This is a genomic window from Mechercharimyces sp. CAU 1602, assembly GCF_024753565.1.
Classification (GTDB): domain Bacteria; phylum Bacillota; class Bacilli; order Thermoactinomycetales; family JANTPT01; genus Mechercharimyces.
This window is the reverse complement of sequence record NZ_JANTPT010000001.1, coordinates 1,669,890-1,727,560: the sequence shown is the minus strand read 5'-3', so window position 1 is coordinate 1,727,560 and position 57,671 is coordinate 1,669,890. Positions and strand designations below refer to the sequence as shown.

At 41.8% G+C, this 57,671-nt stretch carries 57 protein-coding genes and 2 pseudogenes (1 of these 59 only partly in view); 42 read left to right on the top strand and 17 right to left on the bottom strand.

Annotated features, from left to right (window positions below):
- Together NXZ84_RS08910 and NXZ84_RS08905 are read right to left on the bottom strand one after the other, a co-directional pair.
- A protein-coding gene (locus tag NXZ84_RS08910) for a recombinase family protein (protein WP_258840376.1) crosses the window boundary here: on the bottom strand, positions 1–727 show its start. It extends 821 nt beyond the left edge of the window; 727 of the gene's 1,548 nt are visible here — the first part of the coding sequence; its start codon is at positions 725–727; the stop codon falls past the left edge of the window.
- A gap of 183 nt (positions 728–910) precedes the next feature.
- A pseudogene (locus NXZ84_RS08905) lies at positions 911–1,054 on the bottom strand (helix-turn-helix domain-containing protein); the annotation flags it as partial.
- A gap of 445 nt (positions 1,055–1,499) precedes the next feature.
- Between NXZ84_RS08905 and NXZ84_RS08900 the strand changes: the two are divergent.
- The 4 genes from NXZ84_RS08900 to NXZ84_RS08885 all read left to right on the top strand — a co-directional run bounded on the left by NXZ84_RS08900 (position 1,500) and on the right by NXZ84_RS08885 (position 3,706).
- Positions 1,500–1,718 (top strand): hypothetical protein, encoded by a 219-nt coding sequence (locus NXZ84_RS08900; RefSeq protein ID WP_258839903.1) that lies wholly within the window; start codon positions 1,500–1,502, stop codon positions 1,716–1,718.
- A 437-nt stretch (positions 1,719–2,155) separates the two neighbouring features.
- Positions 2,156–2,332, top strand: coding sequence for a hypothetical protein (locus NXZ84_RS08895; protein ID WP_258839902.1), 177 nt, complete (start codon positions 2,156–2,158; stop codon positions 2,330–2,332).
- 173 nt (positions 2,333–2,505) lie between these two features.
- On the top strand, positions 2,506–3,105 hold the full coding sequence (locus NXZ84_RS08890) for a hypothetical protein (RefSeq protein ID WP_258839901.1): 600 nt from the start codon (positions 2,506–2,508) through the stop codon (positions 3,103–3,105).
- A gap of 73 nt (positions 3,106–3,178) precedes the next feature.
- Positions 3,179–3,706: a hypothetical protein gene (locus NXZ84_RS08885; RefSeq protein WP_258839900.1), complete on the top strand. Its 528-nt coding sequence runs from the start codon at positions 3,179–3,181 to the stop codon at positions 3,704–3,706.
- Positions 3,707–4,022: 316 nt separating this feature from the next.
- On the opposite strand, the gene NXZ84_RS08880 is transcribed toward NXZ84_RS08885, so the two are convergent.
- The 4 genes from NXZ84_RS08880 to NXZ84_RS08865 form a co-directional block, all read right to left on the bottom strand.
- Positions 4,023–5,228 carry a hypothetical protein gene (locus tag NXZ84_RS08880; protein ID WP_258839899.1) on the bottom strand — a complete coding sequence of 402 codons (1,206 nt, stop codon included), beginning with the start codon at positions 5,226–5,228 and terminating at the stop codon, positions 4,023–4,025.
- 531 nt (positions 5,229–5,759) lie between these two features.
- A complete protein-coding gene (locus tag NXZ84_RS08875) occupies positions 5,760–5,903 on the bottom strand; it encodes an HNH endonuclease (RefSeq protein ID WP_258840375.1) in 144 nt (47 codons plus the stop codon).
- A 640-nt stretch (positions 5,904–6,543) separates the two neighbouring features.
- The gene (locus tag NXZ84_RS08870) at positions 6,544–7,020 is read right to left on the bottom strand and encodes an SMI1/KNR4 family protein (protein ID WP_258839898.1); all 477 of its coding nucleotides are present in this window, start codon (positions 7,018–7,020) and stop codon (positions 6,544–6,546) included.
- A 17-nt stretch (positions 7,021–7,037) separates the two neighbouring features.
- The gene (locus NXZ84_RS08865; RefSeq protein WP_258840374.1) at positions 7,038–7,397 is read right to left on the bottom strand and encodes an HNH endonuclease; all 360 of its coding nucleotides are present in this window, start codon (positions 7,395–7,397) and stop codon (positions 7,038–7,040) included.
- 347 nt (positions 7,398–7,744) lie between these two features.
- Between NXZ84_RS08865 and NXZ84_RS08860 the strand changes: the two genes are divergently transcribed.
- The gene (locus NXZ84_RS08860) at positions 7,745–9,097 is read left to right on the top strand and encodes an IS1182 family transposase (protein WP_258839897.1); all 1,353 of its coding nucleotides are present in this window, start codon (positions 7,745–7,747) and stop codon (positions 9,095–9,097) included.
- A gap of 137 nt (positions 9,098–9,234) precedes the next feature.
- On the opposite strand, the gene NXZ84_RS08855 is transcribed toward NXZ84_RS08860, so the two are convergent.
- Together NXZ84_RS08855 and NXZ84_RS08850 are read right to left on the bottom strand one after the other, a co-directional pair.
- Positions 9,235–9,672, bottom strand: coding sequence for an SMI1/KNR4 family protein (locus tag NXZ84_RS08855; protein ID WP_258839896.1), 438 nt, complete (start codon positions 9,670–9,672; stop codon positions 9,235–9,237).
- A gap of 11 nt (positions 9,673–9,683) precedes the next feature.
- Entirely contained in the window at positions 9,684–9,851 is a 168-nt protein-coding gene (locus NXZ84_RS08850) for an HNH endonuclease (protein ID WP_258839895.1), read from the bottom strand.
- Between NXZ84_RS08850 and NXZ84_RS08845 the strand changes: the two genes are divergently transcribed.
- Positions 9,789–10,106, top strand: coding sequence for a hypothetical protein (locus NXZ84_RS08845; protein ID WP_258840406.1), 318 nt, complete (start codon positions 9,789–9,791; stop codon positions 10,104–10,106). The genes NXZ84_RS08850 and NXZ84_RS08845 overlap by 63 nt on opposite strands.
- A gap of 9 nt (positions 10,107–10,115) precedes the next feature.
- Here the strand turns inward: NXZ84_RS08845 and NXZ84_RS08840 are convergent, their stop codons facing one another.
- Positions 10,116–10,433: a hypothetical protein gene (locus NXZ84_RS08840; protein ID WP_258839894.1), complete on the bottom strand. Its 318-nt coding sequence runs from the start codon at positions 10,431–10,433 to the stop codon at positions 10,116–10,118.
- Positions 10,434–10,467: 34 nt separating this feature from the next.
- Positions 10,468–11,616 carry a phospholipase A2 family protein gene (locus NXZ84_RS08835; protein WP_258839893.1) on the bottom strand — a complete coding sequence of 383 codons (1,149 nt, stop codon included), beginning with the start codon at positions 11,614–11,616 and terminating at the stop codon, positions 10,468–10,470.
- Positions 11,617–12,235: 619 nt separating this feature from the next.
- Between NXZ84_RS08835 and NXZ84_RS08830 the strand changes: the two genes are divergently transcribed.
- The 3 genes from NXZ84_RS08830 (at position 12,236) to NXZ84_RS08820 (ending at position 13,595) form a co-directional block, all read left to right on the top strand.
- A complete protein-coding gene (locus tag NXZ84_RS08830; RefSeq protein ID WP_258839892.1) occupies positions 12,236–12,682 on the top strand; it encodes an SMI1/KNR4 family protein in 447 nt (148 codons plus the stop codon).
- 341 nt (positions 12,683–13,023) lie between these two features.
- The gene (locus tag NXZ84_RS08825) at positions 13,024–13,206 is read left to right on the top strand and encodes a hypothetical protein (protein WP_258839891.1); all 183 of its coding nucleotides are present in this window, start codon (positions 13,024–13,026) and stop codon (positions 13,204–13,206) included.
- 14 nt (positions 13,207–13,220) lie between these two features.
- Positions 13,221–13,595, top strand: coding sequence for a hypothetical protein (locus NXZ84_RS08820; protein ID WP_258839890.1), 375 nt, complete (start codon positions 13,221–13,223; stop codon positions 13,593–13,595).
- 205 nt (positions 13,596–13,800) lie between these two features.
- On the opposite strand, the gene NXZ84_RS08815 is transcribed toward NXZ84_RS08820, so the two are convergent.
- Positions 13,801–14,061, bottom strand: a complete 261-nt coding sequence (locus tag NXZ84_RS08815; protein ID WP_258839889.1) for a hypothetical protein — start codon at positions 14,059–14,061, stop codon at positions 13,801–13,803.
- Between the two features lie 356 nt (positions 14,062–14,417).
- Between NXZ84_RS08815 and NXZ84_RS08810 the strand changes: the two genes are divergently transcribed.
- The 6 genes from NXZ84_RS08810 to NXZ84_RS08785 all read left to right on the top strand — a co-directional run bounded on the left by NXZ84_RS08810 (position 14,418) and on the right by NXZ84_RS08785 (position 16,409).
- Entirely contained in the window at positions 14,418–14,885 is a 468-nt protein-coding gene (locus NXZ84_RS08810) for a PrsW family intramembrane metalloprotease (protein ID WP_258839888.1), read from the top strand.
- Positions 14,864–15,142 (top strand): hypothetical protein, encoded by a 279-nt coding sequence (locus NXZ84_RS08805; protein ID WP_258839887.1) that lies wholly within the window; start codon positions 14,864–14,866, stop codon positions 15,140–15,142. Before NXZ84_RS08810 ends, NXZ84_RS08805 begins: the two co-directional genes overlap by 22 nt.
- Positions 15,143–15,289: 147 nt before the next feature.
- The gene (locus NXZ84_RS08800) at positions 15,290–15,526 is read left to right on the top strand and encodes a hypothetical protein (RefSeq protein WP_258839886.1); all 237 of its coding nucleotides are present in this window, start codon (positions 15,290–15,292) and stop codon (positions 15,524–15,526) included.
- An 88-nt stretch (positions 15,527–15,614) separates the two neighbouring features.
- Positions 15,615–15,758 (top strand): HNH endonuclease, encoded by a 144-nt coding sequence (locus tag NXZ84_RS08795; protein WP_258839885.1) that lies wholly within the window; start codon positions 15,615–15,617, stop codon positions 15,756–15,758.
- Positions 15,751–16,233, top strand: a complete 483-nt coding sequence (locus tag NXZ84_RS08790; RefSeq protein WP_258839884.1) for an SMI1/KNR4 family protein — start codon at positions 15,751–15,753, stop codon at positions 16,231–16,233. Before NXZ84_RS08795 ends, NXZ84_RS08790 begins: the two co-directional genes overlap by 8 nt.
- 35 nt (positions 16,234–16,268) lie before the next feature.
- Complete coding sequence (locus tag NXZ84_RS08785) at positions 16,269–16,409, top strand: hypothetical protein (RefSeq protein WP_258839883.1); 141 nt, start codon at positions 16,269–16,271, stop codon at positions 16,407–16,409.
- A gap of 2,128 nt (positions 16,410–18,537) precedes the next feature.
- Here the strand turns inward: NXZ84_RS08785 and NXZ84_RS08780 are convergent.
- Positions 18,538–19,005 carry a DUF600 domain-containing protein gene (locus NXZ84_RS08780; protein ID WP_258839882.1) on the bottom strand — a complete coding sequence of 156 codons (468 nt, stop codon included), beginning with the start codon at positions 19,003–19,005 and terminating at the stop codon, positions 18,538–18,540.
- A gap of 250 nt (positions 19,006–19,255) precedes the next feature.
- Here NXZ84_RS08780 and NXZ84_RS08775 point away from each other — a divergent pair, with 250 nt between their 5' ends.
- The 8 genes and pseudogenes from NXZ84_RS08775 to NXZ84_RS08740 form a co-directional block, all read left to right on the top strand.
- On the top strand, positions 19,256–19,501 hold the full coding sequence (locus NXZ84_RS08775) for a hypothetical protein (RefSeq protein ID WP_258839881.1): 246 nt from the start codon (positions 19,256–19,258) through the stop codon (positions 19,499–19,501).
- Between the two features lie 613 nt (positions 19,502–20,114).
- The gene (locus NXZ84_RS08770) at positions 20,115–20,594 is read left to right on the top strand and encodes a hypothetical protein (protein ID WP_258839880.1); all 480 of its coding nucleotides are present in this window, start codon (positions 20,115–20,117) and stop codon (positions 20,592–20,594) included.
- 244 nt (positions 20,595–20,838) lie between these two features.
- Positions 20,839–21,144, top strand: a complete 306-nt coding sequence (locus NXZ84_RS08765) for a hypothetical protein (protein ID WP_258839879.1) — start codon at positions 20,839–20,841, stop codon at positions 21,142–21,144.
- Positions 21,145–21,148: 4 nt separating this feature from the next.
- Positions 21,149–21,325 carry a hypothetical protein gene (locus tag NXZ84_RS08760; protein ID WP_258839878.1) on the top strand — a complete coding sequence of 59 codons (177 nt, stop codon included), beginning with the start codon at positions 21,149–21,151 and terminating at the stop codon, positions 21,323–21,325.
- Positions 21,326–22,003: 678 nt separating this feature from the next.
- Positions 22,004–22,327 (top strand): hypothetical protein, encoded by a 324-nt coding sequence (locus tag NXZ84_RS08755; protein ID WP_258839877.1) that lies wholly within the window; start codon positions 22,004–22,006, stop codon positions 22,325–22,327.
- Between the two features lie 203 nt (positions 22,328–22,530).
- Positions 22,531–23,859, top strand: a complete 1,329-nt coding sequence (locus tag NXZ84_RS08750) for a vWA domain-containing protein (RefSeq protein WP_258839876.1) — start codon at positions 22,531–22,533, stop codon at positions 23,857–23,859.
- Between the two features lie 187 nt (positions 23,860–24,046).
- The gene (locus tag NXZ84_RS08745; protein WP_258839875.1) at positions 24,047–24,238 is read left to right on the top strand and encodes a hypothetical protein; all 192 of its coding nucleotides are present in this window, start codon (positions 24,047–24,049) and stop codon (positions 24,236–24,238) included.
- Positions 24,239–24,256: 18 nt separating this feature from the next.
- Positions 24,257–24,415: pseudogene (locus tag NXZ84_RS08740) on the top strand (sporulation protein YhbH); the annotation flags it as partial.
- Between the two features lie 301 nt (positions 24,416–24,716).
- On the opposite strand, the gene NXZ84_RS08735 reads toward NXZ84_RS08740, so the two are convergent.
- A complete protein-coding gene (locus NXZ84_RS08735) occupies positions 24,717–25,031 on the bottom strand; it encodes a TM2 domain-containing protein (protein WP_258839874.1) in 315 nt (104 codons plus the stop codon).
- A gap of 314 nt (positions 25,032–25,345) precedes the next feature.
- Here NXZ84_RS08735 and NXZ84_RS15105 point away from each other — a divergent pair, with 314 nt between their 5' ends.
- Both NXZ84_RS15105 and NXZ84_RS08720 read left to right on the top strand, forming a co-directional pair.
- Positions 25,346–27,412 carry an SBBP repeat-containing protein gene (locus NXZ84_RS15105; protein WP_309495716.1) on the top strand — a complete coding sequence of 689 codons (2,067 nt, stop codon included), beginning with the start codon at positions 25,346–25,348 and terminating at the stop codon, positions 27,410–27,412.
- Positions 27,413–27,573: 161 nt separating this feature from the next.
- Positions 27,574–29,688 carry a DUF7948 domain-containing protein gene (locus tag NXZ84_RS08720; RefSeq protein WP_309495714.1) on the top strand — a complete coding sequence of 705 codons (2,115 nt, stop codon included), beginning with the start codon at positions 27,574–27,576 and terminating at the stop codon, positions 29,686–29,688.
- Positions 29,689–29,818: 130 nt separating this feature from the next.
- On the opposite strand, the gene NXZ84_RS08715 is transcribed toward NXZ84_RS08720, so the two are convergent.
- Together NXZ84_RS08715 and NXZ84_RS08710 are read right to left on the bottom strand one after the other, a co-directional pair.
- Complete coding sequence (locus tag NXZ84_RS08715; RefSeq protein ID WP_258839873.1) at positions 29,819–30,670, bottom strand: DegV family protein; 852 nt, start codon at positions 30,668–30,670, stop codon at positions 29,819–29,821.
- Between the two features lie 296 nt (positions 30,671–30,966).
- Positions 30,967–31,821, bottom strand: coding sequence for a DegV family protein (locus tag NXZ84_RS08710; RefSeq protein ID WP_258839872.1), 855 nt, complete (start codon positions 31,819–31,821; stop codon positions 30,967–30,969).
- A gap of 358 nt (positions 31,822–32,179) precedes the next feature.
- On the opposite strand from NXZ84_RS08710, the gene NXZ84_RS08705 reads away from it, so the two are divergent.
- The 4 genes from NXZ84_RS08705 to NXZ84_RS08690 all read left to right on the top strand — a co-directional run bounded on the left by NXZ84_RS08705 (position 32,180) and on the right by NXZ84_RS08690 (position 36,970).
- Entirely contained in the window at positions 32,180–33,964 is a 1,785-nt protein-coding gene (locus NXZ84_RS08705) for an ABC transporter transmembrane domain-containing protein (protein ID WP_258839871.1), read from the top strand.
- Positions 33,933–35,678 carry an ABC transporter ATP-binding protein gene (locus NXZ84_RS08700; RefSeq protein WP_258839870.1) on the top strand — a complete coding sequence of 582 codons (1,746 nt, stop codon included), beginning with the start codon at positions 33,933–33,935 and terminating at the stop codon, positions 35,676–35,678. Before NXZ84_RS08705 ends, NXZ84_RS08700 begins: the two co-directional genes overlap by 32 nt.
- 19 nt (positions 35,679–35,697) lie before the next feature.
- A complete protein-coding gene (gene msrB, locus NXZ84_RS08695; RefSeq protein WP_258839869.1) occupies positions 35,698–36,165 on the top strand; it encodes a peptide-methionine (R)-S-oxide reductase MsrB in 468 nt (155 codons plus the stop codon).
- A 160-nt stretch (positions 36,166–36,325) separates the two neighbouring features.
- Positions 36,326–36,970 (top strand): class I SAM-dependent methyltransferase, encoded by a 645-nt coding sequence (locus NXZ84_RS08690; protein WP_258839868.1) that lies wholly within the window; start codon positions 36,326–36,328, stop codon positions 36,968–36,970.
- 135 nt (positions 36,971–37,105) lie between these two features.
- On the opposite strand, the gene NXZ84_RS08685 is transcribed toward NXZ84_RS08690, so the two are convergent.
- Positions 37,106–37,333, bottom strand: coding sequence for a hypothetical protein (locus NXZ84_RS08685; protein WP_258839867.1), 228 nt, complete (start codon positions 37,331–37,333; stop codon positions 37,106–37,108).
- Positions 37,334–37,802: 469 nt separating this feature from the next.
- Here NXZ84_RS08685 and NXZ84_RS08680 point away from each other — a divergent pair, with 469 nt between their 5' ends.
- From NXZ84_RS08680 to NXZ84_RS08635, 10 genes are all read left to right on the top strand, one after another.
- Positions 37,803–40,640: a 2-oxoglutarate dehydrogenase E1 component gene (locus tag NXZ84_RS08680; RefSeq protein ID WP_258839866.1), complete on the top strand. Its 2,838-nt coding sequence runs from the start codon at positions 37,803–37,805 to the stop codon at positions 40,638–40,640.
- A gap of 36 nt (positions 40,641–40,676) precedes the next feature.
- On the top strand, positions 40,677–41,906 hold the full coding sequence (odhB, locus tag NXZ84_RS08675; protein WP_258839865.1) for a 2-oxoglutarate dehydrogenase complex dihydrolipoyllysine-residue succinyltransferase: 1,230 nt from the start codon (positions 40,677–40,679) through the stop codon (positions 41,904–41,906).
- 125 nt (positions 41,907–42,031) lie between these two features.
- A complete protein-coding gene (locus NXZ84_RS08670; protein WP_258839864.1) occupies positions 42,032–43,135 on the top strand; it encodes a mechanosensitive ion channel family protein in 1,104 nt (367 codons plus the stop codon).
- 531 nt (positions 43,136–43,666) lie between these two features.
- Positions 43,667–45,589: an asparagine synthase (glutamine-hydrolyzing) gene (gene asnB / locus NXZ84_RS08665; protein ID WP_258839863.1), complete on the top strand. Its 1,923-nt coding sequence runs from the start codon at positions 43,667–43,669 to the stop codon at positions 45,587–45,589.
- A 157-nt stretch (positions 45,590–45,746) separates the two neighbouring features.
- The gene (locus NXZ84_RS08660; protein WP_258839862.1) at positions 45,747–46,226 is read left to right on the top strand and encodes a hypothetical protein; all 480 of its coding nucleotides are present in this window, start codon (positions 45,747–45,749) and stop codon (positions 46,224–46,226) included.
- A 100-nt stretch (positions 46,227–46,326) separates the two neighbouring features.
- Positions 46,327–47,226, top strand: coding sequence for a YihY/virulence factor BrkB family protein (locus NXZ84_RS08655; RefSeq protein ID WP_258839861.1), 900 nt, complete (start codon positions 46,327–46,329; stop codon positions 47,224–47,226).
- 56 nt (positions 47,227–47,282) lie between these two features.
- Positions 47,283–48,545 carry a BaiN/RdsA family NAD(P)/FAD-dependent oxidoreductase gene (locus tag NXZ84_RS08650; protein WP_258839860.1) on the top strand — a complete coding sequence of 421 codons (1,263 nt, stop codon included), beginning with the start codon at positions 47,283–47,285 and terminating at the stop codon, positions 48,543–48,545.
- A gap of 37 nt (positions 48,546–48,582) precedes the next feature.
- Complete coding sequence (locus NXZ84_RS08645; protein WP_258839859.1) at positions 48,583–49,356, top strand: NRDE family protein; 774 nt, start codon at positions 48,583–48,585, stop codon at positions 49,354–49,356.
- Between the two features lie 43 nt (positions 49,357–49,399).
- Positions 49,400–51,619: an SBBP repeat-containing protein gene (locus NXZ84_RS08640; protein ID WP_309495710.1), complete on the top strand. Its 2,220-nt coding sequence runs from the start codon at positions 49,400–49,402 to the stop codon at positions 51,617–51,619.
- A 33-nt stretch (positions 51,620–51,652) separates the two neighbouring features.
- Positions 51,653–53,647: a DUF7948 domain-containing protein gene (locus NXZ84_RS08635; protein ID WP_258839858.1), complete on the top strand. Its 1,995-nt coding sequence runs from the start codon at positions 51,653–51,655 to the stop codon at positions 53,645–53,647.
- Positions 53,648–53,725: 78 nt separating this feature from the next.
- Here the strand turns inward: NXZ84_RS08635 and NXZ84_RS08630 are convergent, their stop codons facing one another.
- On the bottom strand, positions 53,726–54,523 hold the full coding sequence (locus tag NXZ84_RS08630) for a PHP domain-containing protein (RefSeq protein WP_258839857.1): 798 nt from the start codon (positions 54,521–54,523) through the stop codon (positions 53,726–53,728).
- Between the two features lie 252 nt (positions 54,524–54,775).
- Between NXZ84_RS08630 and kynA the strand changes: the two genes are divergently transcribed.
- Genes kynA through kynB form a run of 3 tightly spaced genes read left to right on the top strand, consistent with a single transcriptional unit; the run spans position 54,776 to position 57,545 of the window.
- Positions 54,776–55,615: a tryptophan 2,3-dioxygenase gene (kynA, locus tag NXZ84_RS08625; RefSeq protein WP_258839856.1), complete on the top strand. Its 840-nt coding sequence runs from the start codon at positions 54,776–54,778 to the stop codon at positions 55,613–55,615.
- Positions 55,616–55,641: 26 nt separating this feature from the next.
- Complete coding sequence (gene kynU, locus NXZ84_RS08620; RefSeq protein ID WP_396654035.1) at positions 55,642–56,925, top strand: kynureninase; 1,284 nt, start codon at positions 55,642–55,644, stop codon at positions 56,923–56,925.
- Positions 56,922–57,545 carry an arylformamidase gene (gene kynB / locus NXZ84_RS08615; RefSeq protein ID WP_258840371.1) on the top strand — a complete coding sequence of 208 codons (624 nt, stop codon included), beginning with the start codon at positions 56,922–56,924 and terminating at the stop codon, positions 57,543–57,545. Before kynU ends, kynB begins: the two co-directional genes overlap by 4 nt.
- Positions 57,546–57,671: the final 126 nt, after the last annotated feature.

Genomic DNA, 57,671 nt, shown 5'->3' with positions numbered 1-57,671 from the left:
CGATATATGCTTCGTTCTTAATCATTGAAGAAATTGTCGAGGGGCACCATAGACCTTCTCCCATGGGAGGTACTACCCCCATAGAATCGAGTTCTTGTGCAATCTGCTGTCTGCCAGCTCCTTCGATGACCCGATTAAAAATATGCTTTATTACCCAAGCAGTTTTGGGGTCGGGGTATAACTTTAAGTTTTCATCCCTTAAATAGCCGTATGGGGGCTTTTTTGATATTGATTTACCCTCTTTAGCAGAAGCATGGCGACCCCGTTGCATCCGCTTCGTTATGCTTTTTAATTCCTCCCTTCCCAAAATAGATTTCACACCAAATAGGAGTTCTGCTCCATCTGTACTGGGGTCGATAACTTCAGTGGGAGTAATGATTAGAGTATCGCTATATTGGAAAGCACGATAGATCGAGCCCATATCAAACATGTCTCCTCGACCTAAGCGGTCTAGATCCATGACTAAGACAGCATCACAGTGCCCTTGCTCCACTAGCTTTAGCACCCGTTGTATTTGAGGTCTATCAATAAGGTATTCTCCCGATACTACTTCTTCATATATATCAATGATATTGTGTTCTTCATTCTTAGCGAGATCAAGGAGTTGGCTTCTGTGACGTTCTAAGACATCATAGGTATAACCTTCAGACAGTGCTTTTTTTTCTTCTTCGATGTCGCTTCGGCTTTTTCGTAGATATATATAACAATCTAACGAAGTAGGTCTCATGTTAAACACCTTTCCTAAGACTTGTTTTTATTTTGAGTGTCCACTCGCTGAGCTATTATGTCGAATAGCTCTTTGACAGGTTTGAGGTGTTCTTCTGTGAGAGGAACACCATCTCATAGAGGGTTTCCATTTATAAAAATCTCTTTAAGATCATTTTGAGTTTTCTGATGGTCAGTTAGATCATCAGCAGTGCAGAGTAAATAATCTGTGGTTACGTGTTGCTGTTGCTAATTTTGTAATATCATCATGATCAGGGTATGTGTAGCCTCTTTCCCAATTAGATATTACTTGTCCCGAAACGCCTATTTTATCTCCAAGGGCTTTTTGACTCCACTTTTTTCAAGCGCTGGTCTCTAATTTTGTTTTCTATGCTCATGAGTAATTCCCCTTATTTATCAATTAACGCTACTAGTTAGTGGATTATAACCAACGGGATTACTTAATAAATTTATTTGCGAATTCACTAAAATATGGAGAGAGTGCGAAAAGTCAAGAGGGTAACTTAATGCAAATTTTCATTAAGGCTGGGGTACAAGACTATTCAGGTATATTGACATATAAAGAATGGAAGTGTCCGAAGAGGGAGAACGCTTAGCAACTTTAGCATCTGAGTTATGGTATCACCACATATTTTTTGATGGCATATTAAGGGAATCCGTTATAAGAGGGGAGAGAGAAACAAACGGGAATCAGGATGCCTGTACAAAAGGAAGTCCCGCATAAGATGTATTAAGAGCATTCTTATACAAGAAAGCAGGGTGAATTATTGGAGATGGAAAGCAAAACGTATACGTACAAAAATGCAATTGTAACCATCTACTCGCCCCTAGCTAATATGTCTGAAGAAGAAAAGAAAATGTGGTACAGCGAACAATGGGAGAATGGGAATCCACTCATGTATGAGATTGCAGATGCAATACGGGCTTGTGAAAAGAGTATTATCAGAAGTCAGACGGAGCGGGAACAGATGAGGAACAGTAAATCAATTTAGCCAGGCTTCGGCTTGGCACAATGGACGAGCTTAGGAAGGGGATGGGCAAGCTTAAGTGATTGAGAGTCAGTTGGTTCCTGTATACGAAAGTGAGGATTGATAATCACGAGGGGATTGTATTAATTTCCAGATATTCGCTGTGATCTCTCAACATGGATCAAATCATGAGTTGAAGAGCAGGTTTTAACGGGGACATCATAACGCTACCCAAAACGGGGGAACGTTATAACGTCGTAAAGCAGGAGTACTACCTCAAACTGGATATGGCAAAAGAACTGGAATGTTGAAAACAACGAACGGGATAGAAAAGCACTGCTCTACTTCATCGGCGTAGAGAATCGATACAAAGTACCAACTGCAATTTAACATACCTTACGATCTGGAAAGTAATTATACAGATGGAAGAATAGCTCCCGTCTTGCACCCCCAGTTATGAAGTGAGGACAAGCCCTGGTTATCGTGAGTATGTTCGACCAGAGCAGTATGGGATCAGGCCATCAGAGGAGAGGGAACGGCTGGATTGGATGGATAAGGAGGTAAAGAGCATCGAGAGGGCATTGAGTGTGTTGGACATTGGTACTGGAGGAAGGGTATATGGAGAACAAGTTGGATAAGGAAGTGCAGGAAAGATTCTAACATATGAGTTCTACTTTTATATCTTATTTCATTTCCCTAGTATTATAAATAATTCAATGAGACTGAAATCTAAAAAGAGTGTTTACTACCTTCCAAATAACATGTTACCATTCCAATTGTGCTAAATAATCCTTTGGGGGGAAATGGGTTAATGAAAAGGTTAATCTCAGTACTATCTTTTATGCTATTTTTAGTGTTTGCGGGGATAGCACCTACATATGCAGCGGAAAGTGAACCTAAAGAAGCTTCATTCAAGAAACTAACTTATGAAGAGGCTGTTAGCCGGGTTAGCAATTTTACTGGTCTAAGTAAATCAGAGGTAGAAGAAATTTATTTTAAAGAGGATAAAGAGGACAAGTCTCTTGCTCTAATGGCTGCTTCTGCTGCTTGTTCGTATGGGGAATATTCAACAAAGGAAGATGTTGCTTGGAATTTCAAACCTACATTTGCGGTTATTGTTAAGAAATGTAGTAGTGGTAGTTTTGGATGGTTAGAAGATATTAAGTTTGCAGAATTTTTAAGTACGAATTCAAAAGGGTTTACTGGAACTATAAAAGCATGGGTTGATGATGACAAGGCGATGATTGAATATGTTATAAATGGTGATTTTTATGACGAGGCTACTACTACTCTCACTAGTTCAGGAGGAGTAAATACTCCTGTGTTTAATGCATCGTTTTCTTCAAGTACGAGTAGTAACCACTATGCGGACTACTATAGTGGTTTGAGTTACATTGAAGTTGTACGCTAAATAGCAGGAGTCAGATTAATGAGGGCTTGTTAATAACCCTCATTAATCTAATATTAAAAAGAAGGTGCGGTAAATGTTGAAGTTGTATCTATATAAACGACTTTTAATTCCGTTTATCACGGCTTGTACTTTATTGTTTGCAGTTGGTTGTGGGAGCAGTATTAGTAGTAATGATGGTCAGGAAATGTTATCACAAAAATTAACCATAAGCGTTGTTGGAGAGAGCCCTAGTGTAGTTGAGGAGAATGTAGAATTTAAGGAGACTACATTAAATGGTGTGAACCCTAAAGACGAAGTGGATGCATTATTTATTATGTCTGAACATCTGAAGGAAGCTTCAGATGGGAGATATGCAAGATTATATAATGAGCTTTCTTATCCTGTATTTTGGATTGATTCAAAAAAACCCTATTATGCTTTTACAGAGGAATCATTAACATACGAAGATGCCCCAGGGGAATTTGAGAACTATGCATATGGGTATCAATATGTAGGTCCAGAAGAAGTTAAGGTATGGGCTACAGGATTAGCGGAAAATGAGGATGCTCAGGCTGCATATAGTAGAATTTTCAAATATATTATTAGCGAAAAAAGTAAATGAAATGAATTCACACTGTAAAAGGTTACTTATTGAAATAGGTCTTTCTTACAGTGTGTTTTTTATTCGTTCCACTTTTTTGATCTTGCAGATGACTATGTGGCGCGAGCTGATGGAGTGAATAGTAAGTGCGTTGGAAACGGAAGTGAAGGAACGGTTAATACAGGGCGAGTCGACGTACAGGAGCATTAAGAGGTAAGCGATGAAGAAGATAACGGAGATGCTGATGTTGAATAAAGGGATTAAGGACTGGATAAATATCAGTCCTTAGCTGTGAGAGGTGAATAGAGTGGGGGAATTACAATATGCTTTCAATAGGTCATCGAAATATCCCTTTTAGTTGATAGTTAAGGCAATATGTTTTCAATAGGTTATCGAAAATATCTCTTCTAGTTGAGTTCGTTGTATTAAGGAAATTAACATTATTGTACCAGCTGATAAGATCTCTTTTTTGTTCTTCTGTTAATGTATTTCCCTTTAAGTGCACAAAAAGTCCTACCAGAAAACTAATATATTCAATGCGATTAGGTTCTTCTAGTTGATTATCTTGAATAAAATCTAAAGCTGTATCCAGGGCAGATAGTGTTAATTCGAAGGCCTCTTCTAACTCAGCAATGCTCAGTTTACATATTTTTTCCACTTTTACATCAGAGACTATTGGACTCATATTTAAACTGTGCGGCTTGTTTAAAATAAATTCATAAGCTGAGTTAAGTGATGAGGCTGGATAAGATACTTCGGTCGTCTTTCGTGCAAAAACTTCAAACCCTCTTTCTTGTATTTTGTTAATAAACTTATCTACATAATCTACATAAATATCTACGCCATCTGCTTTCAATTTAGCAAATTTCATTTGAATTATTGGGACTCTAGTGCCCGCTAAATTAAGAACATTAAACCAATTAATTTGCTCTTTTTTTGTTAGATTCTCTGCAGTGTGGATGGTGTAACTATACTTCTGGAATTTACTTCTGATCGCTACCAGCAGGTCATATACATCATCCCTTCTAAGGAGCTTCACTTTGTTTTTGTAATCTCTAAATACATCTACGTTTCTATTAAGAAGTTTTCCAACAGGAACCTGATGGCTCTTAAATTCGCCGATTACAATAACGAATTTTCCTTTTACTAAATCTAAAGCAATACTTCTGAATTGGTCATGGTCTATAAAGGCTTTGTAGTTACAAGTTAGACGTTGTTGTCCATCAATTGTAGAGAGTTTACCACTTAGCTTTTCGTTAGAAATAGGATCCCTATGTATAAATGAAACCTGTGGTGTAGCTATATCTATATGCTTTATTTCATTGAAAGAAATAGGAGAAACAGGAGCCTTTCCTAAAAGTTGAAAGTCCAATAATTCGACACATCTTTCTAGATTCCATCTAACTGAAGTTTGGAAAACCGGCAATACAATTTCCCCATTGGAAATTCTGTGGCATAAATCAACTATAGTAGAAGTAGATGATTTGGTAGTTGGGTTGAATTCGGACATCATTTTCAAATTCCTATTAATTGAGACTGACACTAATCATTCCCCCTTTTCAGCAAGTTCAGTATATATGGCAGCACTACTTTATGTCAACAATAACCTGAAAAATAGCTAATTTACATATAGCAGCCATATTAAATTACTCTGTAACATCATTAGCATTAGGAGTAAAAGGGTATTCGGTTTGATCGATTGTTGATCGCCGTCTGACGGTTATTTGTCTAGTAAGGTAGTGTGATTTTATGCTGCTAGTGGCGGCTGGAGCTATTGTTAATAAAGGTTGAGCCCTTGTTTCTCCGCTGACGTTCAATTGATTCTTGTATAGCGGGTTATGGGGTCATACATAGCATACATAGTTATACTCGTCTTCTTCATGATACCAGTATACGATTTAAGGATATCTAGGTATTTGGTCTTGGAATAGCACGATGATATTTCTTCAAATAGGGGACGAAATCTGCAGGGAAATTGATCCCTAGCTGCTTTTCTAATTAGGAATTTAATAGATCATCTACTTCATCTTTACATTTGTCGAATGTAAGTCATGCGCTTTCAAGTACACACCTCTTATCTGTATTTTTGACCCCCGCCCCATATTGCACGTCCACCAGTAGTATGCTTAGTGGGACCATGTGTTTCTGATGGGACTAATTCAATTTTACCGAGTTCTTGATGATGATGGTTAAAAACGTTGGAATGTAGCGTATTTATATTTACCGTTTGTGGTCACTTTGGTATGTCCTGCTATATTCCATTTACCCATTATTCTTCCTATGTAAGTATACTGTAACTGAGGACGTTTTGTGTTCCGAGTTATACGCATAAAGTGCGATTCTGATTTTGCCCAGGTAGGCAGTAGCGAATCCAACTGTACCTGCTGATTTATTTACAGATAAGGTACTACTCTTCAACCTCTTTGCATATCCTGGACTGCTGATGGGCAAATCATTGTTTTACATCCACGAACATCTATTTTCTTCCTAAAGTAAGAATAAACAGTAGTGACCATCTTTTACTCTCTGGACTTCATCTTAGGATACTTCCTTACAATACCCCAAAGCAAATTCCTATCTGCTGTACAATTGAAGTACCCCCACTTAGCGTACTCTAGGTCGTGGTTCATGCATAGAGAATCTAAGGTGTCAATTGGTTTAGGGCTGTTCTTCTTCTTTCCTCCGTGTTTTGGACCTCACCATTTCCATATATTCCTCTAGGACCTCTATTTTTTACTCTTATCCCCACAAGGCATTCCACTAATATGAAGACATTCCACCCTCATACTTACATAAAAGAGGATGGGTATCATAAAAAGCCGGGCAAGGCTTGCACCGGCTTTTTACTTCTCGTATTATCATTTATCATCAGCAAATACATAAAGCATATTAAGAAACTGAGTGAAATTATCAGCTACAAACTTCACTGCATCTTCCTGTTCTTCTTCGTAGCTATATTCCCAGTCCACAAATACTATTTTAGGTTTCTCTGAGTTCCTGAAGTCAAAACAGTACCACTTGTTTTGAGCATCCTCTCCAAACGGAATTAATTCCATTGGAAATTCATCGCATCTATCAACAAATATACTATATTCACTTTCGATGGAACTATACTCATCTACTTCGATATTCATTGGTAAAGAAACATAAAGCAACCTATAAAAGCCATGTTCCTCTCCTTTAATATCGATAGATATATCACCCTCTGGACTAACTCCTTGATATATCTTAATCCACTCTACAAAATCAGGGGGAAACTGCACCTCCAATTTATTTTCTAATGATTCAATGTCCCTATCCGATATTTGATATTCAGAAGGCTGCCAGCTTACCATGTCAACTCCTCCTTAGTTTACTCCTTCCCCCACAGTGCGTGACCACCTGTGTGAGGAATGCCATCCTTGTGCTTTTCATATGGAACTAGTTGCATTCTACCTATTTCTTGATGGTGATGCCAAGTATATCCCGGAATCTTAACTGATCCACTTTTAATTGCTGCCTCAATAGACTCCCTTTTTTCTTCTGGAATATCACGATAGAAATCCTGTTTTAACTGCGGATTGTTTTCTAACTCTTCTCGCAGTATACGAGTTGACTGCCTCAATTGAGATTTATTACTTCCTACAATTTTATCTTGAGGGAGATATACCTCGGCTTTTGTCCATTTCGAAAAGTCAGGGAATCCATTCCCATCAAAAGGACCTCTCTCAATTTCCCCTCCTGCATATTTGCTACTCTGTATTTTTATTTGATCGCTATTGTCGAGAAAACCGTGCTAATTATGGTAGTGTGATCATATGCCGTTAGTCGTGATTGGGAGGCTATATATTGATAAAGGACACAACTCTGTTTCTCGAGGGTAGGGGAAACGGAGTTTAATTTTATACACCTCATTAATTTAGTTGGATTGAAAAGGTATTGGAGTAAAAAAATCCGGACAGAAATACTGTCCGGACAGACTGTCGAGAAAGTCTCGACAGTCTGTTTTTTTACCCCTTTCATGTTTATTCCAAGTGAAATAGTATAGAGATATACATAGAAGAAGAGAGGAAGAATCGGATGCTACGTTCAACGAATCACACTCAGTCTGAGATGGAATTTGTTTGCATAGAGGAGCTTGTTCCCCAGGATCATCTTCTCCGCAAGATCGACCAATATATCGATTTTTCATTTATCACGGAGAAGGTTCGCCCTCTTTATTGTGAAAATAATGGCCGCCCCTCCATCGATCCTATCGTTCTATTCAAAATGATGTTCATCGGTTATCTCTATGGCATTCGTTCGGAGAGACAATTGGAACGAGAGGTTCGTGTAAATGTAGCTTATCGTTGGTTTTTAGGATTACATTTGACGGATCCGGTTCCTGATCATTCCACGATCAGCTGGAATCGTCGAACTCGCTTTAAAGGAACCTCCATTTTCCAAGAAATCTTTGATGAGATTGTCCTGCAAGCCATGAATCACCGCATGGTGGGTGGACGGGTGTTGATGACGGATTCGACCCACCTAAAAGCCAACGCGAACAAACGAAAGTTTAAAAAAGAGAGGGTAAAAGGACAGACTCGTGCCTACCTAGAAGAACTAAATCAGGCCATCGAAGAGGATCGGAAGGATCACGGAAAAAAGCCATTAAAAGAAAAGGAGGAGGTGAGGGAGACAAAGGAAGTGAAGGTGAGTTCGACAGATCCTGAGAGTGGCTATATGTATCGAGAAGGGAAACCTGAAGGGTTTTTCTATCTCGATCATCGCACGACAGATATCAAATACAACATCATTACCGATGTCCATGTGACGGCAGGAAATGTGCATGATTCTATCCCCTACCTCGAGCGGTTAGACCGTCAAAAACAACGATTTCAATTTGAGGTTGAAGCAGTAGCTTTAGATGCAGGCTATCTTACCAATCCCATTTGTAAAGGATTGAGTGATCGGAATATCTTTGGAGTCATCGGACATCGTCGGTATTCACCCACTAAAGGACTCATGCCCAAATGGAAATTTCAATATGATGAAACGAACGATACGTATTTGTGTCCAAATAGACAGACACTCGCGTATAGTACAACCGATCGTCAAGGGTACCGTCAATACAAATCGGATCCAAAGAATTGTTCCACGTGTTCTCTACTCACATCGTGTACACGTTCAAGGAACCAGCAAAAGGTCCTGACGCGCCACGTATGGGAAGAGCATAAAGAAAAGGTGCGAACGAATCGGCTTTCATCCGAGGGCAAGCTCCTTTACAAAAAAAGAAAAGAGACTATTGAGCGAAGCTTTGCAGATGGAAAAGAACTGCATGGGCTTCGCTATTGCCGGTTGCGAGGACGGGAAAATGTCGAGGAGCAGGCGCTGATGACAGCGACTGCGCAGAACATCAAGAAGATTGCCAACCACCTAGCTCGTATGAACTAGGTGGTTGGGAGAACTTTTTGATTTGAATAGACGATATAGATAATGCCTTTTCATCTATATAAAGTGAAAGAGTGTGGAGAAAATGATCGGTTTCTCCACACTCTGTCCGGACAGAAATACTGTCCGGATTTATTATCTTATTCATGAAGCTTTTTCAGAAGATCTTCAAAAGTATTGCATACATAGTTATATTCGTCTTCTTCATGATACCAGTATACAATATGGGGAGATCTATTATCCTTACTAAAATCAAAACATAATAGATTTCCACCCGCATCTTTAGCAAACGGCACGACTCCATCTTGAAATTCGAGATTATTTATCATATCTAATGATAATCTTGGGAAGCTTTCATAACGTTTTGGATCGAGGTTAAGTATTAATCCAAAATATCCATTGTAATTATCATCCCCGAATTTAAAGGTATTTGGTCTTGGAATAGCACCATGATATTTCTTCAAATAGGGGACGAAATCTGCTGGGAAATTGATCCCTAGCTGCTTTTCGACTTGGGTAATTAATAGATCATCTACTTCATCTTTCACATTTGTCCAATGTAAGTCATGCGCTTCCATATACTCACCTCTTATCTGTATTTTTGACCCCCGCCCCATATTGCACGCCCACCAGTATGTTTAGTGGGACCATGTGTTTCTGATGGGACTAATCCAATTTTACCGAGTTCTTGATGATGATGGTTAAAAACGTTGATATCACCCTTCTTAACTGGAGTACTTTTTCTAACCAAGTACATCTCATCTTCGTTTATTCAACTGGTACACCTCCTTACAACCGATTTGATATACAAGGATATTGTACCAGCCGATCGTGCTGGGAGCGATATATGAAGAATCGATTGGAGGATAAGGAAATGCAGGCGAGGTTGATGTGGAGTGAGGTACGTATAAGGAGGATTAAGAAGGAGGCGATGTGGAAGATGGCGGAGATGTTGGGAATGGATTTAGACAGTAAATTTAAAGGCTGTTACTCATTTGAGAACAGCCTTTGAAAAGTTGAGTTAGGGTTGCCAATCGAAAATTGCACCTAATATATATAATAACGGAACGTATAAGAAGATTGAGAAGGACATAATGATGTTCCCTATTAGCCCAAAAGCAGAAAAACGCTCTTGTTTTGAAATCCCGATGAGACTGAAGATCACGCCTATAGGATTTATTACCCAAGTAAACATCCAAAGCGGGATACCTTGATCAACTCCATAATTAAGTGCCGGAATAACCATCATTAGCAAGTACAGGATTATGCTAATGCCAATGGCAAGAAGTGAAAATAAACTATTCTTGCCTATCACTTTTTTATCTTGTACATCTCTCATGATACACCTCTCGTTTGAGAGCAAATGGCTCCCCTTAATTCGATATAATAGCGTCGACCTTTACGCTGTATGAGTTGTTGTTTTTCACCAATAATCGATATGCTACCCCTGGGTGTAATGATCCCTTGTATTCTTTGGTGAATGTAACGTATTTATATTTACCATTTGTGGTCACTTTGGTATGTCCTACTGTTTTCCATTTACCATTATTTTTTCTTTGTAAGTATACTGTAACTGAGGACGTTTTGTGTTTTGAGTTGTATGCATAAAGTGCGGTCCTGATTTTACCTAGGTAGGCAGTAGCGAAGCCAACTGTACCTGCTGATTTATTTGCAGATAGGGTACTACTCTTCAACCTTTTTGCATATCCCGGACTACTGGTGGGCAAATCATTGTTTTTACATCCACGAACAGCCATTTGCTTCCTAAAGTAAGAATAAACAGTAGTGGCCATCTTTTTCTCTCTGGACTTCATCTTAGGATACTTCCTTACAATACCCCAAAGCAAATTTCTATCCGCTGTACAATTGAAATAACCCCATTTTGCGTACTCTAGGTCGTGGTTCATGCATAGAGAATCTAAGGTGTCAATTGGTTTAGGGCTGTTCTTCTTTTTTCCTCCGTGTTTAGGACCGCACCAATTTCCGTATATTCCAGGAGCCTTATTAATAGAAGGTGCCAATTCTTTATCCTGATTTGTGAATGTACTGTCTTCAGCAAATTCATTGAAGATCTTTCCTTGTTCTAGTACATTAGAAAGAACGCCATCTTGTTTAGCCTTCTCTGTATCGAAGTAAAAGTTGGTTGGGTCGTTTTCATTTTCAACAATGTACTTTTCAAGCATTTCCGTTTCTTTCTCGATTTCTTCCATTGATTCTTGCAGTATAATTAATTCTTCGAGTTCTTCATCTGAGGGTAATTCTTCAGGAAGAGTGATTTCATCATCTTCTGAGACGAACTCAAGACCATCAAAAGACTCGTACTCATCAAGTAAATCTTCAAGCTCCTCTTCGGTTTCTTCTGTGGGTTCGTCACTGGTATTGTCGCCTGGCTTTTCATCATCTGCTGGGGGATGAATGTTCGGTCCACTAAAACCAATTACAGGTTCGCTGTAGCCAACCGAAGGTGAGAATGAGGTGGAGAGAATTGCTAATACTAAGAATGTTGCTAATATCTTTTTCATAAATCGTCCTCTTTCTTTCGGCATATATGTACATTCTAAGCGAAATGTATATGCACCTTTTTGTGTATTCAGTTTTTTGATGCGCATCGCAAATCCACGAGTTATCTCTTCATTTTCCTTCATCAAAAAAGATAACCGCATACTTGCGCAAGAATGATTATATATTCGCTTGTTTATATCTGTCAATTATAAAGTTTATTCATATAAAAACATATATTGTGAAATATCCATGTATTGACCGCTTTTTGGCCGCTATTACCGTGAAAGCCGTGCTATTATGGTAATGTGATCGTGTACCGCTCAGTCAAGTGACTGGTACGCTATAGCTATATATTGATGACTAGGCAAAAACCCGTTTCTCCGTTGACTCAAGTGCCACTTGGTCAGGGGAAACGGGGTTTAATTTTTGTAGTATGATCTATAGCTCTTACGATAGGAATGATTATTGGCTTTTGTTTATTTTAAAGGAAGATAAAAGCGATCCGCTCACTTTTGAGTAGGATCGCTTTTCTATAGTAAGAAGAGCCCTTCGAAGCCCTATTGTATTAGCTGTCGTTGTATACAACCCCATATGACGGGTGGACATGCGATTTGGGGTGTACAAGACGATTAGAGGAGGATGAAAGTCCATGATCTGGAAAAAAAGAATCGAGAACTAACGGAAGATGAAGTCAGGGAAAAGTTGTTGGAGCTTCCTGTATCGCTACCCCCAAGCTTTTTCGATTGGGTCGCTAAATACCAGGGAGCAAGTGTTTCAGATGAGGGGCTAGAAATTCTAACAGAGAGCGGGAGTAGAAGAATTTTTGTAGAAGTGATGACACCAGATGAAATAATCTTTCAATATAATGAATCTGTTGATGAAGATGAAGAGTTTTTTTATATTATTCCTTTTGCATTTGACAGAAGTAATTGTCACTTTTGTTTCGACTATAGGAATAAGACTACAAGAATTATTTATTTTGATACGGACTACCTTATCTCCGAGACACCAGAGGCAGCAGAGAAGGTATGTAATGGATTCGATGATTTTTTGAATCAGCACCTATCTAAAGTTAAAGAAAAGTAATATCTACATCAGTGCACGGATATGACCGCTTTTTGACCGGTTTCTGACCGCTATATCGTATGTTGAGCTGATATTATGGTAATGAGGGAAATTGGAGAGCCTCGTTATTATCGAATCTAAGTGATCAGGGGGGATAAGGCTTAATTTTTGCTCAAATTACTTAATTTAGATATAATAGAGGTAGATTATTGAGTAGGAGGTGCATTCCATGATTGTGCGTTCCTATTTTGAACAGTGGGGAGGATATCCACTGGAGCCTATTGATGTGGGGTTAGTTGAGGAGAAGGTAGATCCAGTAAGCGGGTAATACATACAAAGGGGTGGCATTATGAGATGGTATAGTGAAGAGCCAGGTAATAGCCCAGTTAGATTTATTGAAGATCCGATGGGTGGGTCGCCAGTTAGATATATTGATCCGGTTGGTGGATCTCCAGTTTAATATCAAGAGAGACCTAGCGGCTCACCAATACAATAACGAAACAGCGAAGCACTCTCATGGCGAGGGTGTTTTTGTTTTGCCATGAAAAGGAGCGATTCGATGGAATCCACGGAAGCGATCAAAAAGAAAATCGCACGGTTACTTGTGGACAAAGGTGTGCCTCCGTTTTTCCTAGCAGATAACATTACGCTGGAGAACTATGATGAGATCAACTTATACAAGCGAGATGGTATGATCATTGTGGATATGTACTGTAGAGACTTGCATACGAACGTGCCGATGATGTTCAGATACAAGTACGATATGAATGAGGTATTGATACGTAGGGAGATGACAATCGGCGGGCGGGAGTCATTGATATGGGACAAGAGAGAAGAGATTGAGGGGCTTTGGGCGCAGTGTCAGGGGAGTGAGGAAAGAAGATGCCAAAGAAACCATCCAGTCCTTGTAACCACCCAGGCTGTCATGAATTAAGTCGGGAGCGGTATTGCGAAAAGCACGGGTGGGATACAAACAGGCGGTACGATCAAGAACGGGGGTCGTCATTAAAGCGGGGCTATGGAAAGCGGTGGAAAAAAATTCTTGAGCGTGAAGAGGTAGTGATGTAAGAAAAACAGCACACGAATAGGGTGTGCTGTTTGGCTGTTGAATTATTTGATTTCATCAGTATTCCTCTTACTTACTTCCTCAAGCCAGGATAAAAAAGATCTGCCGGAACTAGTTCATCATCATGGGTCACTACTAAATCATACCCATACTTTACTTGTAATTTTTTACCACTTACATTGTAGTACAATTTCATTTCTGTGGGCATATCACGCCCGAATTCCTCACATTTCTTTTTAATCTTTTTCAAATCATTTATCCCTACATCTAGAACTGCATCCTGTCGTTCAGATGATACATCATATTTGAAATTAATCTCAGGTAGTTTATTCATTTGATGTTTATGGACAATTTTCCCTTGTACTTTGTAGAATACATCAAAAAAAGCCCAACCCTCTTCATGGAAGCAATATATATATCATCCGCTTTTTCGTTTACATATTAGATAACCTGCTGAACCATTTCATTTTCCTATTCGATAACTGGGTCTTTGATAGATCTCATTTTATCATTCTATGACCCTATTTTTTACTCTTATCCCCACAAAGGAATTCCATTAATATGAAGGCATTCCACCCTCATACTTACATAAAAGAGGATGGGTATTATAAAAAACCGGGCAAGGCTTGCACCGGCTTTTTACTTCTCGTATTATCATTCATCATCAGCAAATACATAAAGTGAGCCTGGGTGATTGCCCCGCTTTCGGCGATTGCGGTTTATTTGTTTCATGGGTTATTTGCAGAGGGTTCAGTCACCGTCGGTGCGAGATGGAGTGTCGAAATCGTTGGTCCGATAATGGAAGAATCTTTTAAGCTAATACCTTTTCTATTACTATTTCTGTTTACGAACAGAACGAAGAGCTTTAGCCTTACCGACTATATGTTGGGGGGTGCTTCAGTAGGGGTTGGATTTGATTTTTCGGAAGAAGTATTACGCCGTTGGGTAACAACAGATCAAGAGGGAAGCTTATGGAGTCTTTTTGCAAGTTTATTCTCTGATAATGTACAAAATTGGGAGGTTTTCACCCTTTTCCCTGGTTATTTTTCAGATGGAGTAGCGATGTCCCCTGGTCATGGGGTATGGACTGGGTTTATCTCATTAGGAATAGGAATGGCTCTACATTTTCGTAACCGATGGGGAAAAAAGCGTATCTGATCCCACTCTTCTTTTTTGTGTGGGCGACTTTCGATCATGGGGCATGGAATGCTCATAGTTTTGGAATGCCCGCTATGGCTTCTTTTTTCTATGCGTTATCTTTCTACGGATACTTACTTAAGTGGTTTTTTGTCTTACTCATCGTACTGGCGATCTTGCTTGACTACCGTACTCTTAACCGTGTGCGAGACCAACTTCCGCTTCTTCCAAGTGAAAAGGTAGTGGAGCCAGTGTCAGATTGGATCATGATTCTCTAGTCCATGATGAGAGGAAAAAAGCTTTTGGACATTCGCTCTCATTTACTCGTGAAAGAAGACATCATGGATTTTCCCTTTTTCGAGAGGAAGAGTCCGAGAGTCGCGCTTCTCAGATAGAGTCATTAAAGCGGCACAAACTTGCTTTGTTTGCGGAGTGGGGATCCTGATTTTTCATTTGAAACTAGTCGAATTGAAAATGGTAAACTTATAGCTGAAACTAGTGATGGAAGAGAATTTAAGATTCGGTATGGGGATAAAGCAAATACAATTGAGACGCGGACAACTTCTGCTGGGAATACTTATACGGTTGGGTATAATGGAGATGCTCTTCCTGATTTTACTCCATATGCTGTAAAGGATGCGTTAGGAAATCCTATATCCTGAATGGGAATCAGATTTTGGCTTTACGGATGCACAGAAGGAATCAATTAGAAAAAATAAAGGGCCAATTGGACCGGGTGGTAATAGAATAATGGAGGAGAATCTAACTTGGCATTATGATAAAGAAACGGGTAAACTGATTTTAGTTCCTTACGACCTAAATGATTCGTTTCGTCACACAGGTGGTCACAAGTATTGGGGCCAACAAAGGCTAGGAGGGACAAAAAATGATTAAATGGATTGAACGGGAGAAGCCTGTTTCTGTTGAAGAACTGTTGCTAATTGAAAAAAAAGCAGGATTAAAGTTTCCGAAAGATTTTTTGGAGTGGTATTTGAAATATGTGGGTCTTGAAGAAAGCACCCATATCAAGTTAAATGGTGAATTTTATGAGCTCGTAAATATCCTATTCCCATCGCAAATAGAAAATATGGTAGAGGAAATTCTTGAAGAAGATGATGAAATAATTCGTGATAAGGGAGTGATGATGGTTCCTTTTGCTCAAGATTCTGCCTTGGAACAATACTGCTTTTATGGCTCAATAGGAAAGGAACCATCGGGGATAATCTATATTCACCGAGCTAATTTTATGGAAGAAATATTTGATGGCGGCAGAATTAAAAAGTCCAATTGGATTTCTGATACATTCACAGAATTCATCCACCTATTTACAGAACATGCTGTGGATGAAGATGAATTAGATAGTATTTAAGAGAAGTATTGCCGAAAATTAAACTCCATTTTAAAATGGTCGAACGTTATTTAGAAACGACTCCGAAAGTGGAGTCGTTTTCTTATGCAAAAGAAAAACGCCGTCTACAACTCAATTCCAGTGTAAATCTCGTCCGTACCTCTTTATTATTCTTACATACCTTATCTGACACATGATTTGCGAAATTTGATCGCTATTGTCGAGAAAACCGTGCTAATTATGGTAGTGTGATCATATGCCGTTAGTCGTGATTGGGAGGCTATATATTGATGAAGGACACAACTCTGTTTCTCCATTGATTTGACATGATATAGTGAAGTTGTAACACCACGTAGAATAAAAACGATATACTAGAATGAAAGAAAGTGGTGTTGCAAAATGGGAAGAAAGAAAGGAAAAAGGGATCATATACCCCCGAAAAAATGGTTATGGTACTCGTATTGGGTAGTTTATTGGATAGTAATCCTAGCCATTTTAAATCGGGCTCTCTTATTGGGACGACAATTTGGCGACTATTTAGATTTAGTTGCTCTTGCGGCAACGATGCTTTATATAATTTGTCTCAACCATATAGCAAGAATATCAACAATGTATGCGAAAATAGCAACTGTAATATTCGCTTCATTTTTTGTTTTCCTTATCGGTACATATATTTTTTATGTATTAAAATGAAACAAAGGCGACCAATGTGGTCGCCTTGTTATCCTTAACAGCAGGGTTTGCAGGTATCGGGATTAGGACACTTTTTAACGCAGGCTAATGCCATTCCACCCCATATACCCGCAGAAAAAGTTACGCATGCAGCACATACCTGCCATGTAGCTCTACAAGATAGACTACATCCCATGAGAACGCCTGTGGAAATCCAACCTGGTAGGTTAGTGTCGTTTACACAATCATTAAAGCAAGCTTTAGCCTTTGCTGAGCAAGGTCCTTTTTGAGGTGCTTTTTGAGAAGTTTTTTGAGGTTGTTCTTTTACTATGCCTTTCATTTGAGAAGTCTTTTCTTGTGTATCTAACGATTTGATAGAACTATGTTGTTGTCTCAACAAATCTTCGTTTCTTATTTTTATGTCTACTAATTCACCGGATTCATCAATTAAATAGTTACTTTTGATCTCATGATCCTCAAAAATAGAGAATTCATGAACTTTATCCTGGTCTGTTTTTTCTATTACAATAGAACATGCTGATATTGTAGACGATAGATATCAAAGTGCAGTCGTAGAACGTTGGCGCGAAGGGAATGCTCTGATCCCTCTTGATTGGGTACACAGTAAGTTGATCTGTAGGTGTGGTAATTGCTTTTTGCATATGGAAGTATGAGAAATCTAACATGATCTGTAGCGACTATTTGACCGCTATTACTGTGAAAACCGTGATATGATGGTAGTGTGATCGTATGCCGCTAAGTGGGTAATTAGGACGCTATATATTGATGAAGAATATATCCCTGTTTCTCCGCTGATGCTCAAGTTTCACTTGAGTAGGAGGAGCGGGGTTTTATTAAATTTAGTAAATCATTCACTAAATTATAAAAATATATTATGTCTCGTCAATGGGGACAGCAGGAAATGCCTTAGCTGCTAAAGCCGAGAAAGTAAGTTTTTCTAAGGTATCTGCTCTTACTGGTGAACTCACTGAGAAAAAGAAGGAAACCATCAAGAATTCAAGGTGGATATGATTACATTAGCAAAGTACATGAGTGGGACGTTTATGGCATGGGTTCATATAGCAATATAGATCTTAAACTAGTACGAAAAAAAGAAACATCCTCTAGTGATGATGATGCATATGCATACTTAAGATTCGTAGGAGTGGCTTCGGGGAACTATAAGGCTGTTTTACCTGAGGCTCTACGTAGGTAATAATAAAGCTTGGGCAACAGATAATTGGTAAAATGGAGGCCTTGTAATGGGAACAACAATATTTCAAATACTAATAGTTGGTACATTTATTTTATGCCTTCTTATGGTGGTTCTTTTATTTAGATCTCTGATGAGAAAATAATCCCCATATAAAAATCCCCAGTGAGTTGGGGATTTTTATATGGGGATTTCATTTGGGGGAGTTGGTACTATGCCACAGAAACCATCCAGTCCTTGAAACCACCCAGGCTGTCATGAATTAAGTCGGGAATGGTACTGCGAAAAGCAGGGCGGTATACAAACAGGCGGTACGATCAAGAACGGGGGTCGTCATCAAAGCGGGGCTATGGAAAGCGGTGGGAAAAAATTCTCGAGCGTGAAGAGGTAGTGATGTAAGAAAAATAGCACACGAATAGGTGTGCTGTTTGGCTGTTGAATTAATTGATTTCACCAATATCCTTTTTACCTACTTCCTCGAACCAGGAGTCAAAAAGGTCATCAGGTAATAGTTCTTCATCATGGGTTACTACTAAATCATATCTATACTTTGCTTGTAATTTGTTACTACGTACATCGTAGTGCAATTTCATTTCTTTGGGCACATCACGCCCAAATTCTTCACATTTTTTCTTGATTTTTTTCAAATTATCTATCCCTACATTTAAAACTGCGTTTTGTCGTTCACCAGATGTATCATATACAAAATTAACCCCGGGTATTTCATTCAGCTTATGTTTCCGAACAACAACCCCGCGTATTTTGTAGAATACATTAAATGAATACCAACCTTCCTCATGGAAGCAATAGATATAGATATTGTCGGCTTCATTGTTCACATATTCTAAGCAGATGGAAACCATGTCTGCTTGCAACTCTGAAAAATAGTCTTCGAATAATTTTGTCACAACAAACACCCCTTCAAATCTAATTAGCTATATTCTGAGAAAATCTCTCCCCATCAATCTCATTCCACAACAAAACTACTCGGTCTCGTACTATTTCCATCATAACTTAATTATGCTTTAGCCCATTTGTTGTCCAATTTTTTATAAGATGATGGATAAAAATCCTCTCCATGAAGAAAAATGATTTATTTTTCCGAGCATGTTCGAAAATATGATGTAATACCAAATGGTCATTACTAGGTCAGCTAACATGAATAAGAAAAACAATAATAATAAGAGTTTCGATTCATCTATCACAGGTGTTTCTTCTGTAAATCATTCTCCTCCGAAAATTAATAGCATTGGCAATAGGAGAACCCACTTAGATATGTATGGGACGGATGCCCAAGCGGTCACTTTGATGTTTTCTATAAACGTTGATCTTCCACCAAATATTCTAGAGGTTACAAAGACTAGAAGTGAAAGCAATATCCAGGAAATTGATCCGATGATGTGATCGATTGGCGCTCTGCTAGGAGGTTGGAGCGCAGCTTGTAAACGTGTAGATATACACAGATTATAAAGGAATCAATTGAGAAGATAGCGGAGTTATACAACTTAGAATAGATACAGGCATTGTGTCTAAGAGCTGTTGTTTGTATCTAGTATTTAACAAGGAAATATTTTATAATGATAAAACTATAAGTATTCTTGAAAATAGATAATTAGGAATGAAAAAGAAATTATTTTCTGTAATATTGATTCTATCAGTTGGAATAGCTCCACTACCCCAAAGGCTAATTCTACAATGTAAATTTTACCAGCATCTGAATCTACAATAGAAGCAGTTCCAGCAAGTGAAGCAGAGCAAATGGCTGTCAAGCTGTAAACGCTTCTTGGCATTGGGTAGCCGGAATTGGTTATGATCGGTCAAGAAGTGGTACTGGGCTTCACCTGGCGATCAAAGACCCGGATGATGGAACAGAAAGAACAAGATTTATAGATTGGACAGTAAATAATCAAGATTTCCATTTTATGTATATAAATAAAGTTATTAAATAATAAACGTGAGTGCAAAGGACTTGATTTCCGCAGGGGATTCAAGTTCTTAATATTAAGGAGGTAAAAAATTGAGGAAATTAATTGTGATGATAATTTTGATATCTTGTTTAATTTTCACCTCAGCTTGTACAATTGGCGACCCTGTAAACTATTACGTGTTTATTTTTAAAGGTAATGGTGGACAATGGTCAGCTGAAATAGAGTACATTGACTTACCAACCAGTGAGGCAAAGGAGGATCAGGTGCCTAAGGATGTCTTGAACTTAAAGTATAAAGGGAATGAAAGCGATCAGGATAAAAAAGCTACTTTCAAAATAGAGGGAACAGATATTTCTGGTGAAATTATGTTAGAGAAGGGCAAGGGAAAAGGGACGATCGGTCATAAATTGGTTCCTTTAGTGGAGAGCATAACTCTCGAGGAGCAAGATTCGCGAATTGTAGATCCAATCGTTCTTGAAGTAGAGTTGGAGGGGCATCAAAGCGAGAAGATTGAACTTTACTATCATACAGCGTATAGGCAGGATGCGAGAGAGATTTTAGGGGATTGAAAAAGCTGGATTTGACCACTATATAAAGTATTAACGTGGTAATATCGTAATGAGGGAAGTCGTAAAGCCCCGTTTCTTTGAACTCAAGTGATACTTGAATCAGCGGGGGATTTTCATGAAGAGCCAGGCGATAGTCCGATAAGATATAGTAAGGAACCTAGCGGTTCACCTCTACAATAAAGAAACAGCGAAACACTCTCATGACGAGGGTGTCTTTTTTTTGACATGAAAAGGAGCGAATCGTATGGAATCTACGGAAGCGATCAAGAAGAAAATCGCACGGTTACTCGCTAAAAAAGGCATACCGCTGTTTTTCTTAGCGGACAACAACTCGTTAGCGAACTATGATGGGATCAATTTGTACAAGAGGGATAGCATGGTCATTGTAGATATAAAATGTAAATATTTAGATGCGAACGTGCCGATGATGTTCAGGTACAAGTACGATATGAATGAGGTATTGATCCGAACGGAGATGACAATCGGCGGGCGAGAATCGTTGATATGGGACAAGAGAGAAGAGATTGAGGAGCTTTGGGCGTGGTGTTAGGCTGGTGAGAAAAAAGACGCCTCCTACAACGAGAAAGACTGCAACAGGTGCAACTTTTAATGCTAATGGTACAAAGTTATTTACTATAGCAGCAACGGGACAGTTCTGGTATAATGGCTCATCGAATAGTGTTACTTATGCAGATGGTGGTATAAACGCTATTTTTGGAGTACTACTATGAACTTAGAAGATAAGGGTATGGGCAAGATGCATACTAAAAATGAAGAAGGTCATAGATATTCTAAAGTGTATTCAAGTATCTAGGAAGAAGCCGTGTTCGGCAATCGATGGGCAGGTATTGTGTTTAACAGTATATATTGTGAGACAGTCGTAGGAGTAATTGTTACTAGTAATGTTTATCTTATTTGCAATAAGTAGTAAATAGGCGATTATTGTAAATTTTACAGCTGAGGTGTTCAAAATGAATGTATTCTACAGCTTTCTAATGGGCGCCATATTTATTATTGTGGGGGCTGTTTCAGCTAAGTACCCATCCTACCTTCCATGGGTAGTGAGATTTATTATTATGCTTATGGGAACAGCGTTTATCTTATATGGAACCCTCTTGGTTCTAGGGTTAGTGGAATGATTTGAATGAGGCATTAGGTGGGCATATAAAATGTAGCTTAGCCCTGTCTGTATAACCGTTAAATGAACACTAAATTCAGTTATATGTGGTAATATGTTTGCAGTACCCCGTTTTCTGAGCCAAGTGAAACTTGGGTAGGAGAAGCGGGGTATTTAATTATTACTGATTCTCGGGTAGACAATTAGTTTGTAATTTTTATCTGATATGATCCAACGATAAGAGGAGTTGAATATGATAGATAGCAAGTTCTTAACTTCAGTAATAGCTGTCATGATGATATCAATCTTTGGATTTTATGGATTCGTACTTAGTGGAGATTTTGGACAGGAAGGTCCCGGTTATTTTATGGTATTGGTGATGTTTAGTTCTTTAATTATATTTTTTTACGGCCTCCCAGTCTCGATAGGTATTGATAAACTAGTAGACAAAAAGTTGAAGGGCTCAAATTTAGCATCTTTTATCTTACATCTATTAGCATCTGTTCCTTTATTTTTTGTTTTGTATGGTATCGCACCCATTATTACGATTGTGATGTGGTTAATAGATAGAGGACTCAGTTTAGTTATACGAAAGCGTAGTTTTGTAAACAAGTAAGTGGATTGTAGGTGGAATGTATTGATTTGTCTCGATTCCATGAACCATTTTCGGATAAGAAATCAGCCGAATTTGACCGCTTTTTGATCAAGAATGCGATGTGTTAGGATGTGATTATCATAAGGGAAATTTAGAAAATGATAGATATTGTTTCTCTCATCCAATATAATAGGAATGATATAAATATGCAGGGGGATTTAACCATGCGAAAATTAGTAGGGATCATTCTTATTATGGCTCTCATGACATCGGGGTGTGCGAGTTTAGTCCAGGGTGACGAGCCAGCTGGAGAAAAGGTAAAAGAAAAGAAGGAAGAGAAGAAGGAGTTTGAGCCAGCGACAACGGTAGAAGGCATGTTGCGCGAGGGACCAGGAAAATATGCCGGAGATAAGTATGATGAAGCCAAGGTGAATGCGGAGCTAGACAAACTAGGTGATAACTTAACCGCAGACGAAGCTTATAAACATATTGTTCAGTTATTAGCGGAAGACTATGGGCCGCTCGTCGATGGGTTGGATCAGATTGACCCAACCATTGAAGTGGATGTAGAGACACCGGATGGAGAAATGAATGCACCACCTGAAGCAAAAGAGTTTCATGTGAGCATCTTGTTAGATGCGAGTGGCAGTATGGCACAAAGTATATCAGGTGGCAAGAAGATGGATTTAGCGAAGAGGGCGATCCAAGGCTTTGTTTCGAACCTTCCCGAATCTGCACAGGTATCGATACGGGTGTATGGTCATAAAGGGAGTAACAGCTCAGCAGATAAAAAGGTTTCTTGCGGGAGTAGTGAGGTGATCTATCCAGCAGGAAAGCCTGACACGACTCAAGTCAAAAAGGCGATCTCTTCGATTCAACCAGCGGGGTGGACACCCTTAGCTTCCGCCATTAAGTCTGCGAAAAAAGAGATAGCGGGAATGAAGAAAGAGAACGTCAAAAATATTGTTTATGTGGTGAGCGATGGAAAGGAAACCTGCGATGGAGATCCTGTGGCTGCAGCAAAGTCGCTTCATGAGTCGGATATTGAGGCGGTAGTCAATATCATCGGCTTGGATCTAAACAATAGTGAGCAGCAAGCGTTAAGAGATGTAGCGTCAGCTGGAGGGGGCGAGTACACATCTGTCCAGTCACAGGAGGAGTTAGAGGAACATTTTGAGAAGGAACGCGAGAGGATTAATGCGGAGTGGGAAAGTTGGGAATTAAATGGAACACTTGAAGCTGGTAGTATTTATGTGAAAAAGCTAGCGTTATATAATGATATAGATGGGAAGATAATTGTTTCTAACCAAAGAGAAGGCAGTCGTATGGATAAAGCTATGTGGTATCTAAATGAGAAGAAAAGACTACAAGGAGGCGAATATGGAGAAGAATATAATAAGTTAGAGAAAGAATTAGTTACACACAGATGGAGACTAATAGGTGAGTACAGAAGAGACAGATATCTTCATATGTCTGATGAACTTAAGACTCAAGAGAAAGGAGCTCAAGAAGAGATAGAAAAAAGAGCAGAAGAGGGCAAGATATCTGATTGATGACCGTGCTGAAACCACTGCTTTTGTAGGAGTGGTTTTTGTATGCCTAGAGATAGTCCTCCTCCTCAGCTGGTGACATAGGGGCTGGAGACCGGCAGAGACGCGTCGTTTTCATTGCGGATTCTTTTCTCATGTGAGGGGGATGGATATCACAGAGTTAGATGTTTCTGAAAGAGGAGGCACAAATGTGAGTAGTAATGATAAAGAGACAATCATGCGTCACATTAAAAGCTTTGAATCAATAGCAGGGACAAAACAGGGAACCGAGATTAAAGATCAACTTCTCCAATTAAGATCCAAAGGCTACGTCGACGATGGAGAGATCCAAAAGTGCGAAGAGAAGTTGAAATCCTTGAAGCGCGGGCTTAATAATACATAAAAGAAACGGATATATCCTGGTCACTTAAACCAGTATAATCGTCATTCTACATTGATGAATGCCTACAAAAACCTTGATGATCCTAAGTTTATGCATTATATTATTCGCGAAAAAGGACAGGTGTACAATGCTCTAAAGCATTTTTTCTCAGCGAAAGACGGAGAGAAAGCGATGTAGGACAGCTCTGCCCTGGATGGCTAGAGATAGCGTCTAGGGTGGGGCTGTTTGTTATTGTCAAAAACATTATAAGCACCATGAATCTTGTCACGATCCCTATGAGCATCATTTTTGTAAAGCCCCACATAAAGACGACCCGAGTGGAGAATAGGGGGAAGCGAGGATATCGGATAATATATTTTGCTAAAAACAATGTTCCACTCGACTGAGTGGAACATTGTTTTTAGCGCGGGATGGCTATTCATTTTAGGGATGCTATAATGAGCATCTTTTTATGTGCTCTGTCGGTTATTGCTATGTACTAACCAGCACGGTTCTCTGTCATAATTTTAATTTCGGTGATGAGTTGACGCTCCATATCCGTATTGATTTGGTCACGACGGTTACCAATTAAGAAGAGATCAATGAACCACCAGATCCCAAATCCTCCCCATGTGAACATCATTCCCAGAGCATAACCTGTATCCCCTAAATAAAAACGATGAATTCCGAGTCCACCCAAGAAGAACCATAAAAGATATAGAGGGCCTTTATTTTTTTTCTTTTTGGCCATTTCTGTCTTCACCATCTGAAGTTGATCTGGGGTTAAATTTTGTTTATAAATCGTATTATCCATATAATTACCTCATTTCATTTCAATTGAATATAGTATATATCAATCAAGACTTGAATGATATAGGTTTTAGTAAATTTTTTGATTTCTGCGTCTACTATAAATTCCGATGATATCAGTAGATGGGAATTTCTCTGCTAGTCAATGAGGATTCTTGTATCTAGCAATGGCGGGTGCAACAGAACCGCGTGGCTTACGTGAACCAAGGACGCTCATGTTACACGATTAATGAGGCATACACACGGTTCATCATCCCAATTTGGGATGATTGAACATAGGATAGAGCATCATGTTGATTTGGATGGAGGGGAATAGCATTGTTTCAACTGTGTGAAGTTGAGGGTGAAACAAAGGGGATTTATGTTGCAGACGGAGAAGGAATCCAATTCGAATTTAGGCAAGAGGGGGTTCGGTTTTTTATAAAAGAATCTTCTGAATTAAGGCTGCGCTTTATGCATGCGTGTTCAGGGATCGTTCCCAAGGGGAACAATTTAGCCGGTGGGAGATATGAGCGGGTGATCTACAAAGAGGTGTGGCAGGGTGTAGATGTGGTTTTTTCTATCTATAATAGGAACCTCAAGTATGATCTGTTCGTTCATCCAAGGGCTCGTATTGAAGACATTCGGTTGAAATATGAGGGCGCAAGGGGACAAACCCTCAGCAACCAAGGGGATTTGTTGATCTTTACATCAGATGGAATTCTTCGTGAAGGAAAGCCGATTAGCTTTCAACAAGTTTGTGGAAAGAAGTATCCGATCACAAGTTCTTTTCGCCTCTTTGAAGATGGCTCCATTGGATTCGAACCTTCTTCTTATGATGTAACGAAGATGCTTCAGATCGATCCAGTGGTTTTTTACTCTACGTATCTTGGGGGAAGTAACGTAGACCAAGGACAAGGGATTGCAGTCGACGTTAATGGAGAGGCATATGTTTCAGGGGTAACAAATTCACCTGATTTTCCTACAACAACGGGAGTTTTTCAAACAATATTGTCAGGGGGAACAGATGCGTTTGTGACTCGGCTGAATGCGGCGGGAACTTCTTTGATATATTCTACTTTTTTAGGAGGATCAGGACGAGAATCTTCGCCATTTTTCACAAGTCAAGGCATTGCGGTTGATGCGAGTAGTCATGTATTTCTCACTGGTACGACCACATCGACTAACTTTCCGATAACAGTAGGCGCCTTTCAAACGACATTAGGAGGGATCTTTGATTGTTTTGTCACTCGTTTCAGTCCTTCGGGCAGCTCCCTTCTTTATTCTACTTACCTGGGGGGAAGTGGATTTGATCAGGGGTTGGGATTGACGATTGATGGAGGAGGAAATTCTTATGTAACAGGCGTGGCAAGTTCAACCGATTTCCCGATTACCACCAATGCATTTCAGACACTCCTTCTAGGACTAGCAGACGTCTTTGTTACGCAGTTAAATCCAACAGGAAGCTCCTTGGTTTATTCTACTTTCTTAGGTGGAAGTGGGGTAGATGTGGGGATTGACATAGTGTTAGATGATAGCATGAATGCCTACGTAACAGGAAGAACAAATTCCGTCGATTTTCCGGTAACAACTGGGGCATTGCAGACGATTTTCGGGGGAGGTAGCGATGCTTTTATCACTAAATTAAATGCTTTAGGAAGTAGCTTGATATATTCCACTTATATCGGTGGAAGTGGAGATGATCGTGGGATTGGCATTGCACTCGACAGTGCCATGAATGCTTATATTACAGGGGAGACAGAATCCACAGATTTTCCTATTACACCTAACGCTGTTCAAGGAACGTTGAAGGGTACTTCTGATGCTTTTGTCACCAAACTTAATGGGGAAGGGAGTGCTCTGATCTATTCAACGTATGTAGGAGGAGATGCGAGCGATGCTGGCTTTGGAATTGCGGTGAATTCCTCTGGATCTGCTTGGATTACGGGGCAGACAGAGTCGACAAACTTCCCGCTTACTTCCGATGCTTTTCAAGACAGCTTGGCTGATGTGGGGACAGATGCTTTTATTACGCAGGTGAGCTTTTCGGGGCAAGGACTTTCTTACTCTTCCTACCTAGGTGGGAGAGGAGGCGAACGTGGCTTTGGTGTGGCGGTGGATGCGAGTGGGAACGCGTATGTTACTGGGGCTACTTCCTCAACAGACTTTCCTGTAACCTTTAGTGCCTTCCAATCGCAGTTCGGAGGGGATGAAGATGCTTTTATTTTGAAGATAGGGGAACTTATAGGTGTGACTGGGCCAGCTGGTGCGACCGGACCGACAGGAGCAAGGGGAGCGACAGGATCTACAGGAATGTCAGGTCCGCAAGGTCCAAGGGGGCGACGTGGCCCGAGGGGACCAAGGGGTCCACGTGGTGTCGGTGAGGGAGAAGAGGGTGCATTATAGCAAAGAGATGATTGGATGGGAAAGTTGATGTAAGGGAAAATGTTTGATAAGTCACAATATTCATTTACGCATATCTTTGAGAGAAGCTGTCCAATAGTAACCAGAATGAAGATGAATCATAAGATAATGCATCTTGGTATCTGTGATGGGAGGGGTATGGGATGGGGAATATGGAGAAAGTAGATGCACCATCGCTGCTTTTTCAAGCGTGTAAAGATGTAGGGGATTGTGAGATCGCTTTTGTTACACAAGGGCAAGAAGTGAAGTTTATATTTGAAAAGGGAGGTGTACGGTTTATACCGAAAAGCTCTTCCGAGCTCATGTTACGGTTTGTAGGTGCAGGTGAGGGAGTTGTTCCTAGAGGGGTTATGCACAGGGAGCGGGAAAGTGAGCAAGTGGTTTACGAAAGTGTGTGGCCGGGAATTGATATCGTTTTTTATGGAAATGAAGGGGATCTAAAATATGACGTGGTTGTTTATCCAGGTGCCAATATTCAAGATATTCGATTGCAATATGAGGGGGGAGAAGAGGTAACCCTTTGCGATCAAGGAAATTTATGTGTGCATACGCGACAAGGGGTTTTATGTGAAGAAAAGCCGATTAGTTTTCAGTGGACAGAGTTAGAGGAGAAGATTATTCCGACGCAGTTTCAGCTACACCCGGATAAATCAATCGGGTTTAAGATTGAAGAAGGGGCATACGATTTGGAGAGTCCGTTAATCATTGATCCTACTGTCTTCTATTCTACTTATCTAGGGGGAAGAGGAGGAGAGAATGGTAATGCTATTGCCGTTGATACCTCTGGTAGTGCATATATAACTGGATTTACAAATTCCACTAATTTCCCTGTAACGACAGGTGCTTTTCAGACCACGTTGTTGGATACGCAAGATGTGTTTATTACAAAGTTTAACGCTGTGGGAAGCTCTCTTCTGTATTCGACGTTTTTGGGGGGAGTAGATGCAGCCCCGGTTTTTTTGGATACTGGGTTTGGGATTGTAGTGAATTCTGTATTTCAAGCCCATGTCACGGGTGCTACGAGTTCAACCAACTTTCCTGTAACCTCTAACGCCTTTCAAACTATACGAAGAGGAATATTGGATGGATTTGTAACGAAGATAAATGAAGATGGATCTTCCCTTATTTATTCCACGTATCTAGGAGGAGCAAGTGGGGCAACTGTATGTGATGCAATTACTTTGAACGTAAGTGATGAAGCGTATGTCACGGGTGAAACGGGGTCGACGAGCTTTCCGGTGACGACGAACGCTTTTCAAACGATGTACGGAGGGGGTATAAGCGATGCTTTTATTACAAAGTTCAATAGTGCCGGAACCGCGCTGGTCTACTCTACTTTCTTAGGTGGAAGCTCCAATGATGAAGGGAAAGGAATTGTTATTGATGAGGATAATCTTGCGTATGTGACGGGATCGACGGGTTCTGCTAATTTTCCAACAACATCGGGTGCCTTTCAGACGGTGTTTGCAGGAAGCAGTGACGTGTTTATAACGAAACTAAATGTTGCTGGCTCTTCCCTTGAGTATTCGACGCTGCTAGGTGGTAGTGCGACTGATGCGGGTACGGATATTGATGTGGATGGAGGCGGAAATGCGTATGTTACAGGGATTACACTCTCTAGTGATTTTCCAGTAACCAATAATGCTTTCCAATCAATCATGACGGGGACTCGAAGTGCGTTTGTAACAAAGTTAAATGCAAGCGGAAGTGCCCTGATATATTCCACTTACTTAGGAGGGAGAGGCACGGAACAAGGAAATGGGATTGCCACTGATTCTTTTGGGGCAGCCTGGGTAATAGGGTTTACTACCTCTACTGATTTTCCAGTTACATCGGATGCTTTTCAAGGTCGCCTTGGGGGTTTACAAGATGCCTTTGTGACGCAGGTGAGCTTCTCAGGGCAAGGGATCGCCTTTTCTTCATATCTGGGAGGGAGGAGAAATGAATTTAGTAGTGGAGTGGATGTTGATAGTGAAGATAGTGCATATGTCGTAGGTTCCACCACTTCAACCAATTTTCCCGTTACCTTCGCGGCTTATCAATCCACCTTTGGAGGTGTCCAGGATGTATTTGTGACGAAAGTGGGACCACTTTCTTCGGTAGGAATAACGGGACCGACGGGAGCGACAGGTCCAGTGGGTGTGACCGGTGCGACGGGAGCGACTGGCTCTCGTGGTCCTCGCGGGATTAGAGGACGACGGGGACCAAGAGGGGCGAGAGGATCAAGAGCTGGAGGGGAAGGAGAAGTAGGTTTGTAGATAGATGTGCGATCTCATCTATTACGATAGATTGGTATTTGTCGATAGTTTGCGATCAGGCATAGTGAATATAAGAGATGGAGGCGACAGTCGTCTCCGTCTCTTATATTATTCAAGGGGATCGTTTCTTTTATGCTTCTTCTAGCGTTTGAATGGCAATCCCTAATAATCCAGGTCCAGCATGAACCATGAGCGCCGGGCTGACAGTTTGGATATAGATTTCACTCACATTAGGGTAGGATACCAGCTTTTCTTTGAGTGCTTGCGCTTCTGTCTCTGCACGGGTGTGTAAGATAGCGATGCGGGCGCGGGTTGATTCAATTTGTTTTCTGATAGGTGCCAGCAGTTTGTTGACGGCTTGCTTTTTACCGCGTGCCACTGTGTGAGGATGGAGCTTACCTTCACTGTCAAAGGTGATAATCGGTTTGATATTTAACATAGAGCCTAGGGAACTGGCCACTTTTCCGATACGTCCTCCCGCTCGAAGGTATTCTAGTGTGTCAAGTACGAAATATCCGCGAATACGTTCTTTTGTTTTCTCTAGTGAAGTTAATATATCTGTAAGAGGAGTGCTATTTTGAACGAGACGCGCGGCTTCCAGCACGAGAAAACCAAGAAGAAAAGAGACACCTTTTGAGTCGATTACTTCGATTTTCATATGCTCAAACTCTTGTGCGGCTAAACGGAAGGTATTATAGGTGCCACTGACAGCAGCGGCAACGGTTAAAGTGAGACAATGTGTGTACCCCTGATTATGGAGGTGCTCATATGTTTTATATATATCTTCCGGTGTTGGCATCGAAGTTTTAGGGATCTCCTCTTCGAGACGATGTGCCACTTCTTCTGCTGAAATTTCCACTCCATCACGATATTCGTGATTTTTATAATGAATACGGAGGGGAACCACGGTTATTCCCCACTGCGTAAGTAGTTTTGGAGGAAGATCACACGAACTATCCGTAACAATAGCAATTTTCGACATAGGATATTCCTTCTTTCTATTAACATATTTTATTCATGTACAAATGAAAACAATATCATTCATGAGAGCGCTTTCATTATATCATAGTTGTGAAAGCGGTCTAGTAGAGGGGTCTATGTTTGTTACTAATAGTGAAGAGTATAATCTGGTTATTGTTCGAGGTGAGCTGGGGGATTGAGGATAGTGTTGCTTGAGGCTATGAGTAATCATAACGGTTTATGCATTGGAAAAGAATGTAGTAGGAAAGCGTGCCTTATTCCAAGAGAATGAGACACGCATCTTATGGAGTGGGGCGCTTATTCAGCGTGATCGCAGGTACTAATGGCGATACCGAGAAGTCCTGGCCCAGAATGGACAAGTAAAGTGGGGCTTACGGTGCCAAGATATACTTCGCGTACATTCTCCATTTCTTGAAACTGTTGTAGTAAGGCTTTCGCCTCCTCCTCTGCACGGATATGGAAAACAGCGATACTTGCACGGGTGTTTTTTAATTGCTCATGAATCGGTTGAATCATTTTGCGAGTAGCCTGCTTTTTACCGCGTGCGATGGTGTAAGGAACGAACTTGCCCTCGTTGTTGGGGGTAATGATGGGTTTAATATTTAGCAGGGAACCGATGGAGCTAGCAACCGTACCAATACGTCCCCCTTTTTTGAGGTACTCTAATGTATCTAAAACAAAGTAGCCTTTTACCTTCTGTTTGATGTCATCCACTTTCGCGATAATATCGTTAAATTCCAAACCAGCGTGTATGAGTCGAGCAACTTCTAAGATAATTAGTCCTAATTCCCAAGATAGAGAGCTAGAGTCGATTACTTTTATCTCGATCCCTTCGTGTTCTTCTGCAGCGAGACGGAATGTGTTATATGTACCGCTCATGGCAGCAGAAATTGGTAAGACAATGCAGTGCGAAAAACCATCTCTTTGCAAGCGTTGGAAAGTAGCGTGGATATCTGATGGTGATGGCATGGAAGTGGTTGGTATCTCTTCGGAGAGCCGATCAACAACCTCATCCGTGGTAAGATCGATGCCATCCCGATATTCTCCATGAGAGAATACAATTCGTAGCGGAACGACCTCTATATTCCATTTTTCTACTACCTCTTTAGGTAAATCACACGAGCTATCCGTAACTAAAGCAATACGAGCCACCCTATTTCCTCCTTAGCAATCATAATTCATGAAAAAGATGGTGAAGGGATGCTCCACACATCTGATCTTGTAAGTTAAAAAAGAGTCTCTAAAAGATGAAGCAGGAGACTCTGCAATCTGCTCTAAGTATAGTCATAAGTAATTCGTTGTTTCAACCATATTGGTATGGGTGAGAAAAAATAATGCGGGAAATAGAGGGTGAAGGTCTGTCTTTTATGCGAGATTGAGAGCGATTCTAAGCGATTCTAATGATATAATAATGAGATGATAAACATGTTGGTTAATGGGGTGCTTGATCTAATCCATTTGAATATTCATTTAAATGGGGGGATTTAATCTGAGGTGGAGAGGACTTGTTATGAGCATATTTAAAGAATTAGCTTGGTTCTTTAAAGAAGAGAAGAAAGTTTACATTATAGGAGTATCCTTGTTATTTATGGTCGCACTGTTGGAACTATTGCCTCCATACGTTGTCGGTAAGGTGGTTGACGGAATTGCTGCTAAAAGTATGACATTATCCACTTTTATGAAATGGATGCTTACTATAGCAGGAGCGGCTTTATTTATGTACGGTTTACGCTATGTATGGCGCATATTAATTTTTGGAGCTTCGTTTCGCTTGGGGAAAACTTTGCGCAGTCAACTGATGGAGCATTACACGCGGATGTCTCCTTCTTTCTTCCAACAACGACGTACTGGGGACCTCATGGCACATGCGACCAATGATGTGCAAGCAGTACGGGTAACGGCGGGGGAAGGTGTTCTCACCTTGATTGATTCGTTGGTGATGGGTGGGTTGGTTATCATTGCAATGGCTGTCTTTGTGGACTGGCGTCTTACCTTAATCGCGCTTATTCCTATGCCTGTGATGGCATTTGCTGTTAGTCGGTATGGAAAGCTAACCCATCAGCGCTTTATGAAAGCGCAGGCATCCTTTTCAGATTTAAATGATAAAGTACAGGAAAATACATCAGGAGTTCGTGTAATTAAGGCGTTTGGACAGGAAGAAGCAGAGAAGGAGTCATTTTATCGTTTGTCCCATGATGTGGTAGAAAAGAATATGTCAGTAGCACGGGTAGAATCGCTGTTTGCACCGACGATTTCGTTAATGGTCGGGACTTCTATCTTTCTGGCTATCGCTGTTGGTTCGCTATTTGTTACGCATGGTACCATGTCGTTGGGCGAGCTTTTTCAGTTTACGATGTATCTAGGTTTGTTGGTATGGCCGATGCTCGCGTTTGGTTTTTTGATGAATATCTTACAACGGGGTCGAGCTTCCTATGATCGTATTCGGACGCTCTTAAAAGTGAAACCAGCCATCATTGATGAACAGGGTGCGGTTGATCAAGCTGCTTCGGGTACCATCCAATTTAAGGTTGGCTCATTCACGTATCCGGAGAGTGAATCACCGGCTTTACAAAATATTGATGTACGTATGAATGAAGGAGAAACACTCGGTATTGTAGGGAAAACAGGAAGTGGTAAAACAACACTTTTACGACTCTTGTTGCGTGAATTTGAGTGTGAGGATGGCAATATTTTGATCGGAGAACGACCCATACAGGGGTATACGCTATTTGCTCTACGGTCCGTTTTGGGTTATGTGCCGCAGGATCACTTTCTCTTTTCTACTACGATCGCAGAAAACATCGCCTATGGGAAACGGGACGCGACACAGAGGGATATTGAAAAGGCTGCGCGGATAGCGCAAATTCATGAAGATATCCTGCACTTTGAACACGGATACGAAACAGTAGTGGGTGAGCGCGGGGTAACGTTATCCGGTGGACAGAAGCAACGTCTAGCGATGGCACGTGCACTTTTGTTAGATCCTGAAATTTTGATTTTAGATGACTCTTTATCTGCAGTCGATGCTAAGACAGAAGAACGCATTTTACATGAGTTAAAGATGCATCGCCACGGAAAAACGACCATCATCTCTGCCCATCGACTAAGTGGCATTGAGCATGCGGATCAAATTATTGTGTTGGAAGAAGGTAGGTTGGTTGAACAAGGGACGCATCAGCAATTATTGCAAGTGGAGGGGGTATATGAGGGGATGTATCGGCGGCAGCAATTAGAATCCCTCATTCAAAAAGGGGGTGGGCCATATGGTGATTCGTCGTCTACTAGCTTATCTTAAGCCACATCGTAATTCACTCATACTTGCATTGCTACTACTGTTAACAGCGACTGCGGCAGAAGTGACGGGTCCGATCTTGGTGCAAACGTTTATCGACGACTACTTGACAGTTGGTTTGTTCCCATGGGTTCCGCTCGTCCTACTCGCAGGTGGATATCTTCTCTTACGCATAATAGCGTCAACGATGATGTATTTCCAACAACTGCGCTTTTTTCATATTGCTTTTCAAGTGATTCAGCAGTTACGTATCGATGTATTTAATCATGTGCAACATTTAGGACTCTCCTATTTTGATCGGATTCCTGGTGGGGCACTCGTGTCACGAATTACGAATGATACAGAGGCAATTAAAGAATTATTTGTTAGTGTATTATCTACATTTGTACAAAATATCGTGCTGATCAGTGGAATATTTGTTGCTATGTTTTTACTTGATTATCGCTTGGCATTGGTTTGTCTTTTGCTTTTGCCGATGATTTACGCTCTTATGGCTACGTATCGCCGTTTAAGTTTTCATGTGTATCGTGTGGTGCGACAAAAATTGAGTGATTTGAATGCGATGTTGAGTGAGTCGATTCAGGGGATGAATATGATTCAGGCATTGCGCCAGGAAGAAAGGTTAAAAGAGAGTTTTGCCCACATCAATCATCAGCATTATGTAGCAAATTTAAAAAACACCCGTCTTAATGGATTGCTTTTGCGTCCGGCAGTAGATTCTCTCTATTTCCTAGCGGTTATTGTTGCTCTGACGTACTTTGGGGTGATCTTAGAGGCAAGTAGTGTACAGATAGGGGTTATGTATGCATTTGTCAGTTTGCTGGATCGAATGTTTGAACCGGTAAATCGAATGATGATGCAGCTTCCATTCTTACAGCAATCGATTGTTTCAGCAGGACGTGTCTTTGATTTGCTAGATGAGAAGGAGCGAGCGCCGCAAAAGGTAGGGACAACGGACCCTCACATAATGAAGGGGAAAATTGAATTTGATCGGGTCTCGTTTTCTTACGATGGCAAAAACCCGGTCTTAAAAAACATTTCCTTCACGGTGGAACCGGGTCAAACAGTGGCAATTGTAGGTCATACGGGGAGTGGAAAAACGTCGATCATTAATTTATTGATGCGGTTTTATTCTTTAAATGAAGGGAAAATTACGATTGACGGGGCCGAATTGGAAACCTTTCGCGAAGAAGAACTGCGAATGAAGATGGGGCTAGTCTTGCAGGATCCGTTTTTGTTCGTTGGCACTGTTGAAGAGAATATTGCGCTTGCTCGCCCTGGGACGACTGCAGCAGATGTACGGGAAGCGGTTCAATTTGTGCAGGCTGATTCTATCATTTCCAAACTGGCGCATGGATATCAGGAAAAAGTGAAAGAGCGAGGCGCTTCTTTTTCAAGTGGTGAAAGGCAATTATTATCTTTTGCACGTACAATGGCGCAGAAACCTCGTATTTTGATTTTAGACGAGGCAACTGCTAGTGTGGATACGGAAACAGAGGAAAAGATCCAAGAAGCTTTGCATCGAATGCGCAAGGGACGTACGACGATTGCGATTGCGCATCGTCTCTCCACTATTAAAGATGCAGATATAATTTTGGTTTTGCATAAGGGCGAGATTGTGGAGAGAGGGGCACATCAAGAATTGTTAGCACAGAAAGGATTGTATTTTAATATGTACCAATTACAACAAGGGTTATCCGAAAGAGTAGTTGGTTAACGTGAGGAAGGGGTATAGGATGGATAATAAATTTGTGAGGCCGAGCAAGGAAGCGTTAAAGAAAAGATTAACTCCCATCCAATATGAAGTGACGCAAAATAATGGGACGGAGCGCCCTTTTCAAGGAGAATACTGGAATAATGAGCGTGAAGGTATTTATGTAGATATTGTTTCTGGCGAGCCCCTTTTTAGTAGTAAGGATCAGTATGATGCAGGTTGCGGTTGGCCTAGTTTTACAAAGCCATTGCGTACGGAAGATATTTCGGAGGAGGAGGATCGCAGCCACGGGATGATACGTACAGAGGTACGGAGTAAGACGGCCGATTCTCATTTAGGGCATGTTTTCCCTGATGGACCTGGGCCAGAAGGTTTGCGATACTGTATTAACTCGGCGGCTCTTCGCTTTATCCCACGTGCAGAGTTAAAACAGGAGGGGTACGGCGAGTACGAGGCACTCTTCCTAGAAAAATCGGATGAGGGAAAATAGATGGCGCGCCTGGTAGAGTAGATCTCTAACAAACTACTCTAGCAGGCTCTTTTTTGTACAGTTCTTTACAAAGGTAGGTAGCGTTGATCGTGACTGTCGCACAAGAGACAGGACGTATACATAATGTATAGGAGACCTTAATGATGAAGGAGCGTGCATTATGTCGTGCGATTCCAGATATTTTGTGCAGTCAGATGATAAAGTTGAAAAATTTGTACTTCCGTTGCCAAAGGGATGGTGGAATCGGCGTTATGAATACAAATGGGCACAACAGTTTGTGAATGACAGAGCGGTAGTTCTCGATGCAGCTTGCGGTGTGCCTCATCCCTTTAAGTTGTATGTAGCTCAACATGCAAAGAAGGTATATGCATGTGATATTCAACCTGAAATCAGTAAGAAAGAGACTGTCTTAACAAAGATGAGATCAACTTATGGCGCTGAAGCGGTATCCCAATTACCTGAAAACATTTTTGATAAGATAGATTTACGAGAAGCGGATATTACAGCTCTTCCTTATCAAGATGGTCAATTTGATACGATTTTTTGTTTATCAGTGTTAGAACATTTAAGTATTGAGAAGGTAAAGCTCTCCTTAAGAGAGTTTAGGCGTACATTAAAAGACGACGGTCTAATTATCCTTACCATTGATGTCCCGTTATTAACGCCTGAAAAGTTACTGGATTTGATGAAGCAAGAGGGATTAACATTTGAGGGTGACTACTCTTTTAAAAAATCGGAGGATGTATTGTTAGGAATCCCACCTCGGCGATTTATCTGCTTTCGAGCGGTAGTGAAGAAGATATGAGACTTACCTTTTTTAGTCAGGTTTGAAGCATACGAAAAAGTACCCTTGCGAGTAGGATTTTAATCCCGCAAGGGTACTTTTTGGTGGCAATTGAGACATTCGAAACAAATCCCACATGATTAAAATACCCAGCGATTAATTACGGGTACTTTTGTTTTTCTCACTAAGGGTGATCTTTTCCTTGACCAAATGAAGCAGTTCACCGTAAAAAATAAATTGTGCCGACGAGATGGCACCCATCATAAATGAGTTAATTAAGGAGAGAGTTTCCGAGTCCTGATAACTGAGTAAACTATGGAAGATTCCCCATACAAATGCGATTCCGGCCATGATCCAGAAGAATGCGCGAAAGTTTATGTTCATACTCAAATTCCTCCTTTTTCTATCTGTCAGTTAATTGTTATATATAGCACTATTCTCCATCGGGGTGAAGCACTCCTCTTGCAGGGATCATAAAATGTAATATAAGGATAATAAAGAAGTATCTACTGATTTTTAAAAGATTTTGTGCACACTATGAGATCGGTGGTTAGGTAGAGAGATTTCTTTCATATATTTCTCTTCTATTTTCTCTTGGAATCTACTCCTCATATAGAAAGTGAAAATAGGATGTGGTATGATACAGACGGTTGGAATTCCTTTTTCTTTGATCGCAAATAATAACGGTAATTTACCCCAGGCTAAGAAGCGGAAGGACATACCTTCTAGTTTAGAGGGAATAACATACGAGATGAAGGAGACTTATTTCTTCTATTGTGTGTGCAGTGTTGCTGTTTACCTTTTGTAGATTAAGGAAAAATAATCGATAAATGGAGTAGTTGGGGGTATCACGATGGCAACCGGGAAAAGTGGAACTAGAACACCTTGGGAACAATTTTTTGGTCCGAATCTCGGCTACATAATCGAGCAATACGATAAGTATAGCGATGAGCCAAGCTCGGTTGATGAGGATTTAAAAGAATTGTTTCAACAATGGGGTCCCCCGTCGATGGCGCAAGCAGATAGCGGGCCTGCGGCTGTTGAGACTGCTCACTCGTCCGTCGAGTTGAGTAAAGTGGTACAAGCAGAGAAGATGGCACAAAATATCCGTACCTATGGCCACTTAGCTGCTGAAATAGATCCACTGCAAAGCCGCAATGATGGCAACCATCGAATGTTGGAGCCAGAGATGTATGGTTTAAAAGAACAAGATTTAAGCCAAATTCCTGCGCGAGTGATTTGGCCAGAAGCACCTGCGGATGTTCATACCGGGCAAGATGTTATGAAGCGATTAAAAGAGGTATATACGAAGTCGCTTGCGTATGAGTTTAGCCATGTATATGACTTAGAAGAACACCAATGGTTAACCAAAGTAGTGGAATCAGGTGAAATTACATCCAAATTTCCAAAGGAAAAGCGTGTAGCTGCTTGGGAGCGACTGCTTCAAGTTGAAGGTTTTGAGCAGTTTTTACACAAGACGTTTGTTGGTCAAAAACGCTTTTCGGTTGAAGGGATTGATGCTTTGGTTCCTTCACTAGACGAGATGATTTCACAAAGCGTTCATTTAGGCGTGCGCAATGTAATGATCGGGATGGCACATCGCGGTCGTTTAAATGTGCTCGCTCATGTGTTGGGAAAACCATATGAAGCTATTTTTTCTGAGTTTCATCATGCTCCAAATAAAGAGTTGGTTCCATCAGAGGGCTCGATGGGGATCAACTATGGCTGGACGGGTGATGTGAAGTATCATTTAGGTGCGGATCGTCAGTTGGAAGAAAGTGATACTGTGCAAGCGCAGGTATCGCTGGCGAATAACCCGAGCCACTTGGAGTATGTGGGTGCGGTAGTAGAAGGGTGTGCCCGTGCAGCACAAGAAGAACGTGGACAACGCGGGTATGCGAAGCAAGATGTAACAAAAGCGATGGCCATCCTGATTCATGGTGATGCGGCTTTCCCAGGAGAAGGGATTGTGGCTGAAACCTTAAACTTAAGTCAACTACCAGGATATCAGACTGGTGGTTCCATTCACATTATCGCGAATAACCGGATCGGTTTTACGACTGAAAGCGGCGATGCTCGTTCGACCAAATATGCGAGTGATCTTGCTAAAGGGTTTGAAATACCGATTGTTCATGTTAACGCGGATGACCTAGATGCTGTATTGGCAGCCGTGCGTTTAGCTTGTGAATACCGTGCTCGTTTTAATAAAGACTTTGTTATCGATCTCATCGGTTATCGTCGTTACGGGCATAATGAGATGGATGATCCATCAGCAACACAACCTATTGTCTATGAGAAGATCAAAAATCATCCGACGGTGCGTCACCTCTATAGAGAGAAGTTGGAGAGCGAGGGTATTCTTACTTCTGAGTTTGTAAAAACAAAGGAAAAAGAAATACAAGAAGAGCTGCAAGCTGCTTTCCAAAAGATGAAAGAAGAGAAGAAAGACGAAGTGAAGCGGAGTCATTCTAAACTGAAGCCGTTATCACGGCGACTACCAAAAGTGAAAACAGAGGTATCGGGTAAACTTCTGCGTGAGTTGAATGCTGATCTCCTACAGCCTCCACAAAACTTTACTGTTTATCCTAAAGTGGAGCGTGTGCTAAAGCGTCGTGCGGATGCCCTTAGCAAAGAAAGTAAAGTGGATTGGGCGCTAGCGGAAACGTTGGCCTTCGCCTCCATCTTAGGAGATGGCACACCTATCCGAATAACGGGACAAGATTGTGAGCGTGCAACCTTTGCCCACCGTCATCTTGTCTTACATGATGCCAAAACAGGTGGTACGTATTCTCCGCTCCACGTACTCCCACAAGCAAAAAGCTCATTTACGATCTTTAATAGCCCTCTTTCTGAAGCATCGGTGCTAGGGTTTGAGTACGGCTATAATGTTCAAGAGCCTAACACGATGGTACTGTGGGAAGCTCAATACGGTGATTTTGCAAATGCGGGACAAGTAATTTTTGATCAGTTTATCTCTGCGGGCCGTGCCAAATGGGATCAGCAGTCCAGTTTGGTAATGCTCTTGCCACACGGTTACGAAGGACAAGGTCCGGAGCATTCAAGTGCGCGCATGGAGCGATATCTACAGTCTGCTGCAGAAAACAATTGGATCGTCGCCAATATGACGAAGGCATCGCAATACTTTCACATCCTGCGTAGGCAAGCGGCAATAACAGGAACAGAGGAAGCACGCCCACTTGTTATTATGTCGCCAAAGAGCTTGATCCGTAACAAACGTGTTATCTCAGATTTGAGAGAGTTTGAGAAGGGCTCGTTCCAGCCTATTTGGGAACAGGAAGGACTGGGTGAGAAACGGAGTAAAGTCAAACGCCTTGTCCTGTGTAGCGGAAAGATTGCAGTCGATCTGGAAACAGAGCTAGAAGCAATGGATGAGAAGCCTGAATGGCTTCACATTGTGCGTGTAGAGCAGCTCTATCCGTTTCCACAAGAAGAGCTACAAGCGGTGTTGGACCGATTTAAGCAACTGAAAGAGATTGTGTGGGTGCAAGAGGAACCTGCTAATATGGGGGCGTGGTCGTATATCGAACCGCGTTTGCGCGAGATCGCTCCAGGGAAGATGGATATTGATTATATCGGTCGTCAAGAACGCTCCAGCACAGCGGAAGGTTTGCCAGATATGCATAACGTAGAGCAGCAACGGATCTTATCATCCGTATTCCGTACTAATTGATGATGTGTAGATAGCACAGCAGAGGGGGTAAGACAAGTGATTGAAATTAAAGTACCTGAACTAGCAGAATCAATCACCGAAGGAACAATCGCTAACTGGGTGAAGAAGGAAGGCGACTCAGTTAGTGAAGGCGATGTTATTCTGGAGTTAGAAACAGATAAAGTGAACTTAGAAGTAAACGCAGAAAATAGTGGCACTCTGCAAAAGATCCAAAAACAAGAAGGCGATACAGTTGAAGTAGGTGAAGTGATCGCTTATTTAGGAGAAGGATCTGGAGAGGGAGCTACTTCTACTCCAGCGAACTCTTCTTCGGATGCACCGGCAGAGGAGAGCAGCAAAGAGGAAAGTAAAACAGAAGAGCACCAGCCACAGGAACAAAAGGGAATGGAGCAAGAAGCTCAACAAATCAGCGGTTCGCCTTCAGCGCGTCGCAATGCGCGGAAGCATGGGAGCACTCCATCTTCGCAAGAACCGATGAAAAAAGATGATGTGAAGCCTGAGGTGAAGACCCCATCAGTAGAGTCCTCAGCACCCAAAGTAAGTTCAACTACAAGTGAGCAGAACGAGCGACCAGTCGAACGGCAACGGATGTCTCGTCGTCGACAAACCATTGCCAAGAGGTTGGTTGAGGCTCAACAAAATGCAGCTATGTTAACCACTTTTAATGAGATTGATATGACTGCAGTGATGGAATTACGGAAACGTCGTAAAGAAGCGTTTAAGGAACAACATGATGTAAACCTAGGATTTATGTCTTTCTTCACTAAAGCGGTTGTAGGTGCGTTGAAAGCATTCCCACTTGTGAATGCAGAAATTCAAGGTGATGAAATTGTCTTGAAGAAGTTTTATGATATTGGGATTGCGGTATCCACAGAAGAGGGATTAGTAGTTCCAGTGGTACGCAATGCTGACCAACGTAGCTTTGCTGGTATTGAGCAGGAGATTGTTGAGTTAGCGACAAAAGCGCGTTCCAACTCACTTACATTGAAAGAACTGCAAGGTGGCACTTTCACTATTACCAATGGGGGGATCTTTGGATCACTTCTGTCGACGCCTATATTGAATGCGCCTCAAGTGGGGATTTTAGGAATGCATAAAATCCAAATGCGTCCGGTAACGGTGGGAGATGGTATGGAAAACCGTCCAATGATGAACATCGCACTCTCATATGATCATCGTATTATTGATGGTCGTGAAGCTGTTAGTTTCTTAGTCAAGGTGAAGGATTTGCTAGAAGATCCTGAACTGCTTTTGCTTGAAGGATAATGGTAGCGACGCCACGAATCATTAGAAACCGCCTCTTCAATTGAAGGGGCGGTTTCTATATATAGTTTCTTAAGAGGGTATGACAAAAGGAAGGGGTGAGTTGAGTGGAGGTTATAAATAACTGGATGCAATCATTAACGGAAATGGGGTTTTGGCAAGATATTGCTTGGTTTATGTTATTCGCTGCCACGCTCTTAGTGGGGCGCAGTTTTTTACGTACGTTTGTAAAAGGGTTAGGAAAAAAAGATGATCGTTTTCGTTCCACTTTTACTCCGTTTGTATTGACACTGATCAATTGGTTAACGATGTTTGCTATTCTTCTTTTTGCTCTGATCTATTTTGCTAATTCGAAGTGGGTGTTTACCAAACTTTTCTCGCTGGGAAAGGTAGAGGTATCCGTTTTTGTTCTCATTCTTGCTGTGTTAATACTGTTACTTACACATCGGAGCGCAAAGATGATCATTCAGTATGTGTTGCCGGCAGTTTATGAACGCTATCATTTGGATCGGGGCTTACGCTTTTCTTTTGATCGTGTTTTTTATTATCTGGCGATGGTGCTGGCGGTGTTTGTCAGTTTAACAACGGTGGGTATCGATTTGAGTGCACTAACAGTATTCGCAGGATTTCTCGGAGTGGGTATTGGGTTCGGTATGCAAAATATTATGTCCAACTTTATCTCAGGGTTGATTTTATTGTTTGAACGACCGATCAAAGTGGGAGATCGAGTAAAGATTCAAGGAGTTGTGGGCGATGTGGAAAAGATTAATATGCGTGCCACCATTATTAAAACATTGGATAATGAGCATATTATTATGCCTAACTCCTACTTTTTAGAGGAGCAGGTGGTGAATCGCTCGTATGCTGATCCACGCTTGCGTGTGGTGATCCCTGTGGGAGTGGCGTATGGATCTGATGTGAAGATGGTAAAGGAGATATTGGAGCGGAGTGTAGACGAAGAGAGGAGGGAGAACACTATTATCCTGCAGTCACCCGCACCGTTTGTCAATTTCGCAGGCTTTGGTGCTTCTTCTTTGGATTTTGAGTTGTATGTTTGGATTAAAGATCCCACGTATTTGGTACAAGTGAAAAGCAATTTTTATTTTCGTATCCATGGCTTATTAAGCGAACATCGTATTGAGATTCCATTCCCACAACGAGATCTTCATGTGCGCAGTATAGATACTACGGTAAAAGATGCTTTTACAACCTGGAAGGACAAAGAGCGATGAGCCATACTTATGATAGATCAACATCCGATTCTGATGATCCATGGATGATCCATGGATCGTCGTGATGAAAGCCTGTATCGAGCCGCTTTTCAGAGGATGATTGGAAACGAATGCACATGGATGCACGGGGAATGGAGCAGGAATCTTTCTTTCAGTGTTTAATTTACCGAGTGGTTGCGTCGTATAAAGAGAGAAAGTACGAAAGAAGATATAGTTAAGTACATAAATTAGCAGGTAATTATAAGGGGATTGTCACGACGTTGGATTGAGGTGCTTTTTGAGGCGGATAATTGTTGACACGGTTTATTCCTGCCCTGTAAACTATAAGAGAACTAAGACATCGAGTATATTGATTCTTTAATAGCCATCTTTTGTTAGGAGAGAATCCATAGATATGACATCTATGGATTTATTGTATTACCCACAAATTATATAAGTAATTTAAACCTTTATTTACAAAAAAGACAATCGGGAAAAATAAGCGATCGTGCAGCATCGGGGGATGTTGAAAGCGGACTAGGAGGAATAGAGATGTGCGGTTTTGTGGGCTTATTACAGCGCGATGGTGAAGCGGTTAGCGAAGGTTTAATCAAGAGAATGTCAGACACCATTGTTCACCGTGGACCTGATGAAGAGGGAATTTTTATTGATCGACATATGGGATTTGGTTTTCGCCGCCTCAGTATCATTGATTTAGAGGGTGGGACGCAGCCTTTTACAAATGAAGATAAAACAATTTGGCTGGTGTTTAATGGTGAAATCTATAACTATAAGGAGATCCGTACGTGGTTAGCAGAAAAAGGGCATCAATTTAAAACGGACTCAGAGGCAGAAACGCTGATTCACTTATACCAAGAGGTGGGTTTTGATACACCGAAGCATTTGCGTGGGATGTTTGCTTTTATGATTTGGGATAAGGAGAAGGATCTTCTATTTGGGGCACGGGATCATTTTGGGATTAAGCCGCTGTACTGGACACAGACGGAAAATCGGTATGCATTTGCTTCAGAGATCAAGAGTTTGGTCGAATTGGACGATGTAGAGCGTACCGTAAATAAGAAAGCACTTTATCATTACCTCACCTTTCAATATGTGCCAGAGCCTGATACGATGTTTGCGGGTGTTCACAAGACTCCACCTGCACACTATTTTATCTTGCAAAATGATGAATTGAAGATCGAAAAATACTGGGACGTTGAATTTACCCCAGATGAGAATCGTCCATTTGAAGATTTTGTAGAAGAAACTCGTGAGGCGATGAAAGATACAGTGAAGCATCATTTGATGAGTGATGTTCCACGGGGAGCATTTCTTTCGAGCGGAGTTGATTCCTCCTCCATTGTGGCTTTACATCGTCAACATGAAAATGTCCAATCATTTACCGTCGGCTTTGATATTCCGGGATACAGTGAACAAGATTTTGCTAGGCGGACATCAGAGGCATTAGGTTCACAGCATAAAGATATCAAAATTTCCTCGGATCGTTATCTAGAGGAGCTTCCGCGTCTCATCTGGCATCAAGACGAGCCGGTAGCCGATCCTTCGGCAATTGCTCTTTATTTTGTTTCTGAATTGGCCAGTCAGCATGTAACCGTTGCATTATCTGGCGAAGGGGCAGATGAATTTTTTGGTGGGTACAATATATATTGTGAACCTAATGCGTTACAGATGTTTTCCCACCTTCCTAACTCCGCTCGCAAGTGGATTGGCAAAGTAGCAACCCGTTTGCCACAAGTAAAAGGGAAAAATTATTTGATTCGTGGCTCTAAGGTGGTAGAGGAGCGTTATTTTGGAAATGCCTTGATTTTTGATGAGGTTTTGAAGCCAAGTGTGTTGGCAGAGGGAATGGCGGAGCACTATGCATCACCATGGGAAGTGACTCATCCAATCTTTGATCGTATTCCAGAGTATGATGATGTCACAAAGATGCAGTACTTAGATATTCATACCTGGTTACGCGGCAATATCTTAATGAAAGCTGATAAAATGTCGATGGCAAATTCGTTGGAGCTACGAGTGCCGTTTACTGATATTCGTGTATTTGAAACAGCAGCAAAGATTCCGGTTAAGTATAAAATTGCTAATGGAACCACGAAACATGTATTGCGTGAAGCGATGAAAGATATGTTGCCTGATGAAATCTCAGGTAAGAAGAAGCTGGGGTTTCCTGTACCTACTCGTCACTGGTTGCGTAATGATTTCTATGAGTGGGCTTGGGAATTAGTACAGGAAAGTGAAACGGATCACCTCTTCAATAAGGATTTTATCCGTTATATGCTAGAGGAGCATAAAGAGGGACGAACTGATTTTAGTCGTCGCATATGGACGATATTATGCTTTATGTTATGGCACCAGATATATATTGAGAAAAAGCACTCTTTCTCCACCCCAGAACGTTCGGATGTTCAGCGTCATCGCTTCTTTGCAGATAGCAGTGAGACTGTATATGCTTAAAGGAATGAATAAAACTTACAACCCCTCGGTGATTCTTGCCGAGGGGTTTTATGATGGGTGGGCACTTGTAACAAGCTCATTTGGGCGGATGACATGAACCGTTCATCTGGTCTTCACGTAAGGTGCAATAAGACTGAGCGGAAGGGATGTCATCGTAATGAAGGAAAGTGGGATGAAATACCTAGGAGAGTGGTTGCGGGATTTTTGGTGTCAGCCCTATGAGTATGCTAGATATGTTACGCAAGAAGAGTGGCAGCAACAAGGGTGGACAGCTACACATGGGAACAATATCGAGTTTCGTGATCGAACATTGTCACCTCCAGAAGAGACCAAACCGTCAGAAATGGAAAGTATGGGTACACCTACATCAACGAGGGGAACCAGAGGGAAAAAAGATGCTTCGCCTGAAGTGCCTTTAAAGTTGGTGGAGCCTTTTGTGCAATATGGATTGTATGAAGCTACCTATTGTTCGGTGGAACAGGTGTTAAGAGAAGTAGCTGCTATCTCTTATCTCTTAGGGCAAGGGTATGACCCCAATACAGCGTATAGCATAGTAGAATCGTGGGGGATAAAACGCCAACATCATCCTACCACTACAAGGCCTTTTACAAACGATTGGGTGAGAAGAGGGTGGTGAGAAAGGCTGGGTGAGCGTGGGTTTCATTGCTAGACAGGGGTGCTTGTGCTTAAATAGGAATGGAGTAAGTTCAGATAGAGTAGAGAGGACGTAGGATATCATGCCGCTGACAAAGCCACGCAAGAATCTGGTTACCTTTGAAAAAGAGAGTCCTTTTCTCCTTCATTTGTGGAAGCAAGTGATGAAGGATGGAATTTTTGATTTAGCGGCGGCACTCGCCTTTTATTTTTTATTTTCGATTTTTCCACTCTTGATTTTCTTGCTCTCATTATTGTCTTACTTTTCATTGGATATGGAGCAAGTGTGGGGTATGCTTCGCTACATGGCTCCACAACAGGTAAGTAGTGCAATTATCGGGACGATGGAATCGGTGCAGGTAAGTGGTGGAGTGATCTCTTTTAGTTTTTTATTGACGATATGGGTAGCTTCTAAGGCTGTAAATGGTCTAATTCGTACTCTTAACCAAGCGTATAATGTGGTCGAGACGAGAAACTTTATTTATGTACGCTTTCTTTCGATTGCTCTCACGGTAGCATTGGTGATGCTCACTATGTTTACCTTGGCATTGCCTGTATTCGGAAGAATTATTCTCCCCCAAGTACAGATGTTTGTCCAAGAACCTGCACTTTGGCAGACAGTATATAATGTATTGCGATGGGGTGTAGGGGTAATCATGATGGCAATTGTCCTTTTTTTGATCTATTGGATTGCTCCTAATGAGAATATCCCCGTCTCAAAACTTTTACGGGGCACATTGTTTGCAACGATAGGGTGGCAATTAATCTCTGTTGGATTTTCTTATTATCTTCAATATTTTTCTAACTACTCGGCTATTTATGGTAGTTTAGGGGGAGTGATGATGCTGTTAATGTGGTTTTTTCTCATGGCACTTATTATTTTAATCGGAGGAGAAATTAATGCCACCTTATATCAGCGAAGGCTCGGTCTTCATCGCGTAGCAACAGTAAATGTAGGTGAAAGTAACAAGGTTAAAACGTAGTTTATCGCTTCAGGTAGTAAGGGTGAATGTTATGGAACAAGACAAGGAGAATGAAGATGAGTAAACAAGTAATTGTAGTGGGCGGAGGTCCTGCAGGTTTGATGGCAGCAGCTGCTGCAAGTACACACGGAGCCTCGGTGCTGCTTATTGAAAAGGGAGAGAAACTAGGTCGTAAGTTAGCGATCTCGGGTGGAGGACGCTGTAATGTTACAAACCGCAAACCAATTGATGAATTGATTCGTTATATTCCGGGTAATGGACGATTTTTATATAGCGCTTTCGCCAATTTTAATAATGAGGACATCATTTCTTTTTTTGAAGAGTTAGGGGTGGCTTTAAAAGAAGAAGATGAAGGGCGCATGTTTCCTGTTACGGATAAAGCGCAGTCGGTTGTGGATGCATTGGTAGGCAAATTGAGAAGAGAGGGTGTTCGTTTTCGTCTGCAATCACCAGTAGCTCGTCTGCTGTTGGAGCAGGAGCAAGTGGTGGGTGTGGAATTAGAAAATGGGGAAAAGTGTTTAGCGGCGGCAGTAATCGTTGCAGTAGGAGGAAAGTCAGTTCCCAAAACAGGATCGACTGGGGAAGGTTATGGCTGGGCAGAAAGTGTAGGTCACACGATCACGGAACTATATCCGACGGAGGTTCCCCTTACTTCGGACGAGCTTTTTATTAAAGAAAAGAGGTTACAGGGCTTATCGCTACGAGGGGTTGAATTAGCAGTTCTCAATCATAAGGGGAAAAAGCTTGTGACCCATCGCGGCGACATGATATTTACGCATTTTGGGATATCAGGTCCGATAGCGCTGCGATGTAGTCAATTTGTGGTGAAAGAACAGAAGAAGAGGCCATCCCCTGTGCGAATCACCTTGGATTGGGTTCCAGATATAAGCTTAACTACTTTGCAACAAGAGTGGGAAAGTCGCTTACATAAAGAATCGAAACGTGCGATTCGCAATGTATTAAAACCGCTGTTGCCTGAAAGGGGTCTCCTCTACCTACTGGAGCGAGCTGATGTGGATCCAGATGTGACCTATGCTAATCTTTCTAAAAAGAAATGGTTATCATTTTGTCAGTTGGTTAAAGCCTTTCCGCTCGATATTAGTGGGACGCTTCCGCTGGAGCGGGCTTTTATTACTGGAGGTGGGGTTCATTTGAAGGAAATAAACCCATCTACCTTGGAGTCGAAACAAATGGAAGGACTCTATTTTTGTGGAGAGATTTTGGACATCCATGGATACACGGGAGGATACAATATTACCGCTGCTTTTGCTACCGGCTTTTCTGCGGGTAAGCATGCAGCGGAGAGTGGTATGGTATAAGTGTCATAGAACAAGAGAGGAAAGGGGGAACAAATCGATGTGTACGATTTTGTTCGCCTATCAGATGCATGCTCGGTTTCCGCTCATTGTGGCTTCTAATCGTGATGAATTTACTGAACGTCCTACGGCGAAAGCAGCTTTTTGGAAAGATGCGCCCCATGTGTTAGCAGGACGTGATCTGGTGAAGGGGGGCACTTGGTTAGGGATAAATCGGGAAGGGCAATTTGCAGCTGTAACCAATTATCGAGATCCTCATCAATCACGTAATGGGAAGGCATCACGAGGAGATTTGGTGGCAAATTTTTTGCGTGGTTCATTGGACGCGCCATCTTATTTAGCTCAAATTCAAACGGTGAGGGATAGATATCAAGGGTTTAATCTCTTAGTGGGGAATCAGCATGACTTGTGGTATTATTCTAATCGCCATAATGAGTTGTTATCCGTCGCTCCAGGGATACATGGAATAAGTAATTCTTTTCTTAATACACCGTGGCCCAAAGTGGAAAAAGGAAGAGCGAAACTAGAGGAACTTATGCCTTCAGCAAGTGCTGATCAACCGGATTGTGATGCTCTGTTTCAACTACTTACCTCAAGTGAACAAGCAGAAGATCATGAGCTTCCCCATACGGGAGTCGGATTGGAAGTGGAACGGGGGCTATCTCCTCTTTTTATACGTTTACCAGCTTATGGGACCCGCTCGTCTACGGTGCTGTGGGTGGATACGAAGCAGCACGCAATTATATTTATCGAACGAACATATGCCGATGAGCGTGTAGTTAGCGAAGAGTTATATAAAATTGAGATATTGTAGGACGTGTCCGAATTAGCGGGCACGTCTTTTTTTAGAATTTGTGATGGAGAGCAAGTGTTTAATTCGGGTTCAGATCCACGCACCTGCGGATACGAAGAAAGGAGTGAAAACGTATTCTATTTATAAGAAAGGATGTGGGATTGTGGGGAAAAGATACACAAGAATTAAGAAGCAAGAATGGAATGTACGAAAGTATGGACATGAGCGGGTTGGATCAGTCTGGTTTCAACGGAGAGGAGAGGGGAGAACAACCTCATATCACGCTACAGGAGGTGGGTATTCACTAGATTTATTTTATGGAGAAGCTGTTTTTAGAGCTGGAGAGCCATTATTGGATCGTTTATCCCTTTTGTTCGGAGCTAGATCTACTGCTGTTTGTGTGAGGGGGAGACGTGCCAAAAAGTTCGCCATAAGCATGAACAGAGGAAAGAGAGAGGAGTCTGTTTGGGGATATCGGGAGATTGTGTATGAACATGTTTGGCCGGGTATCGATATCGTTTGGTATGGGAAGGAAAATCGCATTAAATATGATGTTGTGCTTCAGCCTGGGGCTGATTTAGAGCAGGTAAATTTCTTATTTACAGGAATGCAAAAGATGACGATCGAGGAGAATGGAGATCTATCTATTCAAACTGGCTCAGGTGTGTGGTGCGATAAAAAACCGATCGGCTATCAGTGGCAGGATCATCATCTGCGAACAATACCGACTCGTTTTGTTCGTCGTGGAGATCATATAGGCTTTGTAACGGAGCGGAATTATGATCCAAAGCTTCCACTAGTGATTGATCCTGTCGTATTTTACTCGACCTTTATTGGAGGAAGTGAAGACGATGAGGGAAAGGCCATAGCTGTCAATGGCGCGGGAGAAGCATATATAACGGGGAAAACCAATTCAACTAATTTTCCTGTTACATCAGGGGCTTTTCAAACGGCTATCCGAGGGGATGAAAATGTATTTGTTACCAAACTTAGCAGAAACGGCTCGCGACTTCTTTACTCTACTTATTTGGGCGGTACTAAGGTAGATGATGGGAAAGGAGTTGTTGTAGATACAGAGGGCAACGCTTATATTGTTGGCAATAGTGAATCGACTAACTTTCCAGTTACCGCAAATGCTGTACAAAGTGTACTGCAGGGAGTGAAGTCTGCATTTATATCGAAACTAAATTCAACAGGCACTTCCCTTCTTTATTCTACTTACCTGGGAGGTAGTGGGGAAGATGATGGGAATGGAATTGCGGTTGACGAAAATCAACAGGCGTATGTGACGGGAGCGACGACTTCAAGTGACTTCCCAGTTACTTCTGGTGCATTCCAAACAATGTTTCGAGGTACCCAAGATGGATTTGTAGCCGGTATTAACACGCAAGGCACATCCTTATTGTACGCTAGTTTTATTGGTGGAAGCGGTACGCAGGAAGCGAGGGCAATCGTGTTGGATGGCGAGCAGAATGCATATATTACAGGACTTACATCCTCTCTCGACTTTCCAACTACTTTGGGTGCGTTTGAGCGTACGTATCAAGGAGGCGTGTCGGATGCCTTCGTTGCTAAAGTAAATGGGGAAGGGAGTACGTTGGTCTACTCCACTTATTTGGGAGGAAGTGGGAAAGACGAAGGGGCGGGCATTGGTGTAGATATAAGTGGAAATGCATATGTGGCCGGCGTAACGGATTCCCCCGATTTTCCAATTAGTGAAGGTGCGTTTCAAGTGAATATAGGGGGTGCAGAGGATGCGTTTGCTACGAAGGTAAATCCGAGTGGGAGAGGGTTGCTCTATTCCACTTTTTTAGGTGGGACACAAGATGATAGGGCAAATGCACTGGCGCTTGATTCCTTTGGTAATGCGTATGTGACGGGATTAACTTCCTCAACCAACTTCCCGCTCACGTCGGATGCATTCCAAGCTCATCTGCGCGGTTTGGCGGATGCATTTTTTACTCAGTTTAGTTTTGCAGGAACGGGAATTTCGTATTCTTCTTTCCTCGGAGGAAGTGGCGAAGATGAAGGGGAAGGAATTGCAGTTGATGGTTCTACCAATGCTTATTTGACAGGAGTAACAAATTCAACTGATTTTCCTACTACGTTTGCTGCTGTACAAACGGTTCTGAAGGGAGCAAACGATGCTTTTGCTTCTAAGATTGGACCGGTAGCAGTTCCTGGACCTACAGGTCCAACAGGTCCGACAGGACCAAGGGGGCCACGTGGGCCTAGAGGGGCACGTGGGCCACGGGGAATGAGTGGAGAGTTTAGCGGGACATAGGGGAAGATCCTCGAGAAGAAAGGAGAAGGAGAAATGAAGACTACGAACAAAGAGATGGACGTTAACGACGTTAAAGTAGATTTTGTTCATAACGAGGTCAACTTTTCACTAATTCAGTCAGGAGTGCAGCAGGAGGAGCTTCGCTACCCCCCTTTTCTGCGGCTGATGTTGCCGAAGGGAAAAGGAGTAAAGTTAGTAGATGAGGGAAAACGAGCTGTTTATGAGCAGATAGTTCCTGGTGTGGATATGGTTTTTTATCGTCAAGGCGATCAGCTGAAGTACGATGTCATTGTAAGTCCTGGAGCAGAGATAAGTTCTGTACGACTTACGTATGAGGGTGCGACCAAGATGGAAGTGGATAAGGACGGTCACTTGTTTCTTCATACACAGCAGGTGTTAGTAAAAGAAGAAAAACCGTACAGTTACCAATGGATCGAAGGGAAGAAGGTGGAGGTTGAAGCAGGTTTTGTTGTCAGTGAGGGGGGCGCTCTTGGCTTTGAGGTAGGTGAATACGACCCTCGTTACTCACTTGTGATCGACCCCGTTATTTTTTACTCTACACTTCTAGGCGGAAGTGGATTTGATGGTTCTGATTTACAAGCAGGCGGAATGGGGATCGCTGTGGATACCAGCGGCAATGCTTATGTAACGGGCGTAACCGATTCGGATGATTTCCCAGTCACTACTGGGGCATTTCAAACGGTAAATCGTGGTGTGTCAAGTGCTTTTGTTAGTAAACTAAATCAGACGGGTAGTTCACTTGTATACTCTACGTATTTGGGCGGTATTTGCATCACTACAGGGAGAGGCATCGCCGTTGATGGAGATGAAGCGGTTGCAGTAGGTATTACAGATTCGATAGACTTCCCCATAACGTCGGGAGCATTTCAAACGACAGTGGGTGGTTTTACGAGTGCTTTTATTACGCGTCTTAATAGTCAGGGGACATCCCTTGTTTTTTCCACTTACTTAGGTGGAGAATTTCCTGATTCGTGCGAAGATATCGCTCTTGACGCCGAAGGGAATTCATATATTACAGGGATTGCGACCTCTCCTAATTTTCCGGTTACCTCAGGAGCATTTCAGACGATACTTCCAGGTGGAGGAGCTGCATATGCAACGAAATTAAACGCAACAGGGAGCGCGTTACGATATTCCACATTTTTAGGTGGAGCTCAATCGGACCAAGGAGAAGCGATTGCTGTTAACAACGAAGGTAATGCCTTCGTAAGTGGGATATCCAGGTCGACGAACTTCCCTGTTACGTCAGGAGCATTTCAGACGCAGTTGCGAGGGTCCCAAAATGCTTTTGTAACCAGACTAAATCCAGATGGCTCAGGGCTGGTGTACTCTACTTACTTGGGAGGAAGCGATGCTGAAGATGCTAGTGCTATCGCTATAGATGGTGGCGATCAAGCATATATTGTAGGCTCTACGTCTTCAACGAACTTCCCTGTAACCAGTGGTGCATTTCAGACTCTCTTTCCAGGAGTAAACTCCGCGTATGTATGCAAATTGAATCGATCAGGGACAGCGCAGGTTTACTCTACCTACCTGGGAGGAAGCGGTGAGGAGCTGGGATCCGGGGTTGCCATCGATGCTTTCGAGGGGGCGTGGGTAACAGGAGTGACACGCTCTGCTAATTTTCCACTCACCTCAGATGCCTTCCAAGATCGCTTGCGGGGCTCAGCCGATGCTTTTATTACGCAGATGAGTTTTGCCGGGACAGGTATTTCTTATTCCACCTACTATGGTGGTGATGCTAATGATTTTGGCATTGATATTGCTGTTCAGAAAAATCAACAGGTGGCTGTGGTTGGGTTTACACTATCTACGGATTTCCCTACGACACCAGGTGCTTTCCAGACAGAAAATAAGAGTCAGTTCGCAGATGCTTTTGTGTTAAAGCTAGGAAGACCTGCACCACGAGGAGCCACAGGAGCGACAGGGATGACCGGTCCTACCGGACCACGTGGTCCTCGGGGGGCTCGTGGTCCTCGTGGGAAAAGCAATGCTTCCGGTGAATAAAGAGTGGTGATAAGGAAGTACTCCATATAAATGGACGAAAAAACAGTTAGCATGCTAACGGGTTTGTCAAAGAAAAAGTTAAAGAGTGAGAAAAGTACCGATGGTATGTGCATCGTGATGAAAATCGGAGCCCCCAGTCATAAGAAGGCGGTACTTTTCTGCTATCTTCTGAAATTGTTTGCTATCTTTATGATTGTGATTACGATGCCATACCTCAATACCATCAAACCCTTCACAAATCAGCTCTTCTACGAGGGACAAGCTCTGAATATAGATGGGGTGAGCCAATACAGCAACCCCGCCAGTCTCATGAATGAGTTGAATTCCATCGACAACCGAGAGTACTTTCTTTTCCACAGCGGCTGGCTTACCATCACCTAGATAGTGATCAAATGCGATTTTGATGGAGGAAACATACCCTTTATCCACCATCGCATTTGCAATATGTGGGCGGGCGATCAGATCATCACTGCAATACTTCTTGACGTCATTGAGGGAAAGCGGCATGCCTAGGCGGGTTAGCTTTGTAAGGATGCGTTCTGCTCGCTTTTTCCGAAAATCACGATAAGCAGCTAGACGTTGATGCAGAAGATGAGGATGTTTCATATTATAGCCCAGTATATCGATGTTGCGATTTTTCCATTTTGTTGAGATCTCTACAGCGGGAATCACCTTAATACCATGCACACGTCCTGCTTCTACTGCTTCTTCCACTCCGGCCAATGTATCGTGATCGGTAATGGCGATTGTACTCAAGTTTGCTTCTTTTGCTTTTTTAACCACTTCGGTAGGTGAGTAATGTCCATCAGAGGCGGTTGTATGCAGGTGTAAATCGAAGCTACCTAAAGGTAAATGATTAAGAATATTCAATTTCATATTCCACTCCTTTAAACCGCTGTGGATTGCATATGCTTAAATATAGATTACTCCTTTCCTTCATATTGTGTCTAGGCTTATGCGGGTATTACAGGATAAAGCCATTCATTTAAGATATGGGTGTCATATGAAAGCAAGTGGATAAGTTTGAATAGTATGGATTGTAGACGAGTATAAATATGGGGGTGATTATCTGCTTTGCATTCGGTATCCTAAAAGAGAAGAATGGATTATGAGTATGGAGGTCCTACAATGGAAAAGAAGCAAGGACAAGTGTGGGAGAAAGGGATGCACACCGATTTTAAAGAGGAAATGAGTTACGGAGAATATCTACAGTTAGATCAGATCTTATCCAGCCAACGGCGATTGTCAGGCCATCATGATGAGATGCTATTTATCATTATTCATCAAGCAAGTGAGCTATGGATGAAACTGATGATTCATGAGCTATCCGAGGCAAAAGCATGTATTAGTAGAGGTGAATTAGAGCCTTCTTTTAAAATGCTTTCACGGGTTTCAAAAAGTCAACTTCAGTTAATCCAATCATGGGACGTATTGTCGACACTTACACCTTCCGAATACATGGAATTTCGTGATGCCCTTGGGAAATCATCCGGTTTTCAATCGTTCCAAAATCGTGAGATTGAGTTCCTCCTCGGAAAGAAAAATGAGCGCATCTTAGAAATTTACCAACATGATCAACCACGGTATAAACGACTAGAGCAGGTGTTACACGAACCTAGCATCTACGATGTGTCGATCCAAGCACTTGCACAAAGAGGGATAAGTGTTGATTCCGCTGTGTTGAATAGGGATTGGAAGGAGCCTTATGCTGCTCACCCTAGTGTGGAGGAAGCTTGGTTACAGGTGTATCGCGATGTTGAGAAGTACTGGGACTTATATGATTTAGCAGAGAAACTAGTTGATCTTGAAGATCGTTTTCAACAATGGCGTTTCCGTCATATGAAAACAGTGGAACGAGTGATTGGGATGAAGATGGGTACGGGAGGATCTTCAGGTGTTTCCTATTTAAAGCAAGTTATTGATCAACGTATGTTTCCAGAATTGTGGGAGCTAAGGACGAAATTGTAGAACGAAGAGAGAAAGGAAGTGTGCAAGTGACCAACTTGGATAATTTGAGCCGCCAGTATGCTGTGGAATTAGATCAAGAAGATGAACTGGCACGTTATAAGACAGAGTTTTATCAGGCAGAAGGAACCATCTATCTGGATGGCAATTCACTTGGTTTGATGTCTAAGCGAGCAGAACAAACGCTATTAGACGTGATGGCGGATTGGCGCCAGTTTGGCATAGATGGGTGGATGAAAGGGAAGCGACCATGGTATGAGATGGCAGAAACCTTGGGGGCAAAAGTAGCTCCTCTGATTGGAGCGTTACCAGATGAAGTGATTGTAACAGGTTCCACGACGATCAATATTCATCAATTGGTGGCTACCTTTTATCGACCGGAAGGGAAGCGAACCAAGATTTTAGCAGACACGTTGACGTTCCCTTCAGATATTTATGCACTGCAAAGCCAATTGCGCATCCATGGATTTGATCCAGATGAACACCTGTTACAAGTTCTGAGTCGGGATGGAAAGATGATAGAAGAAGAAGACATCATTGAGATGATGACAGATGAAGTAGCCCTTATCCTTCTTCCTACAGTGTTGTATCGCAGTGGGCAATTGTTAGATATTCAGCGACTCACCTCTGAAGCAAAGAAGAATGGAATCGTCATCGGGTTTGATGCTTGTCACTCGATTGGAGCTATTCCCCATGCTTTTAATGGATGGGATGTTGACTTTGCGGTCTGGTGTCACTATAAATATGTAAATAGTGGACCTGGCGGGGTAGCAGGATTGTATGTTCACGAGAAGCATTTAGGGGCGACGCCTGCTCTAGCCGGATGGTTTAGTTCGGATAAAGAGAAGCAATTTGATATGAAACATCAGTTGGAGCCTGCGCAAACGGCAGGAGCATTTCAGATCGGGACACCGCATGTATTAAGCATGGCCCCACTATATGGTTCTTTGGAGATTTTTGAAGAAGCCGGGATCGAACAGATTAGAGAGAAGTCTTTGCATATGACACGATATATGATGGATTTGATTCAAGCAGAGATGGGGAATACAGGGTTTTCATTTATGAACCCGACAGAGGATCACCGGCGTGGTGGGCATATTGCACTGGTGCATGAAGAGGCGATACGGATTTGTAAAGCATTAAAAGAAGAAGGCATCATCCCAGATTACCGCGAACCTAATATTATACGATTAGCTCCAATCGCACTCTACACCTCGTATCTTGAGGTGTGGCAGACAGTGCAAGTATTGAAGCGTATTATGGTTGAAAAACGATATGAGAAATACGAAAAAAAACGTGAAGTGGTGGCATAATGAAGTGGATCGATATTTCTCAGCCGCTCCAGGAAGGGATGCCCGTATGGCCAGGAGATACTCCTTTCTCTTATGATTTGACATGGACAAAGGAGGAAAGCGGTTCGGTCAATGTAGGGCAAATAAATCTTAGTACGCATACAGGTACACATGTGGACGCCCCTTTTCACTTTGATGAAGAGGGCGCAAAGATTTTAGATTTAGATCTCAGCTTGTATGTGGGTGAAGTGCTGGTCCTACACTTGCCTGAGCGTACGTCAATTGGAGTTCAAGAGTTATTAACTTATGATTTAACAGGTGTAGAGCGCCTCTTTATTCGTACGGACGCTTGGAAGGATTATTCTTCTTTTCCTGAGTCGATCACTTATATGGAGCCGGAGATTGCTCCTTATCTAGCGGACAAGGGCGTGCGTCTATTAGGTTTGGACGTGCCTTCGGTCGATCCACTAGATAGTAAGGAATTGCGTGCACATCATGCTTTGCATGCGGCCGGTATACATATTTTAGAGGGGGCGGTATTGGATCAAATAGATGCGGGCAAGTATGAACTGATTGCATTGCCACTACCGCTTAAAGAAGCGGATGGGAGTCCAGTAAGGGCCGTATTACGCCCCTTATAATTTTTTAAGGTGTGGTCATGCGATCACACCTTTTACGCATGAAAAGATCCGCTTTAAGGTAACTGTAGCGGTATAATGGTGGGATTAAAAAGCAGATGTCTAGAAACGTTCCGTTGCTCTCTACGT

What these genes read in the sequence shown, in the direction of transcription:
- NXZ84_RS08750 (WP_258839876.1), top strand. Translation starts at nt 22,531, where the DNA reads ATGCGAAAATTAGTAGGGATCATTCTTATTATGGCTCTCATGACATCG.
- NXZ84_RS08655 (WP_258839861.1), top strand. Translation starts at nt 46,327, where the DNA reads ATGCCGCTGACAAAGCCACGCAAGAATCTGGTTACCTTTGAAAAAGAG.
- NXZ84_RS08705 (WP_258839871.1), top strand. Translation starts at nt 32,180, where the DNA reads ATGAGCATATTTAAAGAATTAGCTTGGTTCTTTAAAGAAGAGAAGAAA.
- NXZ84_RS08900 (WP_258839903.1), top strand. Translation starts at nt 1,500, where the DNA reads ATGGAAAGCAAAACGTATACGTACAAAAATGCAATTGTAACCATCTAC.
- NXZ84_RS08715 (WP_258839873.1), bottom strand. Translation starts at nt 30,670, where the DNA reads ATGTCGAAAATTGCTATTGTTACGGATAGTTCGTGTGATCTTCCTCCA.
- NXZ84_RS08840 (WP_258839894.1), bottom strand. Translation starts at nt 10,433, where the DNA reads ATGAGAGATGTACAAGATAAAAAAGTGATAGGCAAGAATAGTTTATTT.
- NXZ84_RS08785 (WP_258839883.1), top strand. Translation starts at nt 16,269, where the DNA reads ATGGTCGAACGTTATTTAGAAACGACTCCGAAAGTGGAGTCGTTTTCT.
- NXZ84_RS08720 (WP_309495714.1), top strand. Translation starts at nt 27,574, where the DNA reads ATGGGGAATATGGAGAAAGTAGATGCACCATCGCTGCTTTTTCAAGCG.
- NXZ84_RS08885 (WP_258839900.1), top strand. Translation starts at nt 3,179, where the DNA reads ATGTTGAAGTTGTATCTATATAAACGACTTTTAATTCCGTTTATCACG.
- NXZ84_RS08790 (WP_258839884.1), top strand. Translation starts at nt 15,751, where the DNA reads ATGATTAAATGGATTGAACGGGAGAAGCCTGTTTCTGTTGAAGAACTG.
- NXZ84_RS08650 (WP_258839860.1), top strand. Translation starts at nt 47,283, where the DNA reads ATGAGTAAACAAGTAATTGTAGTGGGCGGAGGTCCTGCAGGTTTGATG.
- NXZ84_RS08765 (WP_258839879.1), top strand. Translation starts at nt 20,839, where the DNA reads ATGGAATCTACGGAAGCGATCAAGAAGAAAATCGCACGGTTACTCGCT.
- NXZ84_RS08670 (WP_258839864.1), top strand. Translation starts at nt 42,032, where the DNA reads ATGCAATCATTAACGGAAATGGGGTTTTGGCAAGATATTGCTTGGTTT.
- NXZ84_RS08870 (WP_258839898.1), bottom strand. Translation starts at nt 7,020, where the DNA reads ATGGTAAGCTGGCAGCCTTCTGAATATCAAATATCGGATAGGGACATT.
- NXZ84_RS08680 (WP_258839866.1), top strand. Translation starts at nt 37,803, where the DNA reads ATGGCAACCGGGAAAAGTGGAACTAGAACACCTTGGGAACAATTTTTT.
- NXZ84_RS08660 (WP_258839862.1), top strand. Translation starts at nt 45,747, where the DNA reads ATGAAGGAAAGTGGGATGAAATACCTAGGAGAGTGGTTGCGGGATTTT.
- NXZ84_RS08685 (WP_258839867.1), bottom strand. Translation starts at nt 37,333, where the DNA reads ATGAACATAAACTTTCGCGCATTCTTCTGGATCATGGCCGGAATCGCA.
- NXZ84_RS08835 (WP_258839893.1), bottom strand. Translation starts at nt 11,616, where the DNA reads ATGAAAAAGATATTAGCAACATTCTTAGTATTAGCAATTCTCTCCACC.
- asnB (WP_258839863.1), top strand. Translation starts at nt 43,667, where the DNA reads ATGTGCGGTTTTGTGGGCTTATTACAGCGCGATGGTGAAGCGGTTAGC.
- NXZ84_RS08690 (WP_258839868.1), top strand. Translation starts at nt 36,326, where the DNA reads ATGTCGTGCGATTCCAGATATTTTGTGCAGTCAGATGATAAAGTTGAA.
- NXZ84_RS08795 (WP_258839885.1), top strand. Translation starts at nt 15,615, where the DNA reads ATGGAGGAGAATCTAACTTGGCATTATGATAAAGAAACGGGTAAACTG.
- kynA (WP_258839856.1), top strand. Translation starts at nt 54,776, where the DNA reads ATGGAAAAGAAGCAAGGACAAGTGTGGGAGAAAGGGATGCACACCGAT.
- NXZ84_RS08845 (WP_258840406.1), top strand. Translation starts at nt 9,789, where the DNA reads ATGATGGTTAAAAACGTTGATATCACCCTTCTTAACTGGAGTACTTTT.
- NXZ84_RS08700 (WP_258839870.1), top strand. Translation starts at nt 33,933, where the DNA reads ATGGTGATTCGTCGTCTACTAGCTTATCTTAAGCCACATCGTAATTCA.
- NXZ84_RS08815 (WP_258839889.1), bottom strand. Translation starts at nt 14,061, where the DNA reads ATGAATAAACTACCTGAGATTAATTTCAAATATGATGTATCATCTGAA.
- NXZ84_RS08820 (WP_258839890.1), top strand. Translation starts at nt 13,221, where the DNA reads ATGGAATCCACGGAAGCGATCAAAAAGAAAATCGCACGGTTACTTGTG.
- NXZ84_RS08890 (WP_258839901.1), top strand. Translation starts at nt 2,506, where the DNA reads ATGAAAAGGTTAATCTCAGTACTATCTTTTATGCTATTTTTAGTGTTT.
- NXZ84_RS08635 (WP_258839858.1), top strand. Translation starts at nt 51,653, where the DNA reads ATGAAGACTACGAACAAAGAGATGGACGTTAACGACGTTAAAGTAGAT.
- NXZ84_RS08775 (WP_258839881.1), top strand. Translation starts at nt 19,256, where the DNA reads ATGAATAAGAAAAACAATAATAATAAGAGTTTCGATTCATCTATCACA.
- msrB (WP_258839869.1), top strand. Translation starts at nt 35,698, where the DNA reads ATGGATAATAAATTTGTGAGGCCGAGCAAGGAAGCGTTAAAGAAAAGA.
- NXZ84_RS08645 (WP_258839859.1), top strand. Translation starts at nt 48,583, where the DNA reads ATGTGTACGATTTTGTTCGCCTATCAGATGCATGCTCGGTTTCCGCTC.
- NXZ84_RS08850 (WP_258839895.1), bottom strand. Translation starts at nt 9,851, where the DNA reads ATGTACTTGGTTAGAAAAAGTACTCCAGTTAAGAAGGGTGATATCAAC.
- NXZ84_RS08860 (WP_258839897.1), top strand. Translation starts at nt 7,745, where the DNA reads ATGCTACGTTCAACGAATCACACTCAGTCTGAGATGGAATTTGTTTGC.
- NXZ84_RS08855 (WP_258839896.1), bottom strand. Translation starts at nt 9,672, where the DNA reads ATGGAAGCGCATGACTTACATTGGACAAATGTGAAAGATGAAGTAGAT.
- NXZ84_RS08805 (WP_258839887.1), top strand. Translation starts at nt 14,864, where the DNA reads ATGGGGAAAAAAGCGTATCTGATCCCACTCTTCTTTTTTGTGTGGGCG.
- NXZ84_RS08640 (WP_309495710.1), top strand. Translation starts at nt 49,400, where the DNA reads ATGGAGAGCAAGTGTTTAATTCGGGTTCAGATCCACGCACCTGCGGAT.
- NXZ84_RS08735 (WP_258839874.1), bottom strand. Translation starts at nt 25,031, where the DNA reads ATGGATAATACGATTTATAAACAAAATTTAACCCCAGATCAACTTCAG.
- NXZ84_RS08630 (WP_258839857.1), bottom strand. Translation starts at nt 54,523, where the DNA reads ATGAAATTGAATATTCTTAATCATTTACCTTTAGGTAGCTTCGATTTA.
- NXZ84_RS08755 (WP_258839877.1), top strand. Translation starts at nt 22,004, where the DNA reads ATGATGATATCAATCTTTGGATTTTATGGATTCGTACTTAGTGGAGAT.
- NXZ84_RS08830 (WP_258839892.1), top strand. Translation starts at nt 12,236, where the DNA reads ATGAAAGTCCATGATCTGGAAAAAAAGAATCGAGAACTAACGGAAGAT.